General features: G+C 72.4%; 54 protein-coding genes (2 of these 54 cut by a window edge). 17 read left to right on the top strand and 37 right to left on the bottom strand.

Translation table 11 applies throughout. The features are described from left to right. The 3 genes from CP976_RS23770 to CP976_RS23760 all read left to right on the top strand — a co-directional run. A protein-coding gene (locus tag CP976_RS23770) for a LacI family DNA-binding transcriptional regulator (RefSeq protein ID WP_150482202.1) crosses the window boundary here: on the top strand, window positions 1–555 show its 3' portion. 489 nt of this gene lie to the left of the window's left edge; only the last 555 of its 1,044 coding nucleotides appear in the window; its start codon lies off the left edge, out of view; its stop codon occupies window positions 553–555. A gap of 77 nt (window positions 556–632) precedes the next feature. After that, the gene (locus tag CP976_RS23765) at window positions 633–1,343 is read left to right on the top strand and encodes a hypothetical protein (RefSeq protein ID WP_150482201.1); all 711 of its coding nucleotides are present in this window, start codon (window positions 633–635) and stop codon (window positions 1,341–1,343) included. 40 nt (window positions 1,344–1,383) lie between these two features. After that, complete coding sequence (locus CP976_RS23760) at window positions 1,384–2,127, top strand: hypothetical protein (protein WP_150482200.1); 744 nt, start codon at window positions 1,384–1,386, stop codon at window positions 2,125–2,127. On the opposite strand, the gene CP976_RS23755 is transcribed toward CP976_RS23760, so the two are convergent. The 3 genes from CP976_RS23755 to CP976_RS23745 all read right to left on the bottom strand — a co-directional run bounded on the left by CP976_RS23755 (window position 2,124) and on the right by CP976_RS23745 (window position 4,442). Further along, a complete protein-coding gene (locus CP976_RS23755; RefSeq protein WP_150482199.1) occupies window positions 2,124–2,591 on the bottom strand; it encodes a Pycsar system effector family protein in 468 nt (155 codons plus the stop codon). The two genes, CP976_RS23760 and CP976_RS23755, sit on opposite strands and share 4 nt — an antisense overlap. A 100-nt stretch (window positions 2,592–2,691) precedes the next feature. Further along, window positions 2,692–3,399, bottom strand: a complete 708-nt coding sequence (locus tag CP976_RS23750) for a TIGR03943 family putative permease subunit (protein ID WP_150482198.1) — start codon at window positions 3,397–3,399, stop codon at window positions 2,692–2,694. After that, the gene (locus tag CP976_RS23745) at window positions 3,396–4,442 is read right to left on the bottom strand and encodes a permease (protein ID WP_229875382.1); all 1,047 of its coding nucleotides are present in this window, start codon (window positions 4,440–4,442) and stop codon (window positions 3,396–3,398) included. Before CP976_RS23745 ends, CP976_RS23750 begins: the two co-directional genes overlap by 4 nt. Before the next feature lie 176 nt (window positions 4,443–4,618). Between CP976_RS23745 and CP976_RS23740 the strand changes: the two genes are divergently transcribed. Then, window positions 4,619–6,514 (top strand): potassium channel family protein, encoded by a 1,896-nt coding sequence (locus CP976_RS23740; RefSeq protein ID WP_150482196.1) that lies wholly within the window; start codon window positions 4,619–4,621, stop codon window positions 6,512–6,514. A 240-nt stretch (window positions 6,515–6,754) separates the two neighbouring features. Here the strand turns inward: CP976_RS23740 and CP976_RS23735 are convergent, their stop codons facing one another. Continuing rightward, window positions 6,755–8,608 carry a S9 family peptidase gene (locus CP976_RS23735; RefSeq protein ID WP_150482195.1) on the bottom strand — a complete coding sequence of 618 codons (1,854 nt, stop codon included), beginning with the start codon at window positions 8,606–8,608 and terminating at the stop codon, window positions 6,755–6,757. Window positions 8,609–8,861: 253 nt separating this feature from the next. Between CP976_RS23735 and CP976_RS23730 the strand changes: the two genes are divergently transcribed. Beyond that, window positions 8,862–9,236, top strand: a complete 375-nt coding sequence (locus tag CP976_RS23730; protein WP_150482194.1) for a nuclear transport factor 2 family protein — start codon at window positions 8,862–8,864, stop codon at window positions 9,234–9,236. Between the two features lie 53 nt (window positions 9,237–9,289). Beyond that, a complete protein-coding gene (locus tag CP976_RS23725) occupies window positions 9,290–10,084 on the top strand; it encodes an SURF1 family protein (protein ID WP_190146854.1) in 795 nt (264 codons plus the stop codon). A 146-nt stretch (window positions 10,085–10,230) separates the two neighbouring features. On the opposite strand, the gene CP976_RS23720 is transcribed toward CP976_RS23725, so the two are convergent. From CP976_RS23720 to CP976_RS23705, 4 genes are all read right to left on the bottom strand, one after another. Next, window positions 10,231–11,277 (bottom strand): hypothetical protein, encoded by a 1,047-nt coding sequence (locus CP976_RS23720; protein ID WP_150482192.1) that lies wholly within the window; start codon window positions 11,275–11,277, stop codon window positions 10,231–10,233. A 110-nt stretch (window positions 11,278–11,387) separates the two neighbouring features. Further along, window positions 11,388–11,963 carry a SigE family RNA polymerase sigma factor gene (locus CP976_RS23715; RefSeq protein ID WP_150485473.1) on the bottom strand — a complete coding sequence of 192 codons (576 nt, stop codon included), beginning with the start codon at window positions 11,961–11,963 and terminating at the stop codon, window positions 11,388–11,390. Between the two features lie 550 nt (window positions 11,964–12,513). Beyond that, on the bottom strand, window positions 12,514–13,599 hold the full coding sequence (locus CP976_RS23710; protein WP_150482191.1) for an aspartate-semialdehyde dehydrogenase: 1,086 nt from the start codon (window positions 13,597–13,599) through the stop codon (window positions 12,514–12,516). Beyond that, entirely contained in the window at window positions 13,599–14,876 is a 1,278-nt protein-coding gene (locus CP976_RS23705) for an aspartate kinase (RefSeq protein ID WP_150482190.1), read from the bottom strand. Before CP976_RS23705 ends, CP976_RS23710 begins: the two co-directional genes overlap by 1 nt. A gap of 235 nt (window positions 14,877–15,111) precedes the next feature. Here CP976_RS23705 and CP976_RS23700 point away from each other — a divergent pair, with 235 nt between their 5' ends. Together CP976_RS23700 and CP976_RS23695 are read left to right on the top strand one after the other, a co-directional pair. Beyond that, window positions 15,112–15,852, top strand: a complete 741-nt coding sequence (locus tag CP976_RS23700; protein ID WP_150482189.1) for a response regulator transcription factor — start codon at window positions 15,112–15,114, stop codon at window positions 15,850–15,852. Further along, window positions 15,849–17,234, top strand: coding sequence for a sensor histidine kinase (locus CP976_RS23695; protein WP_150482188.1), 1,386 nt, complete (start codon window positions 15,849–15,851; stop codon window positions 17,232–17,234). Before CP976_RS23700 ends, CP976_RS23695 begins: the two co-directional genes overlap by 4 nt. Here the strand turns inward: CP976_RS23695 and CP976_RS23690 are convergent. Next, window positions 17,200–17,727: an SgcJ/EcaC family oxidoreductase gene (locus tag CP976_RS23690; RefSeq protein WP_150482187.1), complete on the bottom strand. Its 528-nt coding sequence runs from the start codon at window positions 17,725–17,727 to the stop codon at window positions 17,200–17,202. The genes CP976_RS23695 and CP976_RS23690 overlap by 35 nt on opposite strands. 173 nt (window positions 17,728–17,900) lie before the next feature. Here CP976_RS23690 and CP976_RS23685 point away from each other — a divergent pair, with 173 nt between their 5' ends. Further along, a complete protein-coding gene (locus CP976_RS23685; protein WP_150482186.1) occupies window positions 17,901–18,737 on the top strand; it encodes a PhzF family phenazine biosynthesis protein in 837 nt (278 codons plus the stop codon). 14 nt (window positions 18,738–18,751) lie between these two features. On the opposite strand, the gene CP976_RS23680 is transcribed toward CP976_RS23685, so the two are convergent. From CP976_RS23680 to CP976_RS23670, 3 genes are all read right to left on the bottom strand, one after another. Then, a complete protein-coding gene (locus CP976_RS23680) occupies window positions 18,752–19,411 on the bottom strand; it encodes a DUF5063 domain-containing protein (RefSeq protein ID WP_150482185.1) in 660 nt (219 codons plus the stop codon). Beyond that, entirely contained in the window at window positions 19,404–20,003 is a 600-nt protein-coding gene (gene recR / locus CP976_RS23675) for a recombination mediator RecR (protein WP_030897911.1), read from the bottom strand. The genes CP976_RS23680 and recR overlap by 8 nt, the downstream gene beginning before the upstream one ends. A 99-nt stretch (window positions 20,004–20,102) precedes the next feature. Further along, window positions 20,103–20,444 carry a YbaB/EbfC family nucleoid-associated protein gene (locus CP976_RS23670; RefSeq protein ID WP_086848809.1) on the bottom strand — a complete coding sequence of 114 codons (342 nt, stop codon included), beginning with the start codon at window positions 20,442–20,444 and terminating at the stop codon, window positions 20,103–20,105. Window positions 20,445–20,687: 243 nt separating this feature from the next. On the opposite strand from CP976_RS23670, the gene CP976_RS23665 reads away from it, so the two are divergent. Then, entirely contained in the window at window positions 20,688–21,443 is a 756-nt protein-coding gene (locus CP976_RS23665; RefSeq protein WP_150482184.1) for an SLATT domain-containing protein, read from the top strand. Window positions 21,444–21,476: 33 nt separating this feature from the next. On the opposite strand, the gene CP976_RS23660 is transcribed toward CP976_RS23665, so the two are convergent. The 4 genes from CP976_RS23660 to CP976_RS23645 form a co-directional block, all read right to left on the bottom strand. After that, window positions 21,477–23,021, bottom strand: a complete 1,545-nt coding sequence (locus CP976_RS23660) for a substrate-binding domain-containing protein (RefSeq protein ID WP_150482183.1) — start codon at window positions 23,019–23,021, stop codon at window positions 21,477–21,479. A 131-nt stretch (window positions 23,022–23,152) separates the two neighbouring features. Next, the gene (locus CP976_RS23655) at window positions 23,153–25,150 is read right to left on the bottom strand and encodes a serine/threonine-protein kinase (protein ID WP_150482182.1); all 1,998 of its coding nucleotides are present in this window, start codon (window positions 25,148–25,150) and stop codon (window positions 23,153–23,155) included. Between the two features lie 79 nt (window positions 25,151–25,229). Continuing rightward, window positions 25,230–25,724, bottom strand: coding sequence for a MarR family winged helix-turn-helix transcriptional regulator (locus tag CP976_RS23650; protein WP_150482181.1), 495 nt, complete (start codon window positions 25,722–25,724; stop codon window positions 25,230–25,232). Continuing rightward, window positions 25,721–26,362: a type 1 glutamine amidotransferase family protein gene (locus CP976_RS23645; RefSeq protein WP_190146855.1), complete on the bottom strand. Its 642-nt coding sequence runs from the start codon at window positions 26,360–26,362 to the stop codon at window positions 25,721–25,723. The genes CP976_RS23650 and CP976_RS23645 overlap by 4 nt, the downstream gene beginning before the upstream one ends. A 198-nt stretch (window positions 26,363–26,560) precedes the next feature. Here CP976_RS23645 and CP976_RS23640 point away from each other — a divergent pair, with 198 nt between their 5' ends. The 3 genes from CP976_RS23640 to CP976_RS23630 all read left to right on the top strand — a co-directional run bounded on the left by CP976_RS23640 (window position 26,561) and on the right by CP976_RS23630 (window position 29,532). After that, complete coding sequence (locus CP976_RS23640) at window positions 26,561–27,916, top strand: aspartate aminotransferase family protein (protein ID WP_150482180.1); 1,356 nt, start codon at window positions 26,561–26,563, stop codon at window positions 27,914–27,916. 139 nt (window positions 27,917–28,055) lie between these two features. After that, entirely contained in the window at window positions 28,056–28,757 is a 702-nt protein-coding gene (locus CP976_RS23635; protein WP_150482179.1) for a GntR family transcriptional regulator, read from the top strand. 124 nt (window positions 28,758–28,881) lie between these two features. Beyond that, window positions 28,882–29,532, top strand: a complete 651-nt coding sequence (locus tag CP976_RS23630; protein ID WP_086604371.1) for a phospholipase D-like domain-containing protein — start codon at window positions 28,882–28,884, stop codon at window positions 29,530–29,532. Between the two features lie 10 nt (window positions 29,533–29,542). Here the strand turns inward: CP976_RS23630 and CP976_RS23625 are convergent, their stop codons facing one another. Both CP976_RS23625 and CP976_RS23620 read right to left on the bottom strand, forming a co-directional pair. Beyond that, window positions 29,543–29,836, bottom strand: coding sequence for a hypothetical protein (locus CP976_RS23625; protein WP_150482178.1), 294 nt, complete (start codon window positions 29,834–29,836; stop codon window positions 29,543–29,545). 109 nt (window positions 29,837–29,945) lie between these two features. Continuing rightward, window positions 29,946–31,229 carry an adenylosuccinate synthase gene (locus CP976_RS23620; protein ID WP_150482177.1) on the bottom strand — a complete coding sequence of 428 codons (1,284 nt, stop codon included), beginning with the start codon at window positions 31,227–31,229 and terminating at the stop codon, window positions 29,946–29,948. A 185-nt stretch (window positions 31,230–31,414) separates the two neighbouring features. Here CP976_RS23620 and CP976_RS23615 point away from each other — a divergent pair, with 185 nt between their 5' ends. Beyond that, window positions 31,415–32,275: a diacylglycerol kinase family protein gene (locus tag CP976_RS23615; RefSeq protein WP_150482176.1), complete on the top strand. Its 861-nt coding sequence runs from the start codon at window positions 31,415–31,417 to the stop codon at window positions 32,273–32,275. 14 nt (window positions 32,276–32,289) lie between these two features. Here CP976_RS23615 and CP976_RS23610 read toward each other — a convergent pair whose 3' ends face one another. After that, on the bottom strand, window positions 32,290–32,787 hold the full coding sequence (locus CP976_RS23610; protein ID WP_150482175.1) for a GbsR/MarR family transcriptional regulator: 498 nt from the start codon (window positions 32,785–32,787) through the stop codon (window positions 32,290–32,292). A gap of 74 nt (window positions 32,788–32,861) precedes the next feature. Between CP976_RS23610 and CP976_RS23605 the strand changes: the two genes are divergently transcribed. Together CP976_RS23605 and CP976_RS23600 are read left to right on the top strand one after the other, a co-directional pair. Further along, window positions 32,862–33,758, top strand: coding sequence for an ABC transporter ATP-binding protein (locus tag CP976_RS23605; RefSeq protein WP_150482174.1), 897 nt, complete (start codon window positions 32,862–32,864; stop codon window positions 33,756–33,758). Further along, window positions 33,755–35,353, top strand: a complete 1,599-nt coding sequence (locus CP976_RS23600; protein WP_150482173.1) for an ABC transporter permease — start codon at window positions 33,755–33,757, stop codon at window positions 35,351–35,353. The genes CP976_RS23605 and CP976_RS23600 overlap by 4 nt, the downstream gene beginning before the upstream one ends. 52 nt (window positions 35,354–35,405) lie before the next feature. On the opposite strand, the gene CP976_RS23595 is transcribed toward CP976_RS23600, so the two are convergent. The 18 genes from CP976_RS23595 to CP976_RS23510 form a co-directional block, all read right to left on the bottom strand. Then, a complete protein-coding gene (locus CP976_RS23595; protein ID WP_150482172.1) occupies window positions 35,406–36,626 on the bottom strand; it encodes a cytochrome P450 in 1,221 nt (406 codons plus the stop codon). A gap of 59 nt (window positions 36,627–36,685) precedes the next feature. Next, the gene (locus tag CP976_RS23590; protein ID WP_150482171.1) at window positions 36,686–37,351 is read right to left on the bottom strand and encodes a response regulator; all 666 of its coding nucleotides are present in this window, start codon (window positions 37,349–37,351) and stop codon (window positions 36,686–36,688) included. After that, window positions 37,348–38,685: a sensor histidine kinase gene (locus CP976_RS23585; RefSeq protein WP_190146856.1), complete on the bottom strand. Its 1,338-nt coding sequence runs from the start codon at window positions 38,683–38,685 to the stop codon at window positions 37,348–37,350. Before CP976_RS23585 ends, CP976_RS23590 begins: the two co-directional genes overlap by 4 nt. A 98-nt stretch (window positions 38,686–38,783) precedes the next feature. Next, complete coding sequence (locus CP976_RS23580; RefSeq protein WP_150482170.1) at window positions 38,784–39,467, bottom strand: response regulator; 684 nt, start codon at window positions 39,465–39,467, stop codon at window positions 38,784–38,786. Between the two features lie 10 nt (window positions 39,468–39,477). Next, a complete protein-coding gene (locus tag CP976_RS23575) occupies window positions 39,478–40,839 on the bottom strand; it encodes a sensor histidine kinase (protein WP_150482169.1) in 1,362 nt (453 codons plus the stop codon). Next, window positions 40,832–42,052, bottom strand: coding sequence for an acyltransferase family protein (locus CP976_RS23570; protein ID WP_150482168.1), 1,221 nt, complete (start codon window positions 42,050–42,052; stop codon window positions 40,832–40,834). Before CP976_RS23570 ends, CP976_RS23575 begins: the two co-directional genes overlap by 8 nt. Beyond that, window positions 42,045–43,046 carry an alpha/beta hydrolase gene (locus CP976_RS23565; protein ID WP_150482167.1) on the bottom strand — a complete coding sequence of 334 codons (1,002 nt, stop codon included), beginning with the start codon at window positions 43,044–43,046 and terminating at the stop codon, window positions 42,045–42,047. The genes CP976_RS23570 and CP976_RS23565 overlap by 8 nt, the downstream gene beginning before the upstream one ends. 176 nt (window positions 43,047–43,222) lie before the next feature. After that, entirely contained in the window at window positions 43,223–44,089 is an 867-nt protein-coding gene (locus CP976_RS23560) for an alpha/beta hydrolase (protein WP_150482166.1), read from the bottom strand. 162 nt (window positions 44,090–44,251) lie between these two features. Continuing rightward, window positions 44,252–45,436 (bottom strand): kynureninase, encoded by a 1,185-nt coding sequence (gene kynU, locus CP976_RS23555; protein WP_150482165.1) that lies wholly within the window; start codon window positions 45,434–45,436, stop codon window positions 44,252–44,254. Then, window positions 45,429–46,259, bottom strand: a complete 831-nt coding sequence (locus tag CP976_RS23550) for a tryptophan 2,3-dioxygenase family protein (protein WP_150482164.1) — start codon at window positions 46,257–46,259, stop codon at window positions 45,429–45,431. Before CP976_RS23550 ends, kynU begins: the two co-directional genes overlap by 8 nt. 150 nt (window positions 46,260–46,409) lie before the next feature. Further along, window positions 46,410–46,823 carry a DUF3151 domain-containing protein gene (locus CP976_RS23545; protein ID WP_150482163.1) on the bottom strand — a complete coding sequence of 138 codons (414 nt, stop codon included), beginning with the start codon at window positions 46,821–46,823 and terminating at the stop codon, window positions 46,410–46,412. Between the two features lie 159 nt (window positions 46,824–46,982). Further along, window positions 46,983–48,452: an MFS transporter gene (locus CP976_RS23540; RefSeq protein ID WP_150482162.1), complete on the bottom strand. Its 1,470-nt coding sequence runs from the start codon at window positions 48,450–48,452 to the stop codon at window positions 46,983–46,985. Window positions 48,453–48,521: 69 nt separating this feature from the next. Further along, window positions 48,522–49,544 (bottom strand): class II fructose-bisphosphate aldolase, encoded by a 1,023-nt coding sequence (gene fbaA, locus CP976_RS23535; RefSeq protein WP_150482161.1) that lies wholly within the window; start codon window positions 49,542–49,544, stop codon window positions 48,522–48,524. Between the two features lie 144 nt (window positions 49,545–49,688). Next, window positions 49,689–50,237 carry an orotate phosphoribosyltransferase gene (gene pyrE, locus CP976_RS23530; RefSeq protein ID WP_086605842.1) on the bottom strand — a complete coding sequence of 183 codons (549 nt, stop codon included), beginning with the start codon at window positions 50,235–50,237 and terminating at the stop codon, window positions 49,689–49,691. A gap of 10 nt (window positions 50,238–50,247) precedes the next feature. After that, window positions 50,248–51,036 (bottom strand): aldose epimerase family protein, encoded by a 789-nt coding sequence (locus CP976_RS23525; protein ID WP_150482160.1) that lies wholly within the window; start codon window positions 51,034–51,036, stop codon window positions 50,248–50,250. A gap of 51 nt (window positions 51,037–51,087) precedes the next feature. Further along, the gene (locus CP976_RS23520; RefSeq protein ID WP_229875389.1) at window positions 51,088–52,113 is read right to left on the bottom strand and encodes an SRPBCC domain-containing protein; all 1,026 of its coding nucleotides are present in this window, start codon (window positions 52,111–52,113) and stop codon (window positions 51,088–51,090) included. Between the two features lie 125 nt (window positions 52,114–52,238). Further along, window positions 52,239–53,894 (bottom strand): polyamine aminopropyltransferase, encoded by a 1,656-nt coding sequence (locus tag CP976_RS23515; protein ID WP_150482159.1) that lies wholly within the window; start codon window positions 53,892–53,894, stop codon window positions 52,239–52,241. A 120-nt stretch (window positions 53,895–54,014) separates the two neighbouring features. Continuing rightward, window positions 54,015–54,545, bottom strand: a complete 531-nt coding sequence (locus tag CP976_RS23510; protein ID WP_167537397.1) for a DUF2617 family protein — start codon at window positions 54,543–54,545, stop codon at window positions 54,015–54,017. A 999-nt stretch (window positions 54,546–55,544) separates the two neighbouring features. On the opposite strand from CP976_RS23510, the gene CP976_RS23500 reads away from it, so the two are divergent. Next, on the top strand, window positions 55,545–55,815 hold the 5' end (the start) of the coding sequence (locus CP976_RS23500; RefSeq protein ID WP_150482156.1) for a pyridoxal phosphate-dependent aminotransferase. The gene runs 923 nt beyond the window's last position; 271 of the gene's 1,194 nt are visible here — the first part of the coding sequence; its start codon is at window positions 55,545–55,547; the stop codon falls past the right edge of the window.

Below are 55,815 nucleotides of genomic sequence, written 5' to 3'. Positions count from 1 at the left end.
GAGGTCGTACGGACCGCCGACGACGAGGGAGCCCGGCAGGCGGTGGACCATCTCGTCGGCCTCGGGCACCGGGACATCGCCCATGTCGACGGCGGCCGGGCGCCGGGCGCGGCCGACCGGCGCCGCGGCTACCGCACCGCCATGAACCGCCACGGCCTGGGTGAACACATCCGTGTCCTGCCCGGCGGTCTGACCGAGGAGGAAGGCGCCTCGGCCGCCCGGGGCCTGCTGGCGGCCCGCCCGCGCCCCACCGCCGTACTGGCCTTCAACGACCGCTGCGCGACCGGCGTTCTCGACGTGTTCCTCCGCTCCGGTGTGACGGTTCCCGGCGACATCTCCGTCGTCGGCTTCGACGACAGCCACCTGGCCCGGCTGGCCCACATCGACCTCACCACCGTCGGCCAGGACAGCGCGCGCCTCGCCCGGCTCGCGGTCGGCCGGGCCGTCGCACGCCTGGAGGATGTCGCACGCCTGGAGGGTGAGGACGCCGCGGCCTGGGAAGACGTCGTCGCGCCCCGGCTTGTCGTGCGGGGGACGACCGGCGCGCCTCGCTGAATCCTGTCCGAGGGCCTCGCCGTCCGGGACCGGTCCCGTGCCCGGTGTGGTGCCATGCCCCTATGGGCGCGGAGCGAGTGCTGATACTTCATCAGGGGGACGACCTCGACATCGGTGAGGTCCGGGAGCTCGTCGACTCGATCGAGAGGGAGTCCTGTGACGTCCTCACCGGGACGCGGGTGACCACCTACCCCGCGGCGGAGCCGACCGAGCTGGTCGCCCACGCCCTCGTGCTCCGGCTGGAGCGGGACGGTGAGGTCGGGCCCGATCCCTTGTCCCGTACGGGCACGTACGCATACGAGCTGTCCGGCGGGCGGTCGGTCGTGGCCGTCGTGGTGTGGGCGGACGAGGTCAACGCCTGGGTACGGCGGGTCGTCCCCCAGCACATGGCCAGAGTCGAGGCCACCGGCATGACCCTGACACGGCGGCCGGGGTGGCGGCGGCTGGCGGGCGAGGACGCGCTGGCGTTCGTCGCCGCGGCCCGGGACGGGGAAGGGCGGCGGTTCGGTGACGACCTGCACGTGGTCGTGAGCCTCCTGCCCAGTACGAAGCCGCGGCGCATCCGGCGGCTCATGCCCGGCGGCTACATCCAGTGGGTGGACGGCGTGTTCCGCCGCGCCGGCGCGGCACTCGGCCGCGTCGACGTCGCGCACTGGCTCGTGTGCGTGGACGGGCCGGCGCGTGTCCTGCACCTCGCCTATCTCTCCGCCGACCGGAACGTGACGCCTTTGCTTCCGTGGGAGTTGCTGTCCCGTGCCGAGAAGCGCGGGGGAAGGAAGATGACGTAGGCCGTCGGCGGAAGAGTGCCGGAACTCGGAGGGGTGGGCAGTGGGGTTGTTCCGCAGGTGGCGGGAGCGACGGTCGGGGGACGAGCCGCCGCAGCGCCCGGCACAGGGGCTGGCGCAGGGGCGGGGGCGGTCGGCCGATGACGAGTACGTGCTCCTGCGGGACGGGGCCGGGGAGTTGGAAGGCCTGTGGATCGGTGACGTCCGGCGGGCCGATGACGCCTTCATCGGGGCGATCCTCGACCGGCACGAGCTGCGGGACGATGTGACGACGTCGCGGTACCGGGTCGTCCACAACACCTTCAACGACCGCGGCGGTGTCTTCGTCCGGTTCGTCGGGGACGAGACGACGGCCGGCGCCGGTGACCTGCCCCGGCGGGAGCTCGTGGTCGGGGACCGGCACTGTCTGGTGCACGAGGATTTCGACACGTTCAGCCGCGACGCCGCCGCCGGCCACGTCGCCCTGCTGAAGACGACCATCGACGCGGCGTCGGCCAGTGACCTCTATCCGCTGTACGAGGCGCTGTCGGAGGTCTTCGGTGATCAGGCACCGCAGGCCCGGGCCGCCCTGCGCGCCCCGCTCCAGTGTGCGACGTGCCTGCGGACCTACCCGGCCAACCTGATCCACCTGCGGGACATGAAGCGTGCGGGTACGCCGATGGCCGGGACCGTCAGCAGCGCGGACGGCGCCAGGCAGGTCAACCGGGCGCTCCTGATGACCGCGTGTCTGGACTGCGGCGGCGAGGTCGCGGTCTGGGTGTACAACCCCCACGTCTTGAACCGCTAAGACAGGACCCCGGCCAGCGTCCCCGCCAGGGTGAGTGTGAGGAAGACCGCGCCCCAGGCCATCGCCCGGCGTATGCAGCGGTACTTGATCCACGCGGTGCGGGACAGGACCTCCAGCTGTGTCGCGTCGCCGGAGGAGCCGGAGGAGGAGACCGGGGAGGGGCGCCGGGGGGATACGGCCAGACCGAGGAGGACGAGGGACGGGGCGCAGGCGGCGCAGCCGGCCCATACCAGGAGCTGGGGGATCACGGCGTACTGGCCGGGTGCGATGAGACCGCCGGCGATCGCGCCCAGCAGGGCGGTCAGGGCCGCGCCCAGGGTCGCCAGCGTCAGTCCGGCCTTGCTGTCGGCCTTCGCGAGTTGCTCACGCGCCTCGGTCAGGAGGTCCCGGGTGACTTCCGCCGCGCGGTCGGTCTGCGTCCCGGTCCCCCGCACCGTCCCGGTCTCGCCGCTCGGTGTGGTCATACCTCCCCCTCGCTGATCAGCGGCATTCCCGAGTACCCGGAAGTTGCTCTTCTAGTACGGGAGTACGCGAAGTACGCGGAGTAAACGGAGTACGCGCGGCTCAGTTGTTCCACGTCTCGTCGTACGGGTCGGCCGGTGCCGGTACCGGCCTGGCTCTGGTGACGTCGAGGTACGGGATCGGGCCGTCGTTGACCGGGTCCTTGGTCCGGCGGGGTGTGTACCGGCCGGTGATCTCCAGCCAGGTGTCCGGGCTCAGGACCGGGGGGACGTTGCCGGTCAGGGCGATCTTGACCGGCTGGGCGTCCGCCGCACAGCAGTTGAGGCCCATGCGGACCAGGTAGGGGGCGCCCGTCCGGTCCAGGGTGACGAAGCCGGTGATCTTCAGCTCGCGGTCGCGGAGGGAGCGGCCGTCGTCGTAGACCGCGCGCCCGGCGTAGTCGGCCACGCCGAGGCGGAGGGGCTCGCCGGCGGGGAGGTCCGGGAAACCGAAGGGCTTCGTCAGGGCCGTGCCCGTGTGCGCCGCGCTGTAGGAGCCCAGGGCCGGCGGGGCGACCAGGATCAGGGCGAGGACGGGGAGGGCGAGGAGCCAGGAGATACGGGGCTCGTGGTGGTGGTGCTGTCGTGTGGCTGATTGGCGGCGTTCGTACCAGAGCGTCGCCGCCGCCGTCGCGATCAGCACCACGCCCGCCAGCAGGACCAGCGGGCGCAGGCCCGCCTTGACGTAGCGCAGGTAGAGGTCGGTCAGGCCGGCGTGCAGGAGCGTCGCGCCGAGCAGGAAGAGGAGGGCCGTCTGGGCCAGGCGGTTCACAGCAGGACCGTTCCGGTCAGGGCCGATACGACGACGGCCAGGGCGAACGTCGCGGGGGCGAAGCGCAGGGCGAAGGCACGTCCGAAGGTGCCCGCCTGCATCGCGAAGAGCTTCAGGTCGATCATCGGCCCCACGACCAGGAACGTCAGACGGGCCGTCAGCGAGAACTGGGTCAGGGACGCCGCGACGAACGCGTCCGCCTCCGAGCAGATGGACAGCAGGACGGCGAGCACCGCGAGGGCCAGCACCGAGAGCACCGGATGCCCGGCCGCCACGCGCAGCCACTCCTCCGGCACCACCGCCTTCAGCGTCGCCGCTGCCATCGCACCGATCACCAGGAAACCGCCGGCGTGCATCACGTCGTGGCGCACCGAGCCCCAGAAGGCCGCGCCCCTGCCCCGGCCCTCGTACGAGGGTCTGTCGGGCGGGCGCAGCCAGTCCGTGCGGCCGAGGCGGTGCCAGAGCCAGCCCATCGCGCACGCCACCAGCAGGCTCGCGACGAAGCGGGCCAGGACCATCTCCGGGTTGCCGGGGAACGCGACGGCCGTCGCCGTCAGCACGATCGGGTTGATGGCGGGCGCCGAGAGGAGGAACGCCAGCGCCGCCGCCGGTGTGACCCCTCGGCGGACCAGCGCTCCGGCCACCGGCACCGACGCGCACTCGCAGCCCGGCAGCACCACGCCCGCCGCGCCCGCGACCGGGACGGCCAGGGCCGGGCGCTTCGGCAGGGCCCTGGCGAAGAAGGACGGCGGCACGAACACCGCGATCGCCGCCGACAGCAGCACCCCGAGCACCAGGAACGGCAGCGCCTGGACCATGACCGCGACGAACACCGTCATCCAGCTCTGCATCACCGGTGCGGACAGGGCCCCGCGGATCGGGTCCTGGAGCATCACGGCCGTGAGCAGCAGGAGGGTGAGCAGGAGAGGGGAGTTGAGGTGGCGGGCGTCGTCCGGGCCCGGGCCCTTGTCGGCGACCGGTGGGGCGGTCTCGTTCCCGACCGTCTCGTCGGTCTCCTGCGGGGCGGGTTTCGTGGTGGCCACGGGCCCGGTACCTCCGGTCGTGCGCACGGGCATTGCCTCCCCTTCTGTACGGCCGGGCCACCTCGGGTGTTCAGTCACCGTGGTTCCCTTCTGGAACCAGCCGTCCCGGTGAGGCAGTCTTCTCCCTTGTGGGGAGCGTTCCGAACCAAGGTCTGCCAGGTGATCCGGCCACGCACATGATCGTGTGCGGGGACGACGGGCTCGCGCACCGGCTGGCCGCCGAACTCCGTGGTGTGTACGGCGAGCAGGTCACGCTCGTGGTGCCGCCCTCGGTGCGCCGGGTGCGGCAGCCGGTGGTCGGACGCGCCCGGGCCGCCTCGGCGGCCCTGCTCGACCGGTTCAGCGCGGCCGTCAACCGGACGGGCGCGGGCGGCGCCGAACCGGCCTCCAACGAGCAGGTGGTGGAGGCCGCCGAGGTCACCGAGGCCGTGCTCACCGAGGTGGGCGCCGACCGGGCGGCGGCCCTGGCGCTCGTGTACGACGACGACGAGACCAACATCCGCGCCGCGCTCACCGCCCGCCGGCTCAACCCCCGCCTCAGGCTCGTACTCCGTTTGTACAACCGGCGGTTGGGCCAGCACATCGAGGAACTGCTGGACCAGACCGCGGCGGTGGCCTCGGGCACGGGGCCCGGGACGGCAGGGCTGGACGCGTCGACGACCGTGCTGTCCGACGCCGACACGGCCGCGCCCGCGCTGGCCGCCACCGCCCTCGTCGGGACCAGCAAGGTCGTCCAGACCGAGGGGCTCGTCCTGCGTGCCGTGGAGCGGCAGCCGCCGCGGCCCGGCGAGGTGGCCGACCCCGGCCTGTGCACGCTGGCGCTGCTGTCCGCGACGAGCAACGACCCGGCCGGCGCGGACGGTTCCGAGGGCAGCGGGGAGCAGGGGCCGCAGCTGCTGCCGGACGAGGCCGCGGTGGCGTCGGCGACCGGGCGCGGGACCGTCGTCCTGGAGCAGGTGTCGTACTCCGGCCCGTCCCTGCCCTCCGGGCGGGGCGGTGTGCCGCCGTTCGCCTCGCTGTTCTCACGCCGGCTGCGGTGGTCGCTGGCCGGTCTTGTGGGGTGTGTGCTCGCGCTCGCCGTCGCGTTGATGTTCGTGGCCGGGGAGCATCCGCTGTACGCCACGTACGTCACGCTGCTCGACCTGTTCGGCATCAACGATCCCGCGTTCCACGAGTCGACCGGGCGACAGGTGCTGCAACTGCTGTCCGGGCTGGTGGGGTTGCTGCTGCTGCCGGTGCTGCTGGCCGCGGTGCTGGAGGCGCTGGGCACGTTCCGCAGCGCGTCCGCGCTGCGGAAGCCGCCGCGGGGGCTGGGCGGGCATGTGGTGCTGCTCGGGCTCGGCAAGATCGGGACGCGGGTGCTGACGCGGCTGCGGGAGCTGCACATTCCCGTGGTGTGCGTCGAGTCCGACCCGGAAGCCAGGGGGATGGCCACGGCGCGGCGGCTGCGGGTGCCGGTGGTGCTCGGGGACGTCACGCAGGAGGGCGTGCTGGAGGCCGCGAAGATCCATCGGGCGCATGCGTTGCTGGCGTTGACCAGTGCGGACACGACGAATCTGGAGGCCGCGTTGTACGCGCGGTCCGTGCGGCCCGATCTGCGGGTGGTGTTGCGGCTGTACGACGACGACTTCGCGACCGCGGTGTACCGGACGCTCCGGGCCGCGCATCCGTTCGCCCTCACCCGGAGCCGGAGTGTGTCGCATCTGGCCGCGCCCGCGTTCGCTGGGGCGATGATGGGGCGGCAGATCCTGGGGGCGATTCCGGTGGAACGGCGGGTTCTGCTGTTCGCGGAGGTGGAGGTGGCCGGGCATCCGCAGTTGGAGGGGCGGACGGTGGGGCAGGCGTTCCGGGCGGGGGCGTGGCGGGTGCTGGCGCTCAATACGGCACCTCCTGGGGGGCGGCGGGGTGAGGGGGAGGGTCCGGTGGAGGAAGGCGCGCCGGCTTCGGGGCTGGTGTGGGATCTGCCTCCTACGTATGTGCTGGGGGCCGGTGATCGGGTGGTGCTGGCGGCTACGCGGCGGGGGTTGGCGGAGTTGCTGGGGCGGAGGCGGCGGGAGCGGGCGGGGGCGTAGTCGCCGAGCGGTGGGGTTCACTGCTCGGCGTTACGTGGTACTCGGCGTTGCGGCTGAGGCGCGAGGGGTCGCGCCACCCGGCGTCACGAGGTGCTCGGCGTCGGAGCTGAGGCCGGGGCGTGGCGCAACCCGGCGCAGCGGGGTGCCGCCCGCGCCCACCCGTGCCGCCCTGGGGGTACCTCCCAGGCCCTTAAGGCACTGGGGGAGGCACGACTGCCCGCAGGCTAGCGGGCTGCGCCGCTAGTTCTTCAGGTGCCTCTCCGCGAACTCCAGCTCCAGCCGCACCTGCTTGATCCGCTCGTCCACCACCAGTGACCCGTGCCCGGCGTCGTAGCGGTACACCTCGTGGACCGCGCCTCTCGCCTCCAGGCGCTTGACGTAGTTCTCGATCTGGCGGATGGGGCAGCGGGGGTCGTTCACGCCGGCGGAGATGTAGACCGGGGCCTTGACCTGGTCGACGTAGGTGAGGGGGGAAGAGGCCTCGAAGCGGTCGGGGACCTCTTCGGGGGTGCCGCCGAGGAGCGTGCGGTCCATCGCCTTCAGCGCTTCCATCTCGTCGTGGTACGCCGTGACGTAGTCGGCGACGGGGACCGCCGCGATGCCCAGGGCCCACGCGTCGGGCTGGACGCCGAGGCCGAGGAGGGTGAGGTAGCCGCCCCAGGAACCACCGGTCAGGACGAGACGCTCGGGGTCCGCGAGGCCGGAGGTGACGGCCCACTCGCGGACCGCGGCGATGTCCTCCAGTTCGATGAGGCCCACGCGGTGCTTCAGGGCGTCCGTCCAGGCACGGCCGTAGCCCGTCGAGCCGCGGTAGTTGACCCGGACCACCGCGTAGCCGTGGTCGACCCAGGCCGCCGGGCCCGCCGCGAAGGAGTCGCTGTCGTGCCAGGTCGGGCCGCCGTGGATGTCGAAGACCGTGGGGAGCGGGCCGGTGGTGCCCTGCGGCTTCTGGACGAGTGCGTGGATACGGCCGCCGGGGCCTTCCACCCACACGTCCTCCACCGGCACCGAGCCGGGTGACTTCATGCCGGGCGGGTCGAGCACGACACCGCCGGCCGTGGAGCGGACCGCCGACGGTTCGGCGGCCGAGGACCACATGTACTCCACGCTGCCGTCGGGCCGGGCCGTGGCGCCGGACACCGTGCCGGGCGGTGTCGGGATCTCGGTCAGGGCGCGGCTCGCCAGGTCGTAGCGGAACAGCTCGCTGCGGGCCTCGAAGCTGTGCGCGATGAGCAGGCCGCTGCCGTCCGGGTACCACTCGGCACTCACGTCGCCCGGCAGTTCCAGCGCCAGGTCCGTCTCCTCGCCGGAGGCGACGTCCCAGACCAGGGGCTCCCAGCGGCCCCGGCGCTGGTGGCCGATGAGGAGGCGGGTGTCGCCGTCGACCGGGGCGAAGCCGAGGACCTCCAGGCCGAGCTCGCGCGTACCGCCCTCGGTGTCGTCGAGGTCGGCGACCGGCGTGCCGTCGGTGCGCAGGACGCGCAGGGCGGAGTGCATGGCGTCGCCGTGCTCGGTGTGCTCGATGGCGATGAGCGAGCCGTCGCGGGAGAGGTCTCCGACCCCGGCCGACTCGCGGTGGCGGTAGATCTCCACCGGCTGCTCGCCCGTGCGGACGAGGTGGATCGTCGTACCGTCCTCGTCGGTCGAGCGGCCGACGACCGCCGTGCGCCCGTCGCGGCCGAGGGCGAGGCCCGCCGGGTAGGAGGCGTCCAGGCCCTCTGCGGCGAGTTCGTCCGGGCCGCCCGTGAAGGGCTGGCGGCGCCAGACGCCGAACTCGTCGCCGTCCTTGTCGTCGAACCACCAGATCCAGGCGCCGTCCGGTGACAGCACGCCGTCCGTCGTGCCGTTCGGCCGGTCCGTCACCTGGCGCTGCTCGCCCGTCTTGCGGTCCCACGCGTACAGCTCGTACGTCCCCGTCGCGTTCGACACGAACAGGGAGCGGTCCGGCGCCTCCTCCGCCCAGTCGGGCAGGGACACCCGGGGCGCCCGGAAGCGCTTCTCCCAGTCCGGCATCCGCTCCTGCTGTCCCGCCTGTCCCTCTTGCTGGTGCTGGTCCCGCTGTTCCCGCGCGTCGGATCGGTTGCTCTCAGTCATGGCCCCATACTGCACGCCCTCGCCGACAATTCGCCGACGAGGTCCTCAGCCTGTGGATAACCTCCACCGGTTCCCCTTCCCAGCAGGTCAGGGATGACCACGTACTCCCCCACGCCGACCGGCCGGCACGAGGCTCGCCGAGTCGGCGAGATGTACTCGATCCGGGCCCGCAAGGACTGACCGGGCCACGGCCTGGAGTGGCGTTCGCGCAGGTCAGAGCCGATTGTCAGTGGCGGTGTGCACACTGCTCGGCATGACCGATCTGCGCGAGACCGTCGAGAGGTTCTGGACCGCGGCCGAGGCGAGGGACTGGGCCGCGTTCGCCGGCACCCTGGCCGAGGACGTCGTCTACACGTTGCCCCAGACCCGCGAGCGCATCAGCGGGCGGGAGCGGTACGTCCGGTTCAACCGCGAGTATCCGGGCGACTGGCATCTGCGTGTCGAGCGCGTCGTCGCCGAGCCGGGCCAGGTCGTCACCTGGATCCACTTCGCGGTGGGGCTGGAGGAGATGTACGGCATCTCCTTCTTCACCGGGGACGGAGAGGGCCGGATATCCACCGTCACCGACTTCTGGCCCGAGCCGTATGAGCCCCCGGCTGGCCGGGAGCACCTGACGGAGCGGTATTGAGTGGTACCGACCCCGCGGCCCGGACCCGCCCGGCAGACCCGTACCGTAAGGGTGTGTACCGGTTTCTGCTGACGCCCCGATGGTGGGGGATCAACGTCTTCGTGCTGTTGTCCATCCCCTTCTGCATCTTCATGGGGTCCTGGCAGCTCGGCCGGTTCGAGGACCGTGTGCAGGACCACCGCACGGCGACCGAGCAGGTCTCCGAGGCCCGGCACGAGGCGCCTCGGCCGCTCGGGGAGATGCTGCCGGTGACCAAGGCGACGTCCGGGAAGCAGGTCACCGCGACCGGCCGCTACGGCAAGCAGCTGCTGGTGCCCGGCCGGGAGCTCGACGGCAATCAGGGCTTCTACGTCCTGACGCTGCTGCACACCGACTCGGGCGAGGCGCTGCCGGTGGTCCGCGGCTGGCTGCCCGGTGCCGCAGACGCGGCGAAGGCGCCCGCGCCGCCCGCCGGTGAGGTCACGGTCACGGGGGCGCTCCAGGCGTCCGAGACACCGGGTGACAACGGCGTCAGCGCGCAGGGCGGCCTGCCGGCCGGGCAGACCGCGGCGATCAGTGCGGCGTCTCTGGTGAACCTGGTGCCGTACGACGTGTACGACGCGTGGGTCACGTTGGCGAAGGGTGACTCGGGGATGAAGGCGGTGCCGGCGAGTGCGCCGCCGGACACCGGGCTGGATCTGAAGGCGTTCCAGAACCTCGGTTACACCGCTGAGTGGTTCGCCTTCGTGGGGTTTGTGATCTTCATGTGGTTCCGGTTGCTGCGGCGCGAGATCGAGTTCGCGCGGGATGCGGAGCTGGGGTTGGTACCGGAGGAGGAGCCTGTCGCTGCGGACGTCGGCGCAAAGTGAGCGGCGTCGCTGCTGAGGGCGGGTGGGTCCGCAGCCCGGCGTAGCGGGGTGCCGCTTCTTTGGGACGGCGCCGCCCTGGGGGTACCTCCCAGGCCCTTGAGGCACTGGGGGAGGCACGATTGCCCGCAGCTGAGGCAGCTGCGCGGCTAGGACGCCGCCAGTACGCCCGTCCAGTAGACCGTCCCCGCGCACGCGTTGGACACCGTCACCGAGCCCGCGCCCGAGCCGGTCGCCGGTGTGTACGTCACCGCCACGCTGCCGTCGACAGTGCCGTCCTCCCTGGCCAGTTGCGGGGCCGTGCCCGTGCCCGTGTCGCCGCCGGTGGAGGTGCCGCCCGCGGCCGCGCCGTCCTCCGTCGGAGTGGGGTCGGGAGTGGGGTCCGGGTCGGGGTCGGGGTCACCGCCGGGGACGGGGCAGGTCTCACTGGGGACCCAGGCGAACTTCACGTCGTAGGCGGCGCCCGGCGCCAGCACGAGCTGGGCGGCCTCCAGGGACGGGTCGGGCAGGCCGGCCGCCGCGTCCCCGGCCGTGTGCCGGGCCTGCCCGACCTTGCTGACGTCGGCCGCGCCCTGCGCCAGCGCGCTCACGGAGCCGGGGCCGGTGACCGTACAGCTCGCCGCCGAGACGTTGGTGACGCGGAAGGAACCGTAGACCGCGCCGGTGGAGTCGGGTGCGGCGCTGCTTCCGGCGGCGGGGCCGAGCTGGGCGGCGGTACAGGCCTGGATGCCGGCGGCGGCGGTGGAGGACGGGCCGGCCCCCTGGGACGCTCCGGCCGAGGCGCCGGGGCTCTTGCCTTCCTTGTCCTTCTGCTTCTTGTCGCCCTTGTCCTTGCCCTCGGTCTTGCCGGGGGAGCTGCCCGCGGTGCTCTCGCCGCCGTCCGGGCCCTTGCCCTGGCTCACGCCGCCCTGTGCCTCGGAAGCGTGGCCGATCGCGGACGGGTTGGCCTCGGAGCCGGTGGAGTTGGAGACGTGCACGAGGGCGGGGACGGCCGTGCCGATGAACAGCGCGGCGGCTGCCATGCCGACGACGGCCTGCCGCTTGCGGGTCCGCCGCTGGGGCACCGCCTTCCGCAGATAGTCCAGCGTGCCGTCGCGCGGTTCCACCTCCTGCACCACTTCGTGCAGCATCCTGCGCAGGTCCAGCTCGTCCGATTCGAGCCCCTTGGGGCTCTGTTCGTCCAGGCCGTGGTTCACAGTTCCGTTCCCAGCGTGCGATTGCTTCGGATCTTGCCCGTGCAGCTTTGTCGGCTCGTGCCATTCGAAGGGCTCGTGCCGGTCGCGCCCGTCGCGGCGCGCGCCGTCGCTCATGCCGGCGCCTCCATGGCCAGCCGGAGCGCCGCGATGCCGCGCGAGCCGTACGCCTTGACCGAGCCCAGGGATATGCCGAGGGTCTCGGCGACCTGGGCCTCGGTCATGTCCGCGAAGTAGCGCAGCACCAGCACCTCGCGCTGGCGGCGCTGGAGGCCCTTCATCGCCTTGATGAGGGAGTCGCGCTCCAGCTGGTCGTAGGCGCCTTCCTCGGCGCTCGCCATGTCGGGCATGGGTTTCGACAGCAGCTTCAGGCCGAGGATGCGGCGGCGCAGCGCCGAGCGCGACAGGTTGACGACCGTCTGACGCAGGTACGCCAGGGTCTTCTCGGGGTCGCGGACCCGCTTGCGGGCCGAGTGGACGCGGATGAAGGCCTCCTGGACGACGTCCTCGCAGGAGGCGGTGTCGTCGAGGAGGAGGGCGGCGAGACCGAGCAGCGAGCGGTAGTGCGCCCGGTAGGTCTCGGTGAGGTGGTCGACGGTGGTCCCGGCCGCGACACCGTCCTCGGCGCCTTCACGCTGGTTCGGGATGCGGGCCGGCCGCGCTGCGGGCACGGGCGCGATCACCGGCATGCCGCCGGGCGTACCGGACATGCGGGGTCGTAGAGCCGCCGGACGGGGCGGTCGAATGACCGTGCCGCGTGCCGCGCTGAAGTCGAGTACCTCTGCCACGCCTGTTGGACACGCTCACCCCTGTCAGGGTTGTACGCGCCGGGCATCACTTTCACGCCGACCTTCGCTGTCGAAGGTCTACCCGCGTCAGGCAGCACAACCGATGGTGCATCAAATGCCCTCATGCGTCCCGCTCTTCCCCTATGTCCAGATATGAACGGGCGTCCCCACGCCCGGTCCAGGCGTCCCCACGCCTGTATGTGTCCCGCGGCCCGGAAGGGCGACCGCAAAGACGCTCCCCGCCCTCCGCGCGGTTGCGGAGGGCGGGGAGGTAAATCCTCGGATGCCGATGGGGTTCGGGACAAGTGGTCCGGACCATCGACCGGCTCACATGTCGTACACAGATCCTACAAACCGCCTATGACACCGGCCGGGGGATTTCCGCGTGGCGAAACTTCTCGAAACTCCGTGCAACCTCACGAGAGCCGGCGGGGGCCACCGGCCCGGCGCGTCACGAAAGCTCGGCGGCCACCAGTTCGGCGATCTGGGCGGTGTTGAGCGCGGAGCCCTTGCGCAGGTTGTCCCCACAGACGAACAGTTCGAGCGCCGTCGGGTCGTCCAGCGCCCGCCGCACCCGTCCGACCCACGTCGGGTCGGTGCCGACCACGTCGGCGGGCGTCGGGAACTCCCCCGCGGCCGGGTTGTCGAACAGCACGACCCCGGGCGCCGTGGCGAGGATCTCCCGGGCCTTGTCGACGGTGACCTCGCCCTCGAAGCGGGCGTGCACGGTCAGCGAATGCGTGGTGATCACCGGAACGCGGACGCAGGTGACGGCCACGGGCAGGCCTGGCAGTCCGAGGATCTTGCGGGACTCGTCGCGGACCTTCAGCTCCTCCGACGACCAGCCGTCCTCGCGCGGCGACCCGGCCCACGGCACGACGTTCAGCGCGACCGGCTCCGGAAACGGCCCGGTGCTGTCGCCCACGGCCCGCCGTACGTCACCGGGGCTGGTCCCCAGCTCCGTGCCGGCGACCAGGGAGAGCTGCTGCCGCAGCGTCGCCACGCCCGCGCGGCCGGCGCCGCTGACCGCCTGGTACGAGGAGACCACCAGCTCGCGCAGCCCGAACTCGGCGTGCAGCGCGCCCAGGGCCACGATCATGGAGAGCGTCGTGCAGCTGGGGTTGGCGATGATGCCGCGCGGGCGCATCCGTACGGCGTGCGGGTTGACCTCGGGCACGACGAGCGGCACGTCCGGGTCCATCCGGAACGTGCCGGAGTTGTCGACCACCACCGCGCCCTTGGCGGCGGCCAGGGGCGCCCACCGCTCGGCGACCTCGTCGGGGACGTCGAACATGGCGACGTCGACCCCGTCGAAGGCCTCCTCGGTGAGCGCCACGACCTCGGTCTCCTCGCCGCGCACGGCCAGCTTGCGGCCGGCCGAGCGGGGGGAGGCGACCAGTCGGATCTCGCCCCAAATGTCCGCCCGCTGGGACAGGATCTGGAGCATGACCGTGCCGACGGCGCCGGTCGCTCCCACGACGGCGAGCGTCGGCCGCTCGGAGCGGCCGGGCCGGTCGGCCCGTCGGAGACCGGTCATCAGCGGCCGGTGCCTCCGTAGACGACGGCCTCGTCGCTGTCGGAGTCGAGCCCGAACGCGGTGTGCACGGCGCGGACGGCCTCGGGCACGTCGTCGGCGCGCGTGACGACCGAGATGCGGATCTCGGAGGTCGAGATCAGCTCGATGTTCACACCGGCGTCGGACAGCGCCTTGAAGAAGTCGGCCGTGACGCCCGGGTTCGTCTTCATCCCGGCGCCGACCAGGGAGATCTTGCCGATCTGGTCGTCGTAGCGCAGGGAGTCGAAGCCGATGCCGCCCTTGTTCTTCTCCAGGGCGTCGATGGCCTTGCGGCCCTCGGCCTTGGGGAGCGTGAAGGAGATGTCCGTCAGACCCGTGGAGGCGGCGGACACGTTCTGCACGATCATGTCGATGTTGATCTCGGCGTCCGAGATCGTCCGGAAGATCGCGGCCGCCTCGCCCGGCTTGTCCGGCACGCCGACGACCGTGACCTTGGCCTCGGAGGTGTCGTGCGCGACACCGGAGATGATGGCCTGCTCCACCTGCTTGTCCCCTTGCGTAATCGGCTCACTGCTCACCCACGTGCCCTGAAGTCCGCTGAAGCTGGACCGGACGTGGATCGGGATGTCGTACCGGCGGGCGTACTCCACACAGCGGTGGAGCAGCACCTTCGACCCGGATGCCGCCAGCTCGAGCATGTCCTCGAGGGAGATCCAGTCGATCTTCCGGGCCTTCTTCACCACGCGCGGGTCGGCGGTGAACACGCCGTCGACGTCGGTGTAGATCTCGCACACATCGGCGTCGAGGGCGGCGGCGAGGGCCACCGCGGTGGTGTCGGAGCCGCCGCGGCCGAGGGTGGTGATGTCCTTGGTGTCCTGGCTGACACCCTGGAAGCCCGCCACGATCGCGATGTTGCCCTCGTCCACCGAGGTCTTGATCCGGCCCGGCGTGACGTCGATGATCCGGGCTTTGTTGTGGACCGAGTCGGTGATGACACCTGCCTGGCTGCCGGTGAACGACTGGGCCTCGTGGCCCAGCTTTTTGATCGCCATGGCCAGCAGTGCCATGGAGATCCGCTCTCCGGCGGTCAGCAGCATGTCGAGCTCGCGCCCGGCAGGCATCGGGGAAACCTGCTCGGCGAGATCGATCAGCTCGTCCGTCGTGTCGCCCATCGCGGAAACGACGGCAACCACCTGGTTGCCGTTCTGCTTCGCTTCCACGATCCGCTTGGCGACGCGCTTGATGCCCTCGGCATCGGCTACGGAGGAGCCTCCGTACTTCTGCACGACAAGGCCCACGTGCGCTCCTCGCTCAATCCGTCTCTATCCGCTCATACGCATTCGTACCGCGGTCGGCTCAGTCTAACGAGCGTCCGAAAATCCCTTCCGCGATATCGCATGGTGAGACTTCCGGGGTACTCGCTCAGAGCTGCTCATGCCCATCTCGGCACCGGCCACGCGAGAAAGTGCCCGGGGTCACAATCGCACGTGGGCCGAACCGTGTGCCCCAACTTTCAAGCACTAGGGTTCGCCTGTGCGCGTACTCCTGGTGGAAGACGATGAACCGGTCGCCGAGTCCCTCAGACGCGGCCTGAGGCGCTACGGCTTCGAGGTCGAGTGGGTCACCACGGGCCGGGCGGCGCTGGACCACACGAGCCCCTACGACGTCGTCCTGCTCGACCTCGGCCTGCCCGACACCGACGGCCTCGACGTCTGCAAGGCGCTGCGCGAGCGCGGCGACGTCCCGATCATCGTGATCAGCGCCCGCAGCGACGAGACGGACCGGGTGGTGGGCCTGGAGATCGGCGCGGACGACTACGTCTCCAAGCCGTTCGGCGTCCGGGAGGTCATCGCCCGCATCCGGGCGGTGATGCGCCGCGCGCGGCCCCGCACCCCCGCGGCCGGGGGACCCGGGAACGGCCCCGACCGCTACGGCCCCCGCCTGACCGTCGACCGCAAGGCGGCCCGGGTGCGGCTCGACGGCGAGGAGGTGGCCCTCGCGCCCAAGGAGTACGACCTGCTGGCCTTCCTCACCGAGGAGCCCGGGGCGCTGATGTCGCGCGAGCAGATCATGGAAGCGGTCTGGGACGCGAACTGGTTCGGGCCGACGAAGACGCTGGACGTGCATGTGGCGGCGCTGCGGCGGAAGCTGGCGGGCGCGATCACGATCGAGGCGGTGCGCGGGGTCGGCTTCCGGCTGGAGATCGTCAAGGACGGCGGCGACCAGGACGGCGGCGGCGACCCGAGCACCCGAACTGGCAGCGACCCCTCATGATCCGCCAGCTCGTCCGCAGCTACATCTTTCTCGTCGCGATCGCCATCGCCCTGTTCACGGTGCCGGTGGCCTTCTCGCTCACCTCCCAGCTGCGGGGCGACACCGAGGATTCCGTGGTGCGCGAGGCCGAGACCATGGCGCTGCTGCTGGCCAACGGCGACTCCACCTCGTGCGAGGCGCTCCAGGAGATGGCCGAGGCGTACGCCGCCCAGACGCCCGGCGACGTCCAGGTGGCCGGCGCCCCGGGCTGCGCGCCGGGCCTGCTCCGCCCCGCGGAGGACACGGCCCTGACCGCGGCCCTCGACCGGAACGACCCCACGACCGACTGGGGCTCCTCCTTCATCTGGGGTCCCGATCTGGTGATCACGGTCCCCGCCGAGGCGGCCGGCGAGGACCGGGCCGTCGGTGCCGTGCGCATCGTCTACTCGACGAACGAGATGACCGACCGCCTGTGGACGATCTGGGGCTTCCGGGCGATCCTCGCGGCGCTGGTCCTCGTGGTGGCCGCCCTGCTCGGCGTGGGGGTGGCGCGGCGCCTGACCCGCCCGCTGCGCCAGCTCAACGCCATGGCGAGCAGGTTCAGCGACGGCGACCTGACCGCCCGCTCCCCCGTGACGGGCCCGCCCGAGACCCAGACGCTGGCGCGCACCCTCAACCAGGGCGCGGAACGCCTGGACACACTGATCGCGGCCCAGCGCATCTTCGTGGCGGACGCCTCGCACCAGCTGCGCACGCCTCTCACGGCCCTGCGGCTGTCCCTGGACAACATCGCGGACGGTGTGGACGACGAGGTCGTACGGGAGGACGTGGAGCAGGCCACCGCCGAGGTCGTACGCATGAACCGGCTGGTCAACGGCCTGTTGGTGCTGGCCCGGGCCGAGGCGAAGGTGACGGCCGCCGAGCCGCTCCCGCTGCTGGACATCCTGCGGGAGCGGCTCGGCGTGTGGAGGCCGGCCGCCGACGAGCGCGGAGTCACCATCGCGCTCAGGGGGAGTACCGACGGCCGGCCGTCTGTGCTGGCCGGCCCCGGTCATCTGGACCAGATGCTGGACAACGTGCTCTCCAACGCCCTGGAGGTCTCACCGGACGGCGGGACGATCACCGTGCGGGTGGACCCGCGGGACGATGTGGTGGGGGTGTCGGTCCTGGACGAGGGACCCGGCATGTCGGACGCCGAGAAGTCCCGCGCCTTCGACCGCTTCTGGCGGGGCCAGGGCCTGACCGGCAAGGGCGGCTCCGGTCTCGGTCTCGCCGTCGTCAGGCAGCTGGCGACGGACGACGGCGGGACCGTGGCCCTGACGGACGCTCCCGGAGGCGGCCTGTGCGTGACGATCACCCTCCGGGCGGTCAGCTCTCGGGCATCTTCGAGGAGTGGTGGTTGACGATCAGCCACGTGCCGTCGGCCTGCTTCTCGTAGGCGTACGTGTAGCGGGCCTTGACGGTGTTCTTCGCGCCCGTCTCGTGGTCGGTGAGCGCGAACTCGTACACACCGGTGTCGATGACGGTGTCCCGGTCGAGGACGTTGACGACCGACTCGACCTTCGTGCCGGCCGGCTTGTTCCGGAGGAAGTGCTCGAAGTAGTCGACGATCTCGGCTCTGTCCGTACGGACGTTGTCGGAGACGGTCGGCAGCAGGACCGCGTCCTTCGCGTACAGGTCGGCGACCTTCTGCGGGTCGCCGGTCTGAAGCGCCGCGTTCCACTGGTCGAAGAGCCCGAGCACTTGGGCCTCGGTGGCCATCTTGGCGGAGTTCTTCCCGGACGTGCCGCTCGAGTCGGCTCCGGCGGCCCCGGCGCCGAGGGCGAAGGTACCGGCGGCCAGGGCGGCGACAGCGGCGGCGACGGTTATGCGACGGCGTACGGGGCGGCGGTCCATGACATCTCCAGTGAGATCGAGGGGAGTCGACTTGCCTCCGCTTCTCTTGCGGTGGAAGTGACTCCAGACTCGCGTGTCACCGGTTAGCCGCCGTGCAGCCCACGTACAGGGGCCGTACAAGGAGCGCCCAAATCACGCAGCGTGGGCATGGAGCCGGACGCTACTGTCACGGCATGGAGATACTGCGCTACGTGGCGTTCAGCACGGATCCCAAGGGCGGCAACCCCGCGGGGGTGGTGCTGGACGCCACCGGGAGCGACGACGCGACCATGCTGGCGACGGCGGCCGAAGTCGGCTACTCCGAGACGGCGTTCGCGGTGGACTCGGGCGACGGATCCCTGGACGTGCGGTACTTCAGCCCGCTCGCCGAGGTGCCCTTCTGCGGCCACGCGACGATCGCCACGGCCGTCGCCCACGCGGAGCGGCACGGCACCGGACGCCTGCGGCTGCGCACGGCGGCGGGCCCGGTCACCGTCACCACCGACCGGGCGGCCGACGGCACCCTCGTGGCGACCCTGGTGAGCGTCGCACCGCGTACGGCACCGCTCGAGGAGGCCGATCTGGCCGAGCTGCTGGGGATTCTGGGCTGGTCCGCCGGAGACCTGGACCCGGCGCTGCCGCCCCGGGCGGCCTTCGCCGGAGCCTGGCACCCGGTCATCGCCGCGGCGAGCCGGGACCGGCTGGCCGGCCTGGACTACGACATGGCCGCGCTCGGCGCCCTCATGGCCCGCGAGGACTGGACCACGATCGACCTGGTCTGGCGGGAGTCCCCCACGGTCTTCCACGCCCGCAACCCGTTCCCGCCCGGCGGTGTGGTCGAGGACCCGGCCACGGGAGCGGCGGCCGCCGCGTTCGGTGGCTACCTGCGTGAGCTCGGACTCGTCGGCACCCCTGCCACCCTGACGGTTCACCAGGGCGTGGACATGGGACGGCCGAGCACGATCACGGTGACGGTACCGGCGGAGCCGGACACCGGCATCGGCGTGACCGGCACGGCCGTACGACTCTGAGAGACCTCGGCCTCCTACTTGGCCGGGCGCAACCCCAGCGGCTCCGCGATCTCCTCCGCCATCACCCTGCCCGCCTCGAACTCCAGCGTGTCGTCGCCCATGGCCTGGTCCGTGTCCAGGCCGTCGAGTTCGGCCAGGGGCTGGTTGAGGCGGACGTGGGCGAGGACCGACTGGAGGGCCCGGAGGGTCGCGGAGGCGGTGGAGCCCCAGTTGGAGAAGTAGGAGAACTGCCACCACCACAGGGCCTCCGTGGTGCGGCCCGCCCGGTAGTGGGCCATGCCGTGGCGCAGGTCGGTGATGACGTCGGTGAGGTCGTCGGAGATACGGGCCGGCACCGGCGCCTTGCGGGGCTCGTAGGGGTCGAAGACCTCCGAGTAGACGTCGATGGGGTCGAGGAGCCGCGCCAGGTTCTCGCGGAGCTCGTCGACGTCCGGCTCGGGGCCCGGGTCGGGCTCGTAGCGCTCGTCGGGCACGATGTCCTCGTGCGCGCCGAGGCGGCCGCCGGCCAGGAGGAGTTGGGAGACCTCCAGGAGCAGGAAGGGAACGGCCGATTCCGGCTCGTCGCCCCTCGCGATCTCCATGACGGCGACCAGGAAGCTCTCGACCTGGTCCGCGATCTGGACGGCGAAGTCGTCCGGGTTCTGGTCGGTCGCGTGCAGCGTGGCGTCAGACATCTAGGAGTCGTCTCCCCTCGAAGGCGCGACCGAGGGTCACCTCGTCCGCGTATTCCAGGTCGCCACCCACCGGGAGGCCGCTGGCCAGGCGGGTGACCTTCAGGCCCATGGGCTTGATCATGCGGGCGAGGTACGTGGCGGTCGCCTCGCCTTCGAGATTCGGGTCCGTGGCGAGGATGAGCTCCGTGACCGTGCCGTCGGCCAGGCGCGCCAGGAGTTCCCTGATCCGCAGGTCGTCCGGCCCCACCCCGTCGATCGGGCTGATCGCGCCGCCCAGGACGTGGTAGCGGCCCCGGAACTCACGCGTGCGCTCGATCGCCACGACGTCCTTCGGTTCCTCGACGACGCAGATGACGGCGGGGTCGCGGCGGGCGTCGCGGCAGATGTTGCACAGCTCCTCCTGCGCGACGTTGCCGCAGGTCGCGCAGAAGCGGACCTTCGCCTTGACCTCCATGAGCGCCTGGGCGAGCCGTCGTACGTCCGTGGGCTCCGCCTGGAGGATGTGGAAGGCGATCCGCTGGGCGCTCTTCGGACCGACGCCGGGCAGCCGCCCCAACTCGTCGATCAGGTCCTGGACCACGCCTTCGTACAACGGACTGCCTTTCGTGGATCATCGAGGTCGTTCGCGCCGCACGGCCTTCCCGTACGTACCGTAGTTGTCAGCCGCCCGTCCGAGGAAGCGGTAGGCGTCTCAGAACGGCAGACCGGGGATGCCGCCGCCGCCCAGACCTTGCGCGAGCGGGCCCAGCTTCTCCTGCTGGAGCGCCTGCGCGTTCTCGTTGGCCGCCTGCACAGCCGCCACGACCAGATCGGCGAGGGTCTCGGTGTCCTCCGGATCCACCGCCTTCGGGTCGATCCTCAGGTTGCGCAGCTCGCCGGCGCCGGTGACGGTCGCGGTCACGAGGCCGCCGCCCGCCTGGCCGTCGACCTCCGTCTGCGCCAGTTCCTCCTGCGCCTGTGCCAGGTCCTGTTGCATCTTCTGGGCCTGCTGGAGCAGCTGCTGCATATTGGGCTGGCCACCACCGGGGATCACGATCAGCTCCTTGCTCGGTACGGGTTTTCCCGTTCGGCACGAGCCTACGTGGTCGGGCCTGCCGTCGCCCCAGCACTCTTTCGAGTGAGTTTCCCTCGCGCCCTATAACTGATCAAGGAATACTTCCGGGCGGAAAAGCGGCGAAAGCTACATCTTCGCCACCCGTTGGGGGGTAGGAAGGGTCCGGCGCGTGTGCGTCGTGTGTGCCACTTGTCACGCAGCGTGGTCAGTAGGGAGTGCCGGGTGGGTCAGCCGGAGATGCAGCCCGAGGGGCCGCTTCAGGACGGACGGGGCGAGGGGGCGGCCCGGCTGCGGCCGGGCGATCTGACCGGGCGGGCCTTCCCGCTCGGGGACTGGGGGGAGCCGGCGGTCCGGCTGGACGAGCTGTACCGGTGGGTGGAGCGAGGGGCGCTGCGGACGGCGGCCTGGTATCTCGAGGACCGGGTGTGGAAGCGGCGGTGCGCGCGGGTGTTGCGCTGCGGGGCCGCGGTGGGGGCGGTCACCGGCGTCGCGCTGCCCCTGCTGGATCTGACCGGGGTCGCGGGCGGCATCGCGCCCTGGGGGTGTCTGGCACTGCTGCTGGGGGTGGCGTGTGTCGCCGTCGACCGGTACTTCGGCGTGACGTCGGGCTGGATGCGGGACGTGGCCACCGCGCAGGCCGTGCAGCGGCGGTTGCAGGCACTTCAGTTCGACTGGGCGGCGGAGTGCGTGCGGGAGGTCCTGGGACCGGCGGAGGGGACGGCGAGTGAGGCGGCCGAGCGGTGTCTCGGGGTGCTGCGGAGGTTCTCCGAGGATGTGAGCGAGCTGGTGCGGGCGGAGACGGCGGAGTGGGTCGGGGAGTTCCGGAGCGGGGGTGCGCCCGTGGGGTTGCAGGCGGTGGTGTTCTCGGGGGGTGGGCGCGGGGGCGACGCGGGGGGTTTCCCTGGGCGGTTCTCCGTGCCGCCGGGGGGTGGTGCGCGGCCGAACATGCCGCGGCAGCGGCCACCGGAGCCCCGGTGAGCGGGGGTGCCGGCCGGCTTATGCACGGGCAGCTCAGTCCTGCGCGCACAGGGTCAGGCCCTCCGGGGTCCAGCACGGCAGGTGGCCGTGCGTGCGGATGACGTCCTGGCCGTTGCCGCGGGAGAGGTAGGTGAGGAAGCTCGACGCCAGGGAGTCGGCCGGGGGACGGCCGTAGGTATAGGCGTACTCGAGCTCGCGGTAGGGGTATTCGCTGGTGCCGTCCTCGATGGCGTCGGCGGAGGCGGGGTCGCCGTCCAGGCGCAGGGAGTGCAGGCCCTCGGCGCGGGCGGCCAGGTTGAGTTCGCTGTAGCCGATGGCGCCCGGGAGGTCGGCGACCGTGCTCAGCACCTGGTCCGTCGAGTCGAGTTCGCAGCGGATGACGGCCGCCGTCGGGTCGTCCTTGTGGACGCAGTCGACGGAGGAGTTGGCGATCTCCCCCCGTCCCAGCACCCGGCGCTGGAACACCTGTCTCGTCCCGGAGTTGGCGTCCCGGCTGACCAGGTGCACGGGCAGGTCCGGGCCGCCGAGCTGCCGCCAGTTGCGGATCTCGCCCCGGTAGAGGCGCCGCACGTCGTCCGTGGACAGGTTCTTCAGGCGTACGGCGTCGTTGACCACGAGCGCGAAGACCGACACCGCCACCCTGTTCTCGCGCAGCTCGGGCAGCCCGGCCGGCTTGGGGCCGTCCGACAGGGCCACCACCGGGGGTGAGCCCTGCCCGTCCCGTGCCGCCTGCGCGCCGGCCGCCGCGAGCTCCCGTATTCCGGCCGTCGAGCCGTGCGGGTCCACGTCGATGACCGGGTCGCCGCCGCAGTCCCGCTCGTACTTCTCGGCCACCTCGCGCAGAACGGGCGCGAACGCGGTCGAACCGGTGAGGGTGAGCCTGCCGCTCGCGCAGCCGATCGGGGGCGGGGTGTCGTCCTGGGCGACGACGATCGCGGCCAGCGTGACCACGCACAGCGTGAGCATGATGGTGATCAGCCGGGCGGCCCGGCTGAACAGCGGTGGTTTGTCGTCCGGGGCGGCCGCGCGGTTGGGGCGCACCTCGCCCTCCCGCAGGCCCCCGACCAGCCGCACCTCGCGCCCCACGTCGCCGCCGGAGAGCAGCACGAGAAGCTTGAAGTAGTCGCCGCGGTTGAGCGGGACGCGCGGGATGCGCAGCGCGTTGTCCTCGTAGCCGAAGCCCCGGGCCGCGGTGAAGTGGTCCATGAGGTGGTCGGTGTCGGAGGGCTGGGTGACCGAGACCCCGCGGATGGTGCGGTCGGTGAACACCGCGGTGAGGCCGTGGATTTCGGGGCCCGTGTAGTCGTCGCGGTCGATGGCCAGTGAGCCGTCGTTCTCGATGCGCAGCAGAACCAGGGTCGCGTCCGTCATGTCGGGCGCCTCGTCGAACAGCCCCAGCCGGCGGTTGGCGCGGCCCGAGCGCACGTCGTCGCCGATGGGGTTGTCCATCTGCACGCGGTAGCCGATCCGTTTGCGGCGCGGCACCCGGCGTTCGTACCAGACCATGACGCCCGAGGCGCTGATGCCGAGGACGGCCGTCGCGACGGCCACGAGGTTCTCCGCGCTCAGCCACTCCATCGTCGGTGCCCCCGCCGCCGCCCGGACGAAATCGATCGTCCGGCCACCGTACGGCCGTACGAGCGGGTATCCGGACTTCGTCGGCCGGAATTCGCCGTACGTTCAACAGCTCCACGGGAACCGCGAGTTGGTCACTGCCTCGTGTACGTCAGCCGCTCCCCGCTGCTCGTGTTGACGCGCTGGAGCGTGCCGTCCGGGAGGAGGGTGACCTCGGTGGCCGCGCCCGGGGTGCACGCGGTGCGCGGTTGCCCGACCTTCACGGTGGACGGGCCGATCTTCAGCGTGCCGTCGGCGCCGGGGGCCGTGGTCAGCCGGCCCTCGAACACGCAGTGGTAGCTGCCGCCGCCCTTGGTCGGGCCGTCCGCCACGAGGGACAGGACCGTGTCGCCCGGCTCGCCCTGCTGGATGGTCAGCGAGCGGCTGTGCGGTCCGTCGGCGTTGTCGATGGTCGTGGACCAGGTGCCCAGGTACCCCGTCGGGATCGAACCGTCCGCCGGGGAGGCGGAGGTGTCCGGCTGCGGGGCCGTCGGGGACGGGCCCGGCGTGGTCGGGGGCGCGTCGGTGCTCTGCGTGGGGGTGGGGTCGCCGCCGGCCTGGTCGCCGTCGCCGCCCTGCATCAGCGCGTAGACCGAGCCGCCCGCGGCCAGCGCGACGACCAGGGCGATCACGACGAGCAGCGCGGTGGAACGGCCGTCTCTTCGCGCCGGCTCCCGCGGCGGGCCGTAGGGCGGGGTCGGGCCGTAGGGCTGGCCCGTTCCGTACGGCGGCGGACCGTAGGGCGGTGTGGCGCCGAGGCCGCCGTAGGCGGGGTGGAAGGGCGGGGCGGCGCCCTGCGCGCCGGGCTGGGGGTGCTGCTGGGGATAGCCGTACGCCGGGTACGGGGGCGGGGGCGTCTGGGGGTGGGACGGGGCACCCGGGGGCTGCTGGGGCGCCGGGGCGGTGCTCTGGCCCGCGACCATGGTGGGCAGATGGTTCAGCGGCGGCCCCTCGCCCGGGCGGCCCGGCGGGGGCGGGACCGGGGGTGCGGCGGGCACCGTCGCGGGGGCCGGGGGCGGCGCGGGGCTCGGGGACGATTCGTCGGCGGCGGGGGCGTGTTCGGGTGTCGGGCCGGGGCCGGGGCCGGAGCTCCCGTGGCTCTCGTCGGAACCGGAATCCTGCCGCTGGACAGGGAGGCCGGCGGCACCGGCCCGCTCCCCCGCGGCCTCCCCCTCCGGGTCCTCCGCGTCCAGCAACCGCACCGCGTGCCGCCCGAGTTGGGCGACCAGGGCGCTCGGGAGCCAGGGGTCGAGGGCGCGGCCGTCGGCGACGGTGTCGTCCGCGCCGCTGCGTTCCAGGACGCGGTCGAGGGACGGACGTGCGGCGGGGTCCTTGCGCAGGCAGTCGCGGACCAGGTCGGCGATGCCCTCGGGGACGCCCTCCAGGTCCGGTTCCTCCTGGGCGATGCGGAACATCAGGGCGTGCACGCCGCTGTTGGCGGTGCCGAAGGGCAGGGCGCCGGTGGCGGCGTAGGCGAGGACCGAGCCGAGGCAGAAGACGTCGCAGGCCGGGGTGATGCGGTCGCCCCGCACCTGCTCGGGCGCCATGAAACCGGGCGATCCGACGAGCGCGCCGGTGCGCGTGAGTCCGCCGTCCGTCACGGTCTGGAGGGCTCGGGCGATACCGAAGTCGATGACGCGCGGGCCGTCGATGGTGACCAGGACGTTGGACGGCTTGAGGTCGCGGTGGACGATGCCCGCGGCGTGGATGTCCTTCAGCGCGTGCGCGAGCCCGGCCGCGAGGATGCGGACCGTCCGCTCGGGCAGGGCACCGTGGTCGTGTCCGACGACCTGCTGGAGGCTCGGCCCGGCGACGTACCCGGTGGCCACCCACGGCACCGCCGCCTCGGTGTCCGCGTCCAGCACCGGCGCCGTCCAGTACCCGCCGACCCGCCGCGCGGCCCGCACCTCCTGCCGGAACCGCTCCCGGAACTCCTCCTGCGCGGCCAGCTCCTCGCGCACGAGTTTCACGGCGACCGTACGGCCCCGCTCCGAGCGGGCCAGATACACGTGCCCCATGCCGCCCGCCCCGAGCCGCGCCAGCAGCCGGTACGCACCGATCCGTTGCGGATCCCCGGGCCCCAGTTTCTCCATCGCTCAGCCGCCTTCCCCCCACACGCGAGCAACAGACCGAGGATAGTGCGGGGCCCGGGCGGGGTGAGCTGAGCTAGCTCTACGGTTCCGTAACAGGCCGAGTCGTCGTGCCGGGCGGACGTTCCGTGACGGGCAGCCCCTCCTTGTCGAGCACCTTCGACAGCCGTTCCAGCACCCGCACCGCCTCCGCCAGCTCCGCCTCCCCGAACGCCTCCGCCAGCCGGTCGGCGAACGCCGCGTGCCCGGGGCCGATACGGGCGATCGCCGCACGCCCCTCCTCGGTCGGGGCGAGGAGCTTGGCGCGGCGGTGCGCGGGGTTCGGCCGGTACTCGGCGAGCCCGCGTTCCACCAGCAGGTCGGCGATGCGCTGCACGCTCTGCCGTGTGATGCCCATGGCGCGGGCGATGCCGGAGACGGGCAGGGGCTCGCCGAGGACCGCGCCGAGCACCTGCCACCAGGCGGCGGTCAGCCCGGCGGGCCGGGCCAGTTCCTCCGCGACGGCGAGGAACTGGCCGTTCAGCCGGAACACCCCGAGGGCGCTGCGGCTGAACAGGTCCTGACGCTCCCGGCTCATGCCGCCCCGGCCTTCTCCAGCACGGCGTACGCCGCCGCGTCGGAGTCGTGGAACAGCCGGTACCAGGCGTCGAGCACCTCGCCCTCGTACACCCCGAGCAGCCGGAAGATCTCCCGGGCGAAGGCGACGGGCTCGGTCGGGCCGGCGGTGACGAGGTTTCCGTCGGTGACGGCGTCGGTCTCGACGTAGCGCTCGCCGCCCGCGTAGCCGGTCGCGGCCAGGTAGAAGGAGACGGCGCTGGTGTGGGACCGGTCGTCGAGCAGGCCCTCCCGGGCGAGCCCGGCGGTGGCGCCGCAGATCGCGGCGACCGGCACGCCGGCCTCCAGGAACTCCCGGGCCTTGCGGGCGAAGGGCGCCAGGTCACCGGACCCCGCCGCGGTAGCGGCTGATGTCTCAGTCCAGAGGTCGGCGCCCGGGAGGATCAGCAGGGAGCTGTCCTCGGGCCGTACGTCGTCCAGGGCCGCGCCGGGCTGGATGCGCAGTCCGCCGATGCTGGTGACCGGGCCGGTGGACGGGCCGACGGTCCGGATCTCGTATCCGGCGCGGGCGAGATGTGCCGTGGCGTGGCCCGTCTCCCAGTCGGCGAGGGTGTCGTAGACGGCGAGATGGACGGGCTTGCGGTCTGCGATGGCGTTCATGGCTCCTCCTGAGACCCGGGCTCCACCCCGAAGGGCTATGACAGCATCCTGACATTTAGACAGCACGCTGTCAATGCATGGGGCGCAGCATGCTGTCAACGCGCTCCGTCCCGTCTGGACAACCTGTCGCGGAATGCCGCCGACGGCAGACAGGCCGCCGATTTCACCGCCCTCTCCCCCGCGCCTACGCTCGCCCGCATGACCCCTCAGCCGAACCCCGAAGCCGGTGCCGCCGTCAAGGCCGCCGACCGTGACCATGTGTTCCACTCCTGGTCCGCTCAGGAGCTCATCGACCCGCTCGCCGTCGCCGGGGCGGAGGGGTCGTACTTCTGGGACTACGACGGCAGGCGCTACCTCGACTTCTCCAGCGGGCTCGTCTACACGAACGTCGGCTACCAGCACCCCAAGGTCGTCGCCGCGATCCAGGAGCAGGCGGCGAGGATGACGACCTTCGCGCCCGCGTTCGCGATCGAGGCCCGGTCGGAGGCGGCCCGGCTGATCGCCGAGCGGACACCGGGTGACCTGGACAAGATCTTCTTCACCAACGGCGGCGCCGACGCTGTCGAGCACGCGATCCGGATGGCCCGGCTGCACACGGGCCGCCCGAAGGTGCTCTCGGCGTACCGCTCGTACCACGGCGGTACGCAGCAGGCCGTGAACATCACCGGCGACCCGCGCCGCTGGGCCTCCGACAGTGGCACCGCCGGGGTCGTGCACTTCTGGGCGCCCTACCTCTACCGCTCCCGCTTCTACGCCGAGACCGAGGAGCAGGAGTGCGCGCGGGCGCTGGAGCACCTGGAGACCACGATCGCCTTCGAGGGGCCCTCGACCGTCGCGGCGATCATCCTGGAGACGATCCCCGGTACGGCCGGGATCATGGTCCCGCCGCCCGGCTATCTCGCCGGGGTGCGGGAGCTGTGCGACAAGTACGGGATCGTCTTCGTCCTGGACGAGGTCATGGCCGGGTTCGGGCGGACCGGCGAGTGGTTCGCGGCGGACCTGTTCGACGTCACGCCCGACCTGCTGACCTTCGCCAAGGGCGTGAACAGCGGGTATGTGCCGCTGGGCGGTGTGGCGATCTCCGGCGCGATCGCGCAGACCTTCGGAAAGCGGCCCTACCCCGGTGGTCTGACGTACTCCGGGCACCCGCTGGCGTGCGCCGCCGCGGTCGCGACGATCAACGTCATGGCGGAGGAAGAGGTCGTGGAGAACGCGGCCCGGCTGGGCGCGTCCGTCCTCGGGCCGGAGCTGCGGGAGCTGGCCGCGCGGCACCCGAGCGTGGGAGAGGTGCGCGGTGTCGGCATGTTCTGGGCGCTGGAGCTGGTCCGGAGCCGTGAGACGCGTCAGCCGCTGGTGCCCTACAACGCGGCCGGGGAGGCGAACGCGCCGATGGCCGCCTTCGCCGCCGCCGCGAAGGGCGGCGGGCTGTGGCCGTTCGTGAACATGAACCGGACGCACGTGGTGCCGCCCTGCAACATCACCGAGGCGGAACTCAAGGAGGGTCTCGCGGCCCTGGACGCGGCGCTCTCGGTGGCGGACGAGTACACGGAGTAAACAGCCGTTGTCCCGTCCGTAACCGACCACAACCCGTCAGTAGGCGACCGCCTCACTCCTCGTTCGAACGCGTAAGGTGGCGTGGCCGTAGACATATACGTGCACGCCACCCGAACGCGACGAGGGAGACGCCCTGACCATGCCCCGCAGCTCCGGCAACGGCGCCGTGACGCGCAGCACCCTGAGGCAGCAGATCGCCGACGCGCTTCGTGACGAGGTGCTGGCGGGTCGGCTCCAGCCGGGGCAGGAGTTCACGGTCAAGGAGATCGCCGAGCAGTACGGGGTGTCCGCCACGCCGGTCCGCGAGGCGCTGGTCGACCTCTCCGCGCAGGGGCTCCTCGACGCCGACCAGCACCGCGGCTTCCGCGTCCACGAGTACTCGGTCGACGACTTCCGCGGCATGATCGAGGCGCGCGGCCTGGTCATCGAGGGGATGTTCCTGGCGCTGACCGAGGGGCATCCCGGCGCCGTGCGGCCGGACGATCCCCGGGCCGCCGCCGTCGTCGCCGGGGTCCGCAGGCGCGGCGAGGAGGCGCAGCGGGCCGCCGCCGCCGGTGACCTCACCGTCCTCATCGGCTACGACCTGCGCTTCTGGCGCGAGCTCGGTGCCTGTTTCGGCAACCCCTACCTCGCCGACTTCCTGAACCGGCTGCGCGTACAGACCTGGGTCTGCGCGGTGCAGTACCTGCGCCGGATCACCGACCTGCGCGGCGAGCTCTGGGCCGGGCACACCGAACTGGTCGACGCCCTGATCGCCCGCGACAACGACACCGCCCGGTCGATCATCGCCGGCTACAACGCCCACTCCGTCGCCCTGATCGAACGCCTCGCCTCGGGATGACCTGCGTCGCATCTGTCCGTGTGGGTATGGGACATGCACGGCGGGAGCCGCTTTTCGTGCCGCACCGATACCCTTCCCTGACCACCGTGCCACCCGACCCACCGAGCTGAGCGAGGAGCCTTCTTTGGCCTGTGACCTGTGGCTGGTACCGCTCGTCGACGTGTTGTGCCACACGCCGGACAATCCGTTCGCCGAGGAACTCGCGCAATACAACAAGGTGCTCGCCGAGGCGGGGCTGCCGCCGGTGCCGGTGTACCAGTACATGCCGGGCCTGTCGGGCGACGTCGCCCCGGTGGCGGGCTTCGACTACGACGCGCTGCACTTCCTGCGCCGCGCCTACCTGCTCCAGGTGTGCGGCCTGCCGGTGACGCCTGTGGACGAACTCGGCGGCGACTACGAGCAGTTGCTGGAGATGTTCGAGTCGACGGCCCAGCAGTCGCACCTCGTCTGGCACTACGACCACGCGGGTGCCTACGTCCCCGTCGACTTCCCCAGCCCGCTCGCCGACGACGAGCTCCTCGCGGGCGGCGGTCCGCTGGGCTCCTCGCACGCCCTGCTGCGGGAGCTGGAGGTGGTCGCCCCCGTCATCGGGATCGACCCGGCCAACCCGCCGGCCGCGCCACAACCGCCGCTCGTGCCCACGGAACTGGAGGAACCCGCCGTGCCGGCCCCGTACGATCCGAGCCCCTTCGCCCGGGAACGCCACGTCTGGCTGGGTCTGCACGCGGCCGTGACGCGGAGTCTGGCCCAGGGGTCGATGATCGTGTTCAGCTGAACCGCGGGGCTCAGCGTCCGAGCTGGGAGAGGCCCTTCTGGACGTCCTCCACGTTCATCACCGGCGTGTAGGTGACCTCCGCGTTGAGCTGGAGGAAGAAGGGCTCGCTGAGCACCGGCATCTGCGAGCTGTCCTGCATGTCGAAGAACAGGAAGGCCGTGCGCTTGCCGTGCTCGGAGGTGAAGTAGGCCGCTTCGGGCTTGATCTGTTCCAGTGACTCCTGGATCAGCTTCCCCAAGGTGCCGTTCCGGATGGCTTCGTTGGCCTTCTCCGTGTCCATGGAGGCCTTGAGCATGACGCGCATCGCACTCACCTTCTTCTCGTCGACGCACGCGGGCTAGGACTTTCAGCCTAAGCCCGATCACCGGCGCCCGCGCGGGGCGCCGGTGAGGGAGCGCTGACGGCCGTGCGGCCTACAGGAACGAGTTGATCTCGATCGTCTCGTCCCGGCCCGGGCCCACGCCGATCGCGGAGATCGGGGCGCCGGACATTTCCTCCAGCGCCTTGACGTAGTTCTGGGCGTTCTTCGGCAGGTCGGAGAAGGACTTGGCCTTGCTGATGTCCTCGCTCCAGCCCGGCAGCATCTCGTAGACCGGCTTCGCGTGGTGGAAGTCGGTCTGGGAGTACGGGAGCTCCTCGACGCGCTTGCCGTCGATCTCGTACGCCACGCAGACCGGGATCTGCTCCCAGCCGGTGAGGACGTCGAGCTTGGTGAGGAAGAAGTCGGTCAGGCCGTTCACGCGGGTCGCGTAGCGGGCGATGACCGCGTCGAACCAGCCGCAGCGGCGGTCACGGCCGGTGGTGACGCCACGCTCGCCGCCGATGCGGCGCAGCGCCTCGCCGTCCTCGTCGAAGAGCTCCGTCGGGAACGGGCCCGCGCCGACACGGGTCGTGTAGGCCTTGAGGATGCCGATGACGCGGCTGATCTTCGTCGGACCGACACCCGCGCCCGTGCAGGCGCCGCCCGCGGTCGGGTTGGAGGAGGTGACGAAGGGATACGTGCCGTGGTCGATGTCGAGGAGCGTGCCCTGGCCGCCCTCGAACAGGACGACCTTGTCCTCCTCCAGCGCCTGGTTGATGACCAGGACGGTGTCGGCGACGTACGGCGCGAGCTTGTCGGCGTAGCCCAGCAGCTCCTCGACGGCCTGGTCGACGGCCATCGCGCGCCGGTTGTAGAGCTTGGTGAGGATCTGGTTCTTGACGTCGAGGGCCGCCTCGACCTTCTGCGTGAGGATCGACTCGTCGTACAGGTCTTGCACGCGGATGCCGACACGGTTGATCTTGTCGGCGTAGGTCGGTCCGATGCCGCGCCCGGTCGTGCCGATCTTCCGCTTGCCGAGGAAGCGCTCCGTCACCTTGTCGACCGTGACGTTGTACGGCGTGATGATGTGCGCGTTACCGCTGAGGAGGAGCTTGGAGGTGTCGACACCACGCTCGTTCAGACCGCTCAGCTCGGAGAGCAGGACCGACGGGTCGACGACGACACCGTTACCGATGACCGGCGTGCAGCCGGGGGACAGGATTCCGGAAGGGAGGAGGTGCAGTGCGTACTTCTGGTCTCCGACGACCACCGTGTGGCCGGCGTTGTTGCCGCCCTGGTAGCGCACTACATAGTCCACGGATCCACCGAGCAGGTCGGTGGCCTTTCCCTTGCCTTCGTCACCCCACTGAGCACCGAGCAGCACAAGTGCGGGCACGCGCGTACACCCCTTCCGGGTGGGGCATGTCCATGGTCGAGGGCGAACGCGGAGGTATGAAGCCGCGTACACCGCGACCGCCGTTGGCCGCCAACCGTCGGACCGGATGCCCCGGAATAGACGAAGCCCCTGGCGCAATAGCGCAAGGGGCTCTTGCACAAAGATGCTACCCGAGGAAGCGAGGCATGGCCGAGGTGGCGACTTCCGCGACATCCGAGCAGCTCCTGGTGGTCATCGACCCGGTCGCCCGTAGGTCGGACGGCGAGTCCGTCCGGATAGCGAAAGACGTGCTCGGAGCGGGTGCGACCGTGAAGCTGTGCCTGCCGGAGGGGCCGGAGGAGTTCGCCCGGGCGCTGGCCCGGCGGGGCTCGCGGCGCCCGGTCGTGGTCGGCGACGACCGGGCCCTGATCCGCGCGGTGTCGCTGCTGCACCGGCATCGGGAGCTGACCGGATGCGCGCTGTCGGTGATACCGGTCGGGGGCGTGCTGTCCCTCGCCCGGTCGCTGGGGGTGCCGACCGGGACGGTGGCGGCGGCTCGGGCGGTGCTCGACGGGGTCGAGCGGCGGATGGACCTGATGGTCGACGACAGTGACGGGGTGGTGCTCGGCGCGCTGCGGATACCGCCGTTGCAGGCCGGCCCGGACGCGCCGGACGAGGTCGCGCCGGGCCGCCCCTGGCTGCGGACCTGCCAGTCCCTGGTGCGCACCCTGGTCCCGGCCGCCCGCCCGTCCCGGCTCGCCTCCGCTCCCGAGCCCGGCCCCTCCCGGCTGCGCGTCGAGGTCGACGGCGAAACCCTCGTCGACCTGAACCAGCCGGTCGAGGCGGTGTCGGTGTCGCCCTCGGCCTCCGGGGTGGCCTCGGTGGAGGTCCGCCCGGTGTCGGTGGGCGCCGAGGCCTCACCCCTGCTCGCGGAGGGCCGGACGGTGACGGTGTCGGGTGCCCACTTCCGCTACCGGGCGGACACGGTGGTGTCGGGGCCGGTACGGACCCGGACGTGGGTGGTCCGGGAGGGGGCCTGGGGGCTGACGGTGCCGGCGGCGCCGTGAGCCGCGGCCGCTCGTCATTCCTGCCCGAACTTCTTCTCCCGGTGCACGCGCCAGCGCTCCATCATCTCCACGATCTCGGTCTCGATGAACTCGAAGAACGCGAGCGTTTCGGCCATGCGGCGGCCGGCCGGGGTGTCGGCGCCGAGGCTGGTGACGCCCTCGCGCAGGGCGCCTTCCCAGCGTTTGATGACGGCCTCGCGGTTGGTCAGTGCCTCGTACCACTGGTTGCCGTGGACGCGGTAGCGCTCACGGCGTGAGCCGGGCTCCCGTTCGCGCGAGACCATGTGCGTCTGGGCCAGGTAGCGCACCGCCCCGGACACCGCCGCGGGACTGATCCGGAGCTGTTCGCCCAGCTCGGCCGAGGTCATCGAGCCCTCGTCCGAGGAGAGGAGCGCGGCGAAGACCCGGGCGGGCATCCTCTGCATCCCAGCCTCGACGAGCTGCGCCGCGAAGGACTCGACGAACCTCGACACGGCCTCCGTGTCCCGCGCGCTGCTGGCTGATTCCGTCATGTGGTTCATCCTATCCACGCTTCATAGGCTTCCTTAACTTCACAAATTTCTGAAAGAAGCGTACGTTCTGAAGCATGACGAAGGCCATCACCGTCTCCGGACTGCACAAGTCCTTCGGACGGACGCACGCTCTCGACGGGCTCGACCTGGAGGTCGCCTCCGGCGAGGTCCACGGCTTCCTCGGCCCCAACGGCTCGGGCAAGTCCACCACCATTCGGGTCCTGCTCGGCCTGCTGCGCGCCGACTCGGGCGCCGCCCAGGTGCTCGGCCACGACCCCTGGACGGACGCGGTGGAGGTGCACCGCCGTATCGCGTACGTCCCCGGGGACGTGACGCTGTGGCGCAACCTCTCCGGCGGCGAGGTCATCGACCTGTACGGCAGGCTGCGCGGAGGACTGGACCCCCGGCGCCGCGCGGAGCTGATCGAGCGGTTCGAACTCGACCCCACCAAGAAGGGCCGCACGTACTCCAAGGGCAACCGGCAGAAGGTCGCCCTGGTCGCCGCGTTCGCCTCCGACGTCGACCTGCTGATCCTCGACGAGCCGACCTCGGGCCTGGACCCGCTGATGGAGGAGGTCTTCCAGCGCTGTGTGGCGGAAGAGCGCGACCGGGGCCGCACGATCCTGCTCTCCTCCCACATCCTGAGCGAGGTCGAGGAGCTGTGCGACCGGGTGAGCATCATCCGCAAGGGCCGCACGGTCGAGAGCGGTTCGCTCGCCGACCTGCGCCACCTGACCCGCACCAGTGTCGTCGCCGAACTCGCGGGCCCGCCCGACGGGCTGGCGGGCCTGCCCGGCGTCCACGACCTCGACGTGCAGGGGCGCCGGGTGCGGCTCCAGGTCGACACCGACGGACTGGACGCCGTCCTGCGGTCCCTGAGCGAGTCGGGCGTACGGTCGCTGACGTCGACGCCGCCGACGCTGGAGGAACTGTTCCTGCGCCACTACCAGGACGAGGCGGCCGCCCGATGACGACCTTCGCGGTGCGGCCCGGCAGCTCACGCCAGCTGGCCGGGACCGGCACGCTGCTGCGGTTCGCCCTGCGCCGGGACCGGCTGATGATCCCGGTGTGGATCGCGGTGAACGCCCTGATGGTCCTCTCCATGCCGAACACCCTGGAGGGCCTCTACGGCACCCCGGCCGAACGCGCCGACCTGATCCGGCAGATGGAGACCAACTCCTCGCTGCGCGCGATGGTCGGCCCGGTCTTCGGCGACTCGCTGGGCGCGCTGACGGCCTGGCGGGCCGGCGTCTACGCGGGCGCCCTGGCCGCCGTGATGAGCCTGCTGGTCGTCGTACGGCACACCCGGGACGAGGAGGAGAGCGGCCGTCAGGAGCTGGTCGCGTCCGGCATGGTGGGCCGCCGGGCCTCCCTGACGGCGGCCCTGCTGGCGGCGGCGGTCGCGAACGGGGTGCTGGCGCTGCTGCTGACGGCCGGCCTGGCCGGTCAGGGCACGGCCGGGGCACTGGCTCTCGGACTCGGCATCGCCGGTGTTGGGATGGTCTTCGCCACGATGGCGGCGATCGTCGCCCAGCTCACGGAGAGCGCGCGGCTGGCCCGTGGGCTGACGGCGGCGGTGCTGGGCGCCGCGTTCGTGCTGCGCGCGGCGGGCGACTCGGCGACGGACGACGGCTCGTCGGTGCTGACGTGGGTGTCGCCGCTCGGCTGGCTGGAGAACCTGCGCCCGTACGCGGACGAACGCTGGTGGGTGCTGGCGCTGCTCGCCGGGGCGGCCCTCGTCCAGGGCGCGGTGGCGTACGGGCTGGCCGGCCGCCGGGACCTGGGCATGAGCTTCCTGCCCACCCGGCCGGGCCCGGCGACCGGGCGCCTGGGCAGCGCGGGGGCGCTGGCCTGGCGGTTGCAGCGGGGCGGCGTGCTGGGCTGGAGCATCGGTTTCCTCCTCGCCGGGATCGTCTACGGCGGCATGACCGAGGGCGCGGCCGACCTGGTCGGCGACAACGAGAACGCCCGGCGCATCTTCGAGCGGATGGGCGGCCGGTCCGGCCTGACGGACGCGTTCCTGGCGTCGATGGTCGGCATGCTCGGGCTGGTCGCGGCGCTGTACATCGTGGCGTCGGTGCTCCGCCTCAACGGCGAGGAGACCTCCGGCCGGGCGGAACCGGTCCTGGCGAACGCGGTCGGACGCCTGCGCTGGGCCGCGGGCCACCTGGTGATCGCCTTCGGCGGCTCGACGCTCATCATGCTCCTGGCCGGCCTCGGCCTGGCCGCCGGCTACGGCAGGGAGACCGGTCCGATCCTGGGAGCGTGCCTGGTGCAACTGCCGGCGATCTGGGTGATCGGCGGCCTCGCCGTCCTGCTGCACGGCCTGCTGCCCCGGGCGGCAGCGGCGGCCTGGGGCGTGGCCGGGGCGGTCCTGCTGATCGGCTGGGTCGGCCCCGCGCTCGATGTACCGCAGGCGGTGCTGGACCTCTCGCCGTTCGGGCATCTGCCGAAGCTGCCGGGAGGATCCATGGAGTGGGGGCCGGTGGTGGTGCTGACCGGGCTGGCGGTGGCGCTGGTGGCCGCGGGGCTTGCGGGGTTGCGGAGGCGGGACATGATCACCTGATGTCGATTCCACCAGCGATCAGCAGGACGGGTGATCAGCGCAGGACGGGTGATCAGCCCACCTCCACGGCCAGCCCCTCCAGCCCCCTGATCACGAAGTTCGGCTTCCTCTCCGGCTCGGCGGCCAGTCGCAGCGTCGGTGCCCTCTCCAGCAGCGCCCCCATCGAGGCGGCCAGTTCGATGCGGGCCAGGGGTGCGCCGATGCAGTAGTGGATGCCGGCGCTGAAGGAGATGTGGGGGTTGTCCCGGCGGGTCAGGTCGAGGGCGGACGGGTTCTCGAACACCGCCGGGTCATGGTTGGCGGAGCCGAAGAGCATGGCGATCTCCGCGCCGCGGGGGATCGTCGTGCCGGCGATCTCGATCTCGTCCAGGACCCAGCGCTCGAAGAGCTGGAGCGGGGTGTCGTAGCGCATCAGCTCCTCCACGGCGGAAGGGATGAGCGTGTGGTCCGCGCGCAGCAGCTCCAGCTGGGACGGGTTGCGGAACAGGGCGTACCAGCCGTTGACCGTGGAGTTCACCGTGGCCTCGTGGCCGGCGTTCAGGAGGAGGACGCAGGTGGAGATCATCTCCTGTTCGGTGAGGCGGTCGCCCTCGTCGTGGGCCGCGATCAGGCCCGAGACGAGGTCCTCGCCCGGCTCCTTGCGGCGGGCCGCGATCAGTTCGCGCAGGTAGTCGGAGAACTCCACCGACGCCCTGACCGCCTTCGCCGCCGTCTCCCTGGACGGGTTCAGCTCGTACATCCCGCAGATGTCCGCCGACCAGGGGCGCAGCGGAGCCCGGTCGGACTCCGGGATGCCGAGCATCTCGGCGATCACCGCCACCGGGAGGGGCTCGGCGACGTCCTTCAGCAGGTCGCCGCCGCCCGCTTCGGCCAGGGCCGAGGCCAGCTCGTCCGCCAGACCCCGCACGTACGGCTTCAGCCGCTCCACCGTGCGCGGTGTGAACGCCTTCGACACCAGGCGCCGGATCCGGGTGTGGTCCGGCGGCTCCAGGTCGAGCATCCCGTGGTCGTTGAGCGTGTGGAACGGCTCCTGCTCCGGCGGGGGCGCGGTGCGGCCGAACTCCTCGTGCGTGAACCGGTGCTGGTACGTCCGGCCCAGGCGCCGGTCGCGCAGCAGCGCCGAGACGTCCGCGTGGTGCGGGACGAGCCACTGGTTCGTGGGCTCGTAGTAGTGCACGCGGCCCCGGGCACGCAGCTCGGCGTAGGCGGGGTACGGGTCGGCGAGGAACGCCGGGTCCCACGGGTCGAACGCGAGGTCGGAAACAGCTGCCATGGACGGACGCTAGCCCCACACCCCCCTGTCTGACCAGGGGTGTTCCGACGTGCCCCCGGCTAGCCGGGCGTCACCAGCCGCGCCTCGTACGCGAACACCGCCGCCTGCGTCCGGTCCCTCAGGCCCAGCTTCACCAGGATCCGGCTGACATGCGTCTTGATCGTCGACTCGGCGACCACCAGCCGCTCGGCGATCTCCGCGTTCGACAGGCCTTGCGCGATGAGGATCAGCACCTCCGTCTCCCGGTCGGTGAGGTCGCCGTACGCCGCCTGCGCCGAGGGCATGAGGCGGGGGGTCTCGGAGAGCTTGGAGAACTCGGTGATCAGGCGCCTGGTCACCGAGGGGGCCAGGAGGGCCTCACCGGCGGCCACGACCCGCACGCCGTCGGCGAGCTGGCGGGCCGAGGCGTCCTTGAGGAGGAACCCGGAGGCTCCCGCGCGCAGCGCCTGGTAGACGTACTCGTCGAGGTCGAAGGTGGTGAGCACCAGCACCTTCGCCGCGCCGTCGGCGGCGACGATCTCGCGGGTCGCCTCGATGCCGTTCAGCTCGGGCATGCGGATGTCCATCAGCACGATGTCCGGGGCGAGTTCGCGGACCTTCGCGACGGCCTCCCGGCCGTTCACCGCCTCGCCGACGACCTCGATGTCCGGCATCGCGTTCAGCAGGACCGAGAAGCCCTCGCGCACCATCATCTGGTCGTCCGCGATCAGCACGCGAATGGTCATGCGTCGTCCTCGTCCGGCAGGGCGACCGGCAGGAACACCGCCACCTCGTAGCCTCCGTCGTCCGTCTGGCCCGCCGTCATCTCGCCGTTCAGCATCGTCACGCGCTCCCGCATGCCCGTGATGCCGTGCCCGGCGCCCGGCGAGGGCTTGATCAGGCCCGGGTTCGGCGGCGGGCCGTTGACTATGCGCAGGCCCAGGCCGCCGAGAACGTACCCGATCTCGACGCGGGCACTCGCACCGGGCGCGTGCCGCAGGGTGTTGCTCAGGGCCTCCTGCACGATCCGGTACGCCGACAGCTCCACGCCCTGCGGCAGCTCGCGGACCGCGCCGGTCACCACCTTCTCGACGCCCAGTCCGGCCTCCCGCACATTGGCCAGCAGCCCTTCCAGGTCGGCGAGCGTGGGCTGCGGGGCGTCCGGGGCCTCGTAGTCCTCGGCGCGGACGACGCCCAGGACGCGGCGCAGCTCGGTCAGGGCCGCCACCGCGTTCTCCCGGATCGTGGCGAAGGCCTTCTCCAGCTCCGGCGGCGGGTTCTCCACCCGGTAGGGCGCGGCCTCCGCCTGGATGGCGACCACCGACATGTGGTGGGCGACCACGTCGTGCAGCTCGCGGGCGATCGTCGTGCGCTCCTCCAGCAGGGTGCGGCGGGAGCGCTCGTGCGCGGTGACCGTCTGCTGGGCGGTGACCTCCTGCTCCGCGTGCCGGCGGATGTGCCAGACGGTCACGGCAAGGAGGACGAACGCGGAGACGACCAGCATGGGGCCGGTATTGGTGCTGTAGCGGCCCGCCGTGCCGAAGAGCGTCTCCGCGAGGACGCCGTAGGCCGCGGTGAGCGCCCACATCCAGGCGGCCGTGCGCGGCCTGGTGCGTATGGCCACGATCGTCAGCACCGTCAGGTGACAGGCGAAGCTGCCCGGCAGCCAGGGCCAGTCGCCCCAGTCGTCGCCGAACGGGAGAGCCAGGGGGGTGGCCGCCATGGACACCCAGAACGCGCCGACCGGGCGGACCAGGGTCAGCAGGACCGGGACCGCGGCGAGCAGGCCGAGCACCAGGGCCATGCCCTGGTCGACCGTGGCGATGGCCAGGGCGATCAGGGCGGCCGCGCAGATCACGGCGTGCGGCGTCCAGGCCGCGAGCTCCCGCAGACGGCCGGGCAGCCTCCTGGTCAGGGGGCCGTCGACGCGCATGCGCGGCAGCTGGCGGTAGGCGAACGCGTCGTGGATGAGGTCCTGCCGCAGCCCGCGCAGGGCGTCCACGGCCAGCCGGTACTCCGGGCTGCGTGGCTTGGCCCCGCCCCCCGGTGGCGTGGTCTGCGAGTGAGTCGTCTCGGTCACGTACAGAACGGTATGCGCCCCCCGGGACGCGGTCGTCCCCAGTGAGAGGGGTTCCACACCGTCCCTCTCAGGTACTACGGGGCCCCCGGGGCCCGGCTTCAGTACCCCGACGGACGGACCAGCCCCGACTCGTACGCGAACACCGCCGCCTGCGTCCGGTCCCTCAGGCCCAGCTTCACCAGGATCCGGCCCACGTGGGTCTTCACCGTCTGCTCGGCGACGAACAGGTGCTTGGAGATCTCCGCGTTCGACAGGCCCTGCGCGATCAGGGCGAGCACCTCCGTCTCGCGCTCGGTCAGGTCACCGATCCGTTCCTTGAGCGGGGCGCGGGGCCGGTCGTCCAGCCGGGAGAACTCGGCGATCAGCTTCCGGGTGATGACCGGGGCGAGCAGCGCGTCGCCGGCCGCGATGACCCGGACCGCCTCGGCGAGCTGCTCCGACGACGCGTCCTTCAGCAGGAACCCGGAGGCTCCGGCGCGCAGCGCGTCGTACACGTACTCGTCGAGGTCGAAGGTGGTGAGCACCAGCACCCTGATGTCCGGGTGGGCGGTCGTGATGCGCTCGGTGGCCTCGATGCCGCCGATCCCGGGCATGCGGATGTCCATGAGGACGACGTCCGGGGCGGTCTCGGCGGCCTTCGCGACACCGCCCTCTCCGTCCTTCGCGTCGCCGACGACCTCTATGTCGGGCTGGGTGCCGAGCAGCACGGTGAAGCCCTGCCGGACCATCGCCTGGTCGTCGACGATGAGAACCCGGATGGGTTTGCCGGTACCGCTCGTCATGAGGTCCCTCCTAAGGGGCCGTGGGGTGATGGGTGCCCGGGGCGTCGGCGGGCGGGACGTCCGGGAGGAACGCGGTGACCTTGAAGCCGTCCCAGTGCCACGGGTGCGCCGTCATGGTGCCGCCGAGCATCGCGACCCGCTCCCGCATGCCGAGCAGTCCGTGTCCCGCTCCCGTCGACGGCGGAGCGGGGCCGGTCGGCCTGGAGTTGACTATCTCCACCTCCAGCCCGTCCGGCTGATACGTCAGACGGACCTTGGCGCTCGCGCCGGGCGCGTGCCGCAGGACGTTGCTCAGCGCCTCCTGCACGATCCGGTACGCGGACAGCTCCACGCCGGGCGGCAGCGGCCGCCGCTCGCCGTTGATCTCGGTGATGACCTCGCGGCCGGCGGCCCGGGTGTTCTCCACCAGCGCGTCGAGCCGGTCGAGGGTGGGCTGCGGGGCATGGCCGGCGATGTCGCCGTCCGGGCCGGCGGGCTCCCCCGGCCCGGGGTGCTCCGAGCGCAGCACGCCCAGCACGCGGCGCAGCTCGGTCAGCGCCTCCAGGGCGTTCTCCCGGATGCCGGCGAGGTTCTCCTTGAGCTCGTCGGGCGGGTTCTCCACCAGGTGCGGGGCGACCTGCGCCTGTATGGAGATGACCGACATGTGGTGGGCCACCACGTCGTGCAGCTCCCGCGCTATGCGGCTGCGCTCCTCCAGCAGCGTGCGCCGGGTGCGCTCCTCGGCGGTGAGCGTGGTCTGCTCGACGAGTTGCGCACGGGCCTCGCGGCGGCCGCGCAGGGCGGTGCCGAGGACCACGACGACGGCGAACAGGGTGACCGCGAGCACCCCGGTGGACGAATAGCCGCCCGCGCCCAGCAGCCCTTGGACGACGTAGGTGAGGAGCGCGGTCAGCGCGAGCGCCTCGACGGACACCCGGGTGCGCACCCGCAGGGCGAGCAGCAGCAGCACCGCCATGTGTCCGATGATCCCCGCCGACGTCCAGGGCCAGGTGAAGTCGGGGGCGCCACCGGCCAGCAGCTGGCGGCGCACTTCGAGGGCGCCCAGCAGCATGGCCGCCGTCGAGAGCCACCACGCCGGGATGGGCCGCCACAGCGCGAGCACCATGGCACCGCCCTGCGCCAGTCCGAGTGGGAAGGCGATCTGCGTACCCACCCCGCCGTTGTCGACGAGCTGCCCCACCGCGCCGACGGTGACACCGAACGCGACCAGGCACACCAGCCCGTGCGGCAGCCAGCGCAGCCAGGTGGAGGGCGGCAGCGGGTCCGCCCGGGCAGTCCACAGGTCCTCGCGCAGCACCCGCAGCCAGCCCCTGACGCGCGCCCGCAGCGCGCGGCCCACCCCCGTGTCCGTCACGCGCCCCAGCCTAGACATGGCGCGCCTCCACCGCTGTCCCCCGGTCGGACGGACGGTGCTCCCGCACCACCCGCGACCTGCGGCCCCGGCCGCCCGCGCCCTGCTCGAAGGACCGGAAGGCGGCCCAGCAGACCGCGAGGACCAGGGCGAACACGGGCAGCCAGAGCAGCCGGGCCCCGACCCAGCCGAGGCTGTCGGGCACCGTGTGCAGGCCGGGGAAGTGCCCCGCGAGGAGGCCGGTGGCCGTCGTGGCCATCAGGGCCGTCTGGTGCCACAGGAAGACGGTCATCGCGGAGAGGTTGACGAGGGCCACCGCCGCCCACGCCACGGGCCGGCGCATCGCCCGCCGCAGCCGCTCGCGCAGCAGCAGGGCGAGGCCGCACTGGGCCAGCCCGAAGGTGACGACGGCCAGCGTCGGCGGGTCCAGGTTGGACATGCCCTCCCCCGGGACGCCGACCATCGACGCCGGATAGCCCGCCCACACGACGAGCCCGGCGGTCGCCGCCGCACCGCCGGCGAGCAGGATCCAGCCCGCGCGGCGGCGCTCCAGCTCGCCCCGGGTCCAGGCCGCGCCCAGGGTGTAGGGCACCAGCCAGCCCGCGGCCACGTTCACCCAGCCCAGCCAGGAGGGGCCGCCGAGGCCGAAGCGCAGCAGGTCCACATGGAGTACGACGGCCAGCGGCCAGAGCGGGTTCAGCCGGGTCAGCAGCGGGGTCGCCGCCGTCAGGGCCGCGAACACCACGAGGAACCACAGCGGGGACAGGGCCAGCTTCACCAGCGTCCGCACCGTCCCGAACTCCGCACCCGACAGCAGCAGGGCGAGCGCGGCGATCGTCCACAGGGTGAGGACGGCGGCGACCGGTGTGAACAGCCGGGTCAGCCGGGCCGTCAGCCAGTGGTGGTACGGGATGCCCCGGGCCCGGGCCGAGGCCAGACTGCGTGTGGCGACATGCCCGCCGACCAGGAAGAACACGGCGAGCGTCTGGAACATCCAGGAGACGGGCGTCAGCCAGGGCATGTGCTGGAGGGGGCTCGCCGTGCGCAGGGTGCCGCTGTCGGCGACCAGGGCCGTGACCAGCCAGTGCCCGAGGACGACACCGAGGACCGCGGCGGCGCGCAGCGCGTCCACGGCCCGGTCGCGGCCGGCCGGGGTGGCCGCGCCGACGCGTTCGGCGCCGCGGCGCACCGCATGCCGGACACCTCGGACTCCGAGTACTCCGACGTCAGTCATGAGTCACCGCCTTGGTCTCGCCCAGGACGATCCGGGTCAGGTTGGTCAGGGAGGTCGAGCCGGGGCTGAAGTAGTCGCTGTGGCCGCCGTCGCCGGCCGCGAAGACCCGGGCGCCGAAGGCCGGGGAGACGGGGTCGGTGCCGAAGCCGACGGTGGTGCCGAACAGGTCCGCGCTGAGGTGCGGGATGTTCTCCACCCAGTCGTCGCCGCCGCGGGCCGCCCAGACGCGGGCGCGGGTGTGCAGGGCGGCCGCGGAGTCCGCGCCGGTGCCGGGACTGCCGACCAGCGCGATGTCGTCGACGGCGAGCCCGGCGGCGGCACGGCCGCAGACGACCGAGCCGTACGAGTGGCACAGCAGCGAGATGCGCGGTCCGCCGCCCGCTATGGCACGCAGGTCGGTGACGAGCGCGCGCAGCCGCGGGGCCGCCTGCTCCGCCCTGCCGGTCGTCGTGACCGTCGCGCTGACCGTGCCCGGCGTCTCGTAGCCCAGCCAGGCCACGACCGCCGTGCGCGTGCCCGCGGGGGCCTGCCGGGCGAGCTGCCCGTACAGGGCGGCGGCCGCCGTGTGGAACCGGCCGTAGGTGTCGAGGCTCGTGTCGGAGCCGGGGACCAGGACGGCGATGCGGTCGGCGCGGGCGAGGTCGCCCAGGACCTCCGTCACCCGGCCGGAGCCGCGGCCGTCGAACCCGAGGAGACGCCGGGCCGGGGTGGCCAGCGCGCGGTCCGTCGCGGCACGGTCCCGGTCCTGGTGGGCGGCGGCCATCCGGGCCGCTTCGGCGGCGTTGGCACGGTTGGCCGCGTACGCCTCGTCGAGCGTCGACGCGCTGAGGGGTGCGAGGGAGGCGGGGGCCGGCGCGGGGATCTCCGGGCGTCCCGACGCGGAGAGAGGGAACACCACCGCGCCGGTGATGAGACCGGCGAGCGCGGCTCGACGCCATCGGCCGCCGCGGTGCCGACCGCCGCCCCCACGGCGGTACTTCGCTGCGAACCCCATGGTCGTCCCCCTCCGGCGCACCCGGCCATCGGGTCCGCACGGAAGGGAAGTTACGGATCGGGACTCGTCGTTCGCGTCACACCGGGGAGCTCACCTGCGGCCTGGCTCTCAGGTACTACGGGTATGACCGGGGTCGCCTCTATGAGCACCCCGAGAAGGCACCCCGAGAAGGCCTCTCACCAAGCCAGTTGCGCGATCTCCTCCACCACCACGGCACACGCGTCCGCCGCCGGGTCGATGAGCGGGAAGTGCCCCACGTCCTCCAGCAGCGTCACTCCCACCATCTCCCCGGCCTTCGCCGCCGCGTCCGCGTACGACTCGGCGACCACCTGCGGCACGTCGAGATCCGTGCGGCCCTGGACGAGGGTGGTGGCGATGCCGGTGGGCAGCAGCAGCGCCGGGTCCGCGTACGGCTGCCGCTCGGCGAAGTGCTCGTCTCCGCCCAGGAGTTGTCGTACGGCACCGCCGCACACGTCCAGCTTGTCGGCGACCGCGAGGTCCGCGATCGGGGCGAGGGCGACCACGCCGCGCAGAGCCGCCGGGCTGCCGGCGCGCCAGGGCGAGCCGGCCGGCAGGACGTGCCGGGCAGCGGCCCACAGGGCGAGGTGCCCGCCCGCCGAGTGCCCGGTGATGACCGTACGGCGCGGGTCGGCCTGCGGCAGCAGCTCCCGGACGAGCGCCGGAAGGGCGTCCAGCGCGGCCGCGACGTCGTCGAAGGTGTCGGGCCAGCGGCCCGCGACGGAGTCGTCGTCACGACCGCGCCGGTACTCGGCACTGGCCACGGCGAACCCGCGGCGGGCGAGGAAGTCCGCGAACGGGCTGATGTGACGGCGGTCGTAGGGCGCCCGCCAGGCACCGCCGTGCAGCACGAGGACGACCGGGGCGGGCCCGCCCGGGCCGCCCTGCCGGCGCGGGGCGTAGAAGTCGATCACCTGGTCGGCGTGGTCGCCGTAGGCGGCGGTGGCGTCGGGGGCGACGGGCGCGTGGGAGAACGCCGACTTCTCCTCGGCGGCGGCCCGTGCTGCTGCGACGTCGTCCGTCATGCTCCAACCTCTCAGCGATCAAACGTAGATGGCGGACCAGGCGGGGATCCGGCCGTTGGCCGGGACGGTATCAGGCAGGTGACGTGGGCGGACACGTGGATGTCACGCTGGGTGAAGACCGAACGGCCCCCGCGGCGGCAGGGGCCGTTCGTCCCGGGGAACTCACCCCAGCGTCTGAGCCAGCACCCGCGCCGCCCGCTCCACGTCGGCGAAGCCCACGTACAGCGGCGTGAAGCCGAAGCGCAGCACGTCCGGCGCCCGGAAGTCGCCGACCACACCCCGCTCGATGAGCCGTTTCATCACGTCACCGGCCCCGTCGCAGCGCAGGGCGATCTGGCTGCCCCGCTCCGCGTGCGGCACCGGCGTCAGGCACTCGACCCTGCCCTCGGGCACATACGCGGCCACGCACTCCAAAAAGAAGTCCGTCAGCGCGAGCGACTTGGCCCGCACCGCCTCGACCGGCACCCCGTCCCACACCTCCAGAGCCGCCTCCAGGGCGAGCATGGAGAGGATGTCCGGCGTGCCGACCCGGCCGCGCAGGGCGCCGGGTGCCGGCTCGTACCCGCTCCGCATCCCGAACGGCTCGGCGTGGGAGTTCCACCCGGGCAGCGGGGAGTCGAAGCGGTGCTGAAGCTCCCGGCGCACGTACAGGTACGCCGGTGAACCCGGCCCGCCGTTCAGGTACTTGTAGGTGCAGCCGACCGCGAGATCCACGCCGTGCTCGTCCAGCCCCACCGGCAGCGCGCCCGCGCTGTGGCACAGGTCCCAGACGACGTACGCGCCCGCCCCGTGCACGGCGGCCGTCAGCGCCGGCAGGTCGTGCAGCCGGCCGGTGCGGTAGTCGACGTGGTTGAGGAGGACGGCGGCGGTCCGGTCGCCCAGCGCGCCCGGCACCTGTGCCGGTGCCACCGGCCGCAGCGTGCAGCCGGTCATCCGGGCGGCGGACTGTGCGATATAGCCGTCGGTGGGGAAGGTCGTGGCATCGACGATGATCTCGTCGCGGCCCTCCCCGGCCATCCGCACCGCACCCACGAGTGCCTTGAACACGTTGACACTTGTCGAGTCGCCCACCACGACCTGCCCGGGCGCCGCCCCGACCAGCGGGGCGATCCGGTCACCGATCCGCTCGGGCGCGGTCCACCAGCCGCTCTCCTCCCAGGACCGGATGCGCAGCTCGCCCCACTGGCGGCGTACGACGTCCTCGACCCGCCCGGGGACGACGGCCGGCAGCGCGCCGAGCGAGTTGCCGTCGAGGTACACCACGTCGTCCAAAAGGAAGGCGTCCCGCTTGCCGCGCAGGTCGTCGGCGGCGTCCAGCTTCTCCGCGCGCATCGCGAGTTCAGACATAGGACCGCGCCGTCCACAGCTCGGGGAACACCTGCTTCTGCGCCCGCTTCTCCAGCCAGGCCACTCCGGCGGAGCCGCCCGTGCCGGTCTTGGCGCCCATCGCGCGGCGGGTGGCGACGAGGTGGTCGTTGCGCCAGCGCCACACCAGCTCGGCGACATCGCTCAACGCCTCGCCGAGCCGGGCGAGTTCGTCGCTCTCGTCACCCGAGTAGACGGCCGTCCAGGCGGCCTCCACCTGCGAGGACGGCTCGTAGCGCTGCGACACGTCACGCCCCAGCACGGTCTGCGGGATGTCGTACCCGCGCCGCGCGAGCAGCCGCACCACCTCGTCGTACAGGCTCGGCTCGTGCAGCGCCTTCTCCAGCTCGGCGTGCACGCGCGGCGCGCCCCGGTGCGGGACGAGCATGGACGCGGACTTGTCGCCGAGCAGGAACTCCATCCGCCGGTACATCGCCGACTGGAAGCCGGAGCCCTCGCCGAGGGCGCTGCGGTACGAGTTGAACTGGGCCGGCGTGAGCTGGCCGAGCGGCTTCCAGGAGGCGTTGAGCGCCTCCAGCTCGCGTACGGACCTCTTCAGCGCGGCGGTCGCGGTGGGTACGTCGTCGCCGCGCAGCGCGTGTGCCGCCGTCTCCCACTCGTGGACGATGACGGTGAACCACAGCTCCATCACCTGGGTCGTGACCAGGAAGACCATCTCTCCGGGGTCGTCGGAGAGGGTGTGCTGGAGGTGGGTGAGGACGTCCGCCTTGACGTAGTCCTCGTACGGCGTCGTGCCGTGGAAATCGAGATGCGGGGTCTCGGGCTCGTGGGCCTCGTGGGACATCGCTGTCTCCTGCTTTGTAACTCCGGGTAGCGGTCCGCCCCTGCCGATGCCGGCACGGGGGCCCCGGTCCCCACGGGCATACTCCGCAATCGTCCCCCGGAACCGCAAGGCCCGCCCGCTCGGCGGACGGGCCTCACACACGGACCGCCGTCAGCCCAGGACCTGCGCCGCCGTCGGCGAGGAGTCCTTAAGGAACTGGGAGCAGCGCTCGTACTCCTCCTGCTCGCCGATCGCCTGTGCGGCACGGGCGAGGGCGTGCAGGGCACGCAGGAAGCCGCGGTTCGGCTCGTGCTCCCAGGGGACCGGGCCGTGGCCCTTCCAGCCGCTGCGGCGCAGCGCGTCCAGGCCGCGGTGGTAGCCCGTGCGGGCGTACGCGTACGACTCGACGGTCGCGCCCCGCTCGTACGCCTCGTCGGCGAGCTGCGCCCAGGCGAGGGAGGAGGTGGGGTGCGCGGCGGCGACGTCGACCGGCGCGGTACCCGACGCGAGCAGTTCCCGTGGCCCGGGGTCGTCGGGGAGGTGGGTCGGGGGCGGGCCCCCGAGGAGGTTCTCGTGAATGGACATGCCCCAAGTCTGCCGCAGGCATGAGCTGCGGGCAGTCGTGCCTCCCCCAGTGCCTTAAGGGCCTGGGAGGTACCCCCAGGGCGGCACCCGTCCCAAAGAAGCGGCACCCCGTCGCGCCGGGCTGCGCAACGCCCCGGCCTCAGCACAAACCCCCCGCACCTAGGACAACCGCTTCCGCACCGGCTCCCCCTCCAGCGGCGGTGCCGTCACACCCCCCTGCCTCAGGCACTCCGGCCGCTTGCAGCCCGGCGGCGGCCTCCGTACCGCCGCGGCCGCGACGACCGACCCCACCACCAGCGCCCCCGCACACCACGCCATCGACTTCCCGAAGGCGGCGTCGAACGCGGCCGGCTCCCGGTACGCCTCCTCCCCCATCCCCGCCAGCAACGGCAACGCCGCCACCGCCACCAGCCCCGCCGCCCGGGCCGCCGCGTTGTTGATCCCGCTGGCCAGCCCCGCCCGGGAGACGTCCACCGACCCCAGCACGGTCGCCGTCAGCGGCGCCACCAGCGTGACCATGCCCAGCCCGAGCACCATGAGCGCCGGCAGCACGTCGGCCACGTACGACGCCCCCGGCCCGACCCGCAGCATCAGCAGCATCCCCGCGGCGCACAGCAGCGGCCCCACCGTGAGCGGCAGCCGCGGCCCGATCCGGTCGGCCAGCTCGCCGGACCGCGCCGACAGCAGCAGCATCAGCACGGTCGTCGGCAGCAACGCCGTACCGGCCGCGAGGGCCGAATAGCCCACGACCACCTGGAGCTGAAGCGCGGCGAGGAAGAAGAATCCGCCGAGGGCCGCGTACACGCACAGCGTGACGAGGTTGACCGCGGTGAACTGGCGGGAGGAGAAGATGTCCGGCGGCATCATCGGCTCGGACCGCCGCCGCTCGACGACCACGAACGCCACGGCCGCGACCGCTCCCGCCACCGCCGTACCCGCCACCACCAGGCTGTCCGCACCGGCCGCCTCGATCAACGCGTACGTCAGCAGCGCGAGCGCCGACGCGCCCAGCACCGCCCCCAGCACGTCGAACCGGCCCCGGGCCCCCTCGCCGCCCGACTCGGGCACGTGCCGCAGCGCCACGGGCACGCACAGCAGGGCCAGCGGAACGTTCAGCAGGAACACCCACCGCCAGCCCGGCCCGTCCACCAGCCAGCCGCCGACGAAGGGCCCGACCGCCGCCCCGACCCCGCCGAAGCCGGACCACAGGCCCACCGCGCGTCCCCGGTCGTCCGGGTGGAAGGACGCCTGGATCAGCGCCAGCGACCCCGGTGTGAGAAGGGCACCGCCCACCCCTTGCAGGGCACGCGCGGCGATCAGCACCCCGGCGTTCGGCGCGATCCCGCACAGCAAGGACGCCACCGCGAACCACACCACACCGACGACGAACACCTTCCGGCGCCCGAAACGGTCGCCCAGCGCCCCGCCCAGCAGGATCAGCCCGGCCAGCGTGACCATGTACGCGTTGACGGTCCACTGGAGGGCCGCCATGTCCGCGTCAAGGTCACGGCCGATGCGGGGCAGCGCCACATTGACGACGGTCGAGTCCAGCAGGGCCATGCTGGAGCCGAGGACGGTGGTGAGCAGGATCCACCGGCCCTGGGGCGAGGCGATCCGCACATCGGGCATGCAGGGAGCATACGGAAGAGCCCGGCACCAGGAGAGGTGCCGGGCTCGAACGCGTGATCCGGAACGGACTTACTTGATCTTGGTGCCGGTCGAGCGCAGGTGGCCGCAGGCCTCGACGACACGCGCGGACATGGAGGCCTCGGCCAGCTTGCCCCAGGTGCGCGGGTCGTAGGTCTTCTTGTTGCCGACCTCGCCGTCGACCTTCAGGACGCCGTCGTAGTTGCGGAACATGTGGTCCGCGACCGGGCGCGTGAAGGCGTACTGCGTGTCCGTGTCGATGTTCATCTTGACCACGCCGTTCTCCAGGGCGGTCCGGATCTCCTCCTCCGAGGAGCCGGAGCCGCCGTGGAAGACGAAGTCGAACGGGGAGGCCTTGCCGAACTTGGCGGCGACGCCCTCGTTCAGCTCCTTCAGCAGCTCGGGACGCAGGACGACGTTGCCCGGCTTGTACACGCCGTGCACGTTGCCGAAGGACGCGGCGAGCAGGTAGCGGCCCTTCTCGCCCAGGCCCAGGGCCTCGGCGGTGCGGATCGCGTCGTCGACGGTGGTGTAGAGGGAGTCGTTGATCTCGTGGGAGACGCCGTCCTCCTCGCCACCGGTCGGGGTGATCTCCACCTCGAGGATGATCTTCGCAGCGCGGGCCTGCTCCAGCAGCTCCTGCGCGATGGAGAGGTTGTCGGCGAGGGTCTCGGCGGAGCCGTCCCACATGTGCGACTGGAACAGCGGGGCCAGGCCGGCCTCGACGCGCTTCTTGGAGAGCGCCAGCAGCGGGCGTACGTACCCGTCGAGCTTGTCCTTCGGGCAGTGGTCCGTGTGCAGCGCGATGTTCACCGGGTACTTCTCGGCGACGATGTGCGCGAACTCGGCCAGGGCGACCGCGCCGGTCACCATGTCCTTGCTGTACTGACCGCCCAGGAACTCGGCGCCACCCGTGGAGATCTGGACGATGCCGTCGCTCTCCGCCTCAGCGAAACCGCGCAGGGCCGCGTGCAGGGTCTGGGTGGAGGTCACGTTGATGGCCGGGTAGGCGAACTTTCCTGCCTTCGCCCGGTCCAGCATTTCGTTGTAGACCTCGGGAGTTGCGATGGGCATGCGTCCGCTCCTTGTATCTGCGGGTTGGCGTACTGCGTTCTCGGCCCTGACCTAGACCTTGGGGTGCGACGTCATCGTCGGCCCCATCTTTCCAGACTTGGCCGGAAGGTCCAGGCCACCGTCCACGCCCTGGTCGTTCCGGGCTCAGTCCAGGCCCAGCTCGTCCTTGGAGAACGCGAAGAGGTACGGCACCCCGGCGCCCTCCTGGATCTTCTCCGCGGCGCCGGTGGCCCGGTCGACGATGGTCGCGACGGCGACGACCTCGGCCCCGGCCTCGCGCACGGCCTCGACGGCGGTGAGCGGGGAGCCGCCGGTGGTGGAGGTGTCCTCGACGACCAGCACGCGGCGGCCCGCGATGTCCGGGCCCTCGACGCGGCGCTGCAGGCCGTGCGCCTTCGCGGCCTTCCGCACGACGAAGGCGTCCAGGCGCCGCCCGCGCGCTGCGGCCGCGTGCAGCATGGCGGCGGCGACGGGGTCGGCGCCCATGGTGAGGCCGCCCACCGCGTCGAACTCCAGGTCGGCGGTCAGGTCGAGCAGCACCTGCCCGACCAGCGGCGCTGCCTCGCCGTCGAGGGTGACGCGGCGCAGGTCGACGTAGTAGTCGGCCTCGAGACCCGACGACAGGGTCACCTTGCCGTGCACCACGGCCTTGTCCTTGATCTGCTGCAGCAGCGCGCCGCGTGTGTCCGTCATGCCGCCCAGCTTAGAGGCGGCGCCAGCTCCAGGTCGTGGTGGCCTCCAGCGGCTCCAGGGGCGTGACCAGGCGCGGCATGCTGTTGAGCCCGTTGGGCGGGCCGGTCTGCGGCTCCACGCACACGGCCGCCTCCTGCTCGTCGTAGACGACGACCCACTCCTGCCTGCTGGCCACCTTCAGCTCCAGCTGCCCGGGCCAGGTGAGGGTCACGTCGACGCCGCCGGGCATGCCGAAGCAGTCGTCCCAGGGGCCGGGCTTCGGCTCGACGCGGTTGCCGGTGGGCAGGTGGTCGTCGCCGCGCTCCTCCTGCCAGGCCGGGTCGAAGTCGATGCGCACGTCCTCGCCGCCGAGGTTCCGGTTGAACCACGGGTGCCAGCCGATCTGCGCCGGGAACGACGACTCGTACGTCTCCACGGACATGGTCAGCGTCAGCGCGTCCTCGGCGAGGGCGACGACCTGGGTGACGCGGCCCGGGTGGGGCCAGGGGTCGACGAGCTCGTGGGTGAGGACGGCCTCGGCCGTGCTCGTGCGGGCGGTGCGCCAGGCGCCGTCGCGGGCGGTGCCGTGGATGGCGTGGGGCGGGGCGTTGAGGGGCATCTGCCGTACGACGGCGCCGTCGAGGAAGCGCCCGTCGCGGATCCGCCCGCACCACGGCACCATCGGGAAGGAGCCGTACCGCTCCCCCTGCCGGAGCACCTCGACGCCGCCGATCCGCAGCCCTCCGACCCGGCCGCCGTTGCCCGGCTGCACGGTCACCTCCGCGTCGCCCGCGGTCAGCGTGATGTTGTCGTCACTCACGGGACGACCCTACTGGGGTGATCAAGAGGGCATCACCCGGTGCGGGGCTTTTCAGCGGCGCCTGCGCAGGGCCCGGACCGCCACGATGGCCGACGCCAGCGCGAGCGCCGCCGCGGGGGCCGCCCAGCGCAGCGGGGCGGTGGGCATCACGGTCTGCGGCGCGGGCACCGGCGCGTACCGGCCTCGCGGCGGGGCGTGATCGACCTCCTCGGCACTGCGCCCGATCATCGTCCGCCGCGCGTGCGCCGCCTCGGCGATGTCCTCGTCGTCCTCGTCGTCCTCGTCTTTCTCGTGCGAGGGACCGAGAGAGGACGGCGGAATATCGCTCCCGAAGACGGCGGGGGGCTCGGGGGCCGGGGCGGGAGCGTCGTCGGCTGCGGGGGCGGGGGGCTCGTCGGCGTCACCCGGCGCGGAGGACTCGTCGCCGGCCTCAGTGGCGCGAAGGTCGTCGGCGTGACCACGAGCCGACGCCTCGCCGGCGCGTCCCGGGGCCGACGAAGCCCCGGCCTCCTCGTCGGCGTCGGCCATCACGCCCCCCTCGGCCCCCGCCGGAGGCAGAGGCGGCGGAGCCGCGTCGTCCGCGTCCGGGGTCGTCTCGTAATCGGTCGTGGCGCGGGGTTCGAAGTCCTGGGTGGCGAGGGGCGTGGTCGTTTCCGGGGCTGCCGCGGCCAGGTGTTCCGCGAAACGGTTCAGCAGGCGGGTGACGGCGCCCTCCACCGCGTCGGACGGGAGGTCCTTGATCCGCCCGTCCGCGGCGGCCGTACCGTCGAACACGACCGTCGTACCGTCCTGCGCGTCCCGCAGGGCGATCCGCAGCGTGAGTTTCACCGAGCCGCTGCCGCGGGCCTCCGTGGCGTCGCCCTCGACGGCGTACGCCCCGTCGTCCGCCCGGGACACCCGTACGGCACCCCGGTACGTGACGGAGTGGCTGCCGACCCGGATTTTCAGCCGCCCGGTGACGGGCTCGGCGCCGGCGTCCTGCTGGAGCCCCGGGACCGCCCGGGCGACCCGCGCGGGGTCGTCCAGCACCTCCCTGAGCCGCTCGGCCGGAACCGGAACGAACACCTCGTGCTCCATGTGGACGGACTCTACCCAGCACGCGCCGAAACGCACCCCCGCCTTCGGGATTAGCCCCCGATACGCCCCCACCAGGCGTATCCTCACCGCCCTCGCCCTCCCTCGTCAGGCCGCCCCGGGCCCGCTCAGTAGCGCGGATGCACCAGCGTCGACGCGGGCAGCCCCGCGATCCGCGTGCCCCGTGCCGCCCGTTCCCCCGCCGCGAGGGACGCGTCCGTGAGGACGTGCGGGCGTGGACCGTCCGGGCCGAGGCGGGGCCGCGGTTCCGTCCGGGCGGCCAGGACGAAGCCCCAGTCCCGGGGCGCCCGGGAGCGGTCGGCGGGGGTGCGGTCGGGGCCGGCGGCGAAACCGGCGTGGCGGCCGCCCGTGCGGTACTGGGCGGTGCGCAAACCGGCCGCGCGGAGGGTCGCGTCCACCGTCCAGTACACCCGCGGGCTGGACGCGACGGGCCCGGCGTGCACCACGAGCCGGCCGCCGGGGGCGAGCACCCGCCGCGCGAGGCCGTAGAACTCCTGCGAGTACAGCTTCGTACTGGCCGTGATGCCCGGGTCCGGCAGATCCGAGAGGACCACGTCGTACGACGCCGCCGGCGCTCCGCGCAGCCAGCCGAAGGCGTCCTGCGTGGTCACGCGCACGCGCGGGTCGCCGAACGCGTGCTCGTTCAGCGCGGACAGGGCCGGGTCGGTGCGGGCCAGCCGCAGCACCTCCTCGTCGAGTTCGACGACGTCGACCCGGTCCACCCCGGGATGCCGCAGCACCTCGCGTGCCGCCAGTCCGTCACCGCCGCCGAGGATCAGCACGCGCGCGTGCGGCCCGGTCATGGCCGGGTGGACGAGTGCCTCGTGGTAGCGCGGTTCGTCGCGCCCGCTGACCCGCAGCCGGCCGTCGAGGAACAGGTCGAGGGGCCGTCCGTGCGTGCCCCCGGTGAGGACCACTTCCTGCACGCCGGTCCGGAGCGCCACCCGTACGTCCCCGCCGTACACCGCCTGCCGGGCGGCCCGCTCGAAGTCGTCGACGAGGACGGCGGCCGAGGCGAGGATCGCCAGCACGAGCGCGTTGGCGAGCAGCAGCAGCCAGCGGGCGCGCCGGGTCAGGTCCCGGCGGAACAGGCCGAGCACCAGCGCGCCCCCGACGACCGCGTTGACGGCGCCGGTGATCAGCGCGCCGGTGAGCTGGCCGAGGAACGGCAGCAGGAGGAAGGGGAAGGCGAGTCCGCCGACGAGCGCACCGACGTAGTCCGCGGCGAACAGGTCGGCCACCGCACCGCCCGCGTCCTGGCGGCGGATGCGCTGGATCAGCTCCATCAGCAGCGGGACCTCGGCGCCGATGAGCAGCCCGGTCGCGAGGGAGAAGGCGACCAGGAGGCAGCGCGGCCCGCTGGCCCACATCCCGCCCCAGTCGCCGGTCCAGGCGAAGACGGCGTACAGGGCCATCGCGCTGCACCCGCCGACGAGGGCGAGTGTCGCCTCGACCGCGCCGAAGCCGGCCGCGGCGAGCCCGCGCAGCCGCTTCGCGGCGAGGGAGCCGATGCCCATCGCGAAGACCATGACGGACAGCACGACGGACGCCTGGGTGACGGAGTCACCCATCAAGTACGAGGCCAGGGCGACCAGTTCGAGTTCGTACACCAGTCCGCAGGCCGCGCAGACGAACACACCCGCCAGGACCAGGAACCGTCCGGTGCCCGGCCGGACGGGCAGCCGCGCCGGGCCGCCGGGGCCGCCCGGGGCGCTCCAGGGCGGCGGGGAACCGGGCGGGGCGGGCGCGTGCGGCTCGATCACGCTGCGACGTTACGTCACGCCTCCACTGCGGTTCGTCACCCACACGTGTGGTGCTGGTTTACAGAGGCCCGATGACGGTACGAGATCCGGTTCGCCGAGTGAGTGAAGTGCCGGGGAGATTCAGTTGGCGGCGGCGACCGACGCCGGCACCCGTACGCCCACCTTCGTGCGGGTCGCCACCAACTGCCCGTCCTGCGGGTACGCGTGCCAGGTGCGCCAGTGCACCTGTCCCTCGTGGTGCTGGGCCAGCAGTGCCGTGAAGGCGTGCGGGCTGCCGGGGAAGACGCCGGCCAGGCCGTGCGGATGGTCGGAGACGAGGGCCAGCAACTCCTGGGCGCGGCCCGCGAAGGAGCCGGGCGAGAGGACCTCGACCCGGGCCGCGAACTCGTACTCCCAGTCGCCCACCCGCTTGGCGACGCCCAGCGGAAGCGGCGTGCTGCTGCCGGGAATGCACGCCACCGTCTCCGAGCAGACGCCCCCCTCTTCCTCCAGCAGAACCTGGTGGGACGCGCCGAGAAGTCGCAACTGAAGTTTGATGCCCGTCAGTTCGAGGTCGAGCGTGGCCAGTGCGGGAAGCGGCTCGCGCCCCAGGGCCCAGGCGAGATCGGCCGCGCGCGTGTCGGTGTAGGAGGTGTTCAGGGTCGTGAGCATGGATCGGCTCCGCAAGCACACAAGGAGAGGGAGATGGGTCCGCTGCACCCCGGTCGCACCGGGGGATTCGGCCCGGGGCAAACCGGTCGGCCGGTTTCGGGAAGGTCCGCAGAACGTCCGAGAGGCTGCGTCGGTGTTTTAGAGGGAATCATGAACTGTGGCGCCGCAACAGCGTCTTTACCCAAGTTCGTAGGGTTTCCATCCCTCAGAGGGCTCCACAGCTCAACTGTTCAACTACGGCGTGCGCCCTTGCCGGGGAGGCGTGCGCCGGTGCGCCGTGGCTCACGCCGGCATGCTGTGACGGGCGGGCACCCGGCCCTTCACTGTCCTCCCGAAGTGCCCGCTTGACGCACGCAGTTGCCGGAGTCACACCTCGGTCCATGACTTCTCGGCGGCAGTTGTCCTACAGGCATGCGAAGTTGCCAGAACACACTCGAAGTTGCCCAACAGGCGTTCGGCACGCCCTCCGGACGGGAACACCGGAACCCCGGCCGGCACGGGAAACCCCGGCCCCTCCGGTGGGCACGGGAACGCGGGGCCCGCCCCAGTGCGGACCCCGCGTTCGGTGGGTGCGGCTCCCCCGTCGGGAGCGCGGCCGACGTACGTCAGCTGCCTCCGCCGCCGCAGCCGCCTCCTCCTCCACCCCCGCCGCAGGACGACCCGCCGCCGCAGGAGTGCCCCCCGCTGTCTCCGCCGGACGAGCCGGAGTCTCCGCTCCCGGCCCACCAGCTGCCCCCGCTTGCGTGCCCCGATCCGGTGGACGCCCCCGCCCCGCGACGGGTCGTCCGCCCGGATCCGCCGCTGCGGGCCTTGGACACCAGCGCCCCGACCAGGACGACTCCGATCACCGCCAGGATGATGCCGACTACCATGGCGCCACCCTCCTTCCGTTCCCCCGAAGCGGCCCCCCGTGGGCGCCTCGCTCTTGCGTGAACAGGGGATGCCCGCCCCCGACGCGCCCCAAAGCAGAGTTGAGGAAGTCCAGAGCTTCGGCGGAGGATGACCCGCATGACCTCCAGCGCGCGCCCCCTCCTCAACCGCCGGCTCGCCGAGTTCGGGACGACGATCTTCGCCGAGATGTCGGCCCTGGCCCTGAGCACCGGCGCCATCAACCTCGGGCAGGGCTTCCCCGACACCGACGGCCCCGAGGAGGTCAGGGAGGCCGCCGTGCGGGCGCTGCGGGACGGCCTCGGCAACCAGTACCCGCCGGGGCCCGGCGTCCCCGAGCTGCGCACCGCGGTCGCCGCCCACCAGCAGCGGCGCTACGGGC

This window comes from Streptomyces coeruleorubidus (assembly GCF_008705135.1).
Lineage (GTDB): Bacteria > Actinomycetota > Actinomycetes > Streptomycetales > Streptomycetaceae > Streptomyces > Streptomyces coeruleofuscus.
The sequence above is the reverse complement of the archived record's forward strand: the minus strand, read 5'-3'. Positions and strand labels throughout refer to the sequence as shown.

Excerpts from the sequence above, each read along its gene's own strand:
- CP976_RS23755 (WP_150482199.1), bottom strand. The coding sequence starts at position 2,591 with ATGACCACACCGAGCGGCGAGACCGGGACGGTGCGGGGGACCGGGACG.
- CP976_RS23740 (WP_150482196.1), top strand. The coding sequence starts at position 4,619 with ATGATCGTGTGCGGGGACGACGGGCTCGCGCACCGGCTGGCCGCCGAA.
- CP976_RS23735 (WP_150482195.1), bottom strand. The coding sequence starts at position 8,608 with ATGACTGAGAGCAACCGATCCGACGCGCGGGAACAGCGGGACCAGCAC.
- CP976_RS23730 (WP_150482194.1), top strand. The coding sequence starts at position 8,862 with ATGACCGATCTGCGCGAGACCGTCGAGAGGTTCTGGACCGCGGCCGAG.
- CP976_RS23715 (WP_150485473.1), bottom strand. The coding sequence starts at position 11,963 with ATGCCGGTGATCGCGCCCGTGCCCGCAGCGCGGCCGGCCCGCATCCCG.
- CP976_RS23710 (WP_150482191.1), bottom strand. The coding sequence starts at position 13,599 with ATGACCGGTCTCCGACGGGCCGACCGGCCCGGCCGCTCCGAGCGGCCG.
- CP976_RS23695 (WP_150482188.1), top strand. The coding sequence starts at position 15,849 with ATGATCCGCCAGCTCGTCCGCAGCTACATCTTTCTCGTCGCGATCGCC.
- CP976_RS23690 (WP_150482187.1), bottom strand. The coding sequence starts at position 17,727 with ATGGACCGCCGCCCCGTACGCCGTCGCATAACCGTCGCCGCCGCTGTC.
- CP976_RS23685 (WP_150482186.1), top strand. The coding sequence starts at position 17,901 with ATGGAGATACTGCGCTACGTGGCGTTCAGCACGGATCCCAAGGGCGGC.
- CP976_RS23680 (WP_150482185.1), bottom strand. The coding sequence starts at position 19,411 with ATGTCTGACGCCACGCTGCACGCGACCGACCAGAACCCGGACGACTTC.
- CP976_RS23660 (WP_150482183.1), bottom strand. The coding sequence starts at position 23,021 with ATGGAGTGGCTGAGCGCGGAGAACCTCGTGGCCGTCGCGACGGCCGTC.
- CP976_RS23655 (WP_150482182.1), bottom strand. The coding sequence starts at position 25,150 with ATGGAGAAACTGGGGCCCGGGGATCCGCAACGGATCGGTGCGTACCGG.
- CP976_RS23650 (WP_150482181.1), bottom strand. The coding sequence starts at position 25,724 with ATGAGCCGGGAGCGTCAGGACCTGTTCAGCCGCAGCGCCCTCGGGGTG.
- CP976_RS23645 (WP_190146855.1), bottom strand. The coding sequence starts at position 26,362 with ATGAACGCCATCGCAGACCGCAAGCCCGTCCATCTCGCCGTCTACGAC.
- CP976_RS23640 (WP_150482180.1), top strand. The coding sequence starts at position 26,561 with ATGACCCCTCAGCCGAACCCCGAAGCCGGTGCCGCCGTCAAGGCCGCC.
- CP976_RS23635 (WP_150482179.1), top strand. The coding sequence starts at position 28,056 with ATGCCCCGCAGCTCCGGCAACGGCGCCGTGACGCGCAGCACCCTGAGG.
- CP976_RS23625 (WP_150482178.1), bottom strand. The coding sequence starts at position 29,836 with ATGCGCGTCATGCTCAAGGCCTCCATGGACACGGAGAAGGCCAACGAA.
- CP976_RS23615 (WP_150482176.1), top strand. The coding sequence starts at position 31,415 with ATGGCCGAGGTGGCGACTTCCGCGACATCCGAGCAGCTCCTGGTGGTC.
- CP976_RS23610 (WP_150482175.1), bottom strand. The coding sequence starts at position 32,787 with ATGACGGAATCAGCCAGCAGCGCGCGGGACACGGAGGCCGTGTCGAGG.
- CP976_RS23605 (WP_150482174.1), top strand. The coding sequence starts at position 32,862 with ATGACGAAGGCCATCACCGTCTCCGGACTGCACAAGTCCTTCGGACGG.
- CP976_RS23600 (WP_150482173.1), top strand. The coding sequence starts at position 33,755 with ATGACGACCTTCGCGGTGCGGCCCGGCAGCTCACGCCAGCTGGCCGGG.
- CP976_RS23595 (WP_150482172.1), bottom strand. The coding sequence starts at position 36,626 with ATGGCAGCTGTTTCCGACCTCGCGTTCGACCCGTGGGACCCGGCGTTC.
- CP976_RS23590 (WP_150482171.1), bottom strand. The coding sequence starts at position 37,351 with ATGACCATTCGCGTGCTGATCGCGGACGACCAGATGATGGTGCGCGAG.
- CP976_RS23580 (WP_150482170.1), bottom strand. The coding sequence starts at position 39,467 with ATGACGAGCGGTACCGGCAAACCCATCCGGGTTCTCATCGTCGACGAC.
- CP976_RS23575 (WP_150482169.1), bottom strand. The coding sequence starts at position 40,839 with ATGTCTAGGCTGGGGCGCGTGACGGACACGGGGGTGGGCCGCGCGCTG.
- CP976_RS23570 (WP_150482168.1), bottom strand. The coding sequence starts at position 42,052 with ATGACTGACGTCGGAGTACTCGGAGTCCGAGGTGTCCGGCATGCGGTG.
- CP976_RS23565 (WP_150482167.1), bottom strand. The coding sequence starts at position 43,046 with ATGGGGTTCGCAGCGAAGTACCGCCGTGGGGGCGGCGGTCGGCACCGC.
- CP976_RS23560 (WP_150482166.1), bottom strand. The coding sequence starts at position 44,089 with ATGACGGACGACGTCGCAGCAGCACGGGCCGCCGCCGAGGAGAAGTCG.
- kynU (WP_150482165.1), bottom strand. The coding sequence starts at position 45,436 with ATGTCTGAACTCGCGATGCGCGCGGAGAAGCTGGACGCCGCCGACGAC.
- CP976_RS23550 (WP_150482164.1), bottom strand. The coding sequence starts at position 46,259 with ATGTCCCACGAGGCCCACGAGCCCGAGACCCCGCATCTCGATTTCCAC.
- CP976_RS23545 (WP_150482163.1), bottom strand. The coding sequence starts at position 46,823 with ATGTCCATTCACGAGAACCTCCTCGGGGGCCCGCCCCCGACCCACCTC.
- CP976_RS23540 (WP_150482162.1), bottom strand. The coding sequence starts at position 48,452 with ATGCCCGATGTGCGGATCGCCTCGCCCCAGGGCCGGTGGATCCTGCTC.
- fbaA (WP_150482161.1), bottom strand. The coding sequence starts at position 49,544 with ATGCCCATCGCAACTCCCGAGGTCTACAACGAAATGCTGGACCGGGCG.
- pyrE (WP_086605842.1), bottom strand. The coding sequence starts at position 50,237 with ATGACGGACACACGCGGCGCGCTGCTGCAGCAGATCAAGGACAAGGCC.
- CP976_RS23520 (WP_229875389.1), bottom strand. The coding sequence starts at position 52,113 with ATGGAGCACGAGGTGTTCGTTCCGGTTCCGGCCGAGCGGCTCAGGGAG.
- CP976_RS23510 (WP_167537397.1), bottom strand. The coding sequence starts at position 54,545 with ATGCTCACGACCCTGAACACCTCCTACACCGACACGCGCGCGGCCGAT.